The organism is Microcoleus sp. T2B6, assembly GCF_036700475.1.
Lineage (GTDB): Bacteria > Cyanobacteriota > Cyanobacteriia > Cyanobacteriales > Microcoleaceae > Microcoleus.
Map to the genome: position 1 here is coordinate 1 of NZ_JAUBOZ010000056.1, position 50,586 is coordinate 50,586.

At 44.9% G+C, this 50,586-nt stretch carries 44 protein-coding genes and 4 pseudogenes; 19 read left to right on the forward strand and 29 right to left on the reverse strand.

Translation table 11 applies throughout. From position 1 onward, the window contains the following. From QUA00_RS22155 to QUA00_RS22185, 7 genes are all read right to left on the reverse strand, one after another. Positions 1 to 1,117: transposase (locus tag QUA00_RS22155; protein ID WP_333411141.1), on the reverse strand; the 1,117-nt coding region annotated here is incomplete at its 3' end. 378 nt (positions 1,118 to 1,495) lie between these two features. Further along, positions 1,496 to 1,717, reverse strand: a complete 222-nt coding sequence (locus tag QUA00_RS22160; protein ID WP_333411142.1) for a hypothetical protein — start codon at positions 1,715 to 1,717, stop codon at positions 1,496 to 1,498. Positions 1,718 to 1,979: 262 nt separating this feature from the next. Next, the gene (locus QUA00_RS22165; RefSeq protein WP_333411143.1) at positions 1,980 to 3,203 is read right to left on the reverse strand and encodes a hypothetical protein; all 1,224 of its coding nucleotides are present in this window, start codon (positions 3,201 to 3,203) and stop codon (positions 1,980 to 1,982) included. 76 nt (positions 3,204 to 3,279) lie between these two features. Then, complete coding sequence (locus tag QUA00_RS22170) at positions 3,280 to 3,729, reverse strand: IS607 family transposase (protein ID WP_333411144.1); 450 nt, start codon at positions 3,727 to 3,729, stop codon at positions 3,280 to 3,282. Next, on the reverse strand, positions 3,662 to 3,910 hold the full coding sequence (locus QUA00_RS22175; RefSeq protein WP_333411145.1) for a helix-turn-helix domain-containing protein: 249 nt from the start codon (positions 3,908 to 3,910) through the stop codon (positions 3,662 to 3,664). The genes QUA00_RS22170 and QUA00_RS22175 overlap by 68 nt, the downstream gene beginning before the upstream one ends. A gap of 497 nt (positions 3,911 to 4,407) precedes the next feature. Next, positions 4,408 to 4,611: a glutathione S-transferase N-terminal domain-containing protein gene (locus tag QUA00_RS22180; protein WP_333147591.1), complete on the reverse strand. Its 204-nt coding sequence runs from the start codon at positions 4,609 to 4,611 to the stop codon at positions 4,408 to 4,410. Positions 4,612 to 4,730: 119 nt separating this feature from the next. Continuing rightward, positions 4,731 to 4,955: a serine protease gene (locus tag QUA00_RS22185; protein ID WP_333147593.1), complete on the reverse strand. Its 225-nt coding sequence runs from the start codon at positions 4,953 to 4,955 to the stop codon at positions 4,731 to 4,733. A gap of 338 nt (positions 4,956 to 5,293) precedes the next feature. Between QUA00_RS22185 and QUA00_RS22190 the strand changes: the two genes are divergently transcribed. Together QUA00_RS22190 and QUA00_RS22195 are read left to right on the forward strand one after the other, a co-directional pair. After that, a complete protein-coding gene (locus QUA00_RS22190; RefSeq protein ID WP_333411146.1) occupies positions 5,294 to 5,869 on the forward strand; it encodes a hypothetical protein in 576 nt (191 codons plus the stop codon). 295 nt (positions 5,870 to 6,164) lie between these two features. Further along, positions 6,165 to 8,093, forward strand: coding sequence for a penicillin-binding protein 2 (locus tag QUA00_RS22195; RefSeq protein WP_333411147.1), 1,929 nt, complete (start codon positions 6,165 to 6,167; stop codon positions 8,091 to 8,093). Positions 8,094 to 8,583: 490 nt separating this feature from the next. On the opposite strand, the gene QUA00_RS22200 is transcribed toward QUA00_RS22195, so the two are convergent. Continuing rightward, complete coding sequence (locus QUA00_RS22200) at positions 8,584 to 9,204, reverse strand: transcriptional regulator (RefSeq protein ID WP_333411148.1); 621 nt, start codon at positions 9,202 to 9,204, stop codon at positions 8,584 to 8,586. A gap of 552 nt (positions 9,205 to 9,756) precedes the next feature. Continuing rightward, positions 9,757 to 11,252, reverse strand: a pseudogene (locus QUA00_RS22205) (IS5 family transposase). 175 nt (positions 11,253 to 11,427) lie between these two features. Here QUA00_RS22205 and QUA00_RS22210 point away from each other — a divergent pair. Both QUA00_RS22210 and QUA00_RS22215 read left to right on the forward strand, forming a co-directional pair. Beyond that, the gene (locus QUA00_RS22210; RefSeq protein WP_333146072.1) at positions 11,428 to 11,700 is read left to right on the forward strand and encodes a hypothetical protein; all 273 of its coding nucleotides are present in this window, start codon (positions 11,428 to 11,430) and stop codon (positions 11,698 to 11,700) included. Positions 11,701 to 12,313: 613 nt separating this feature from the next. After that, positions 12,314 to 13,849: an NAD(P)/FAD-dependent oxidoreductase gene (locus tag QUA00_RS22215; RefSeq protein WP_333411149.1), complete on the forward strand. Its 1,536-nt coding sequence runs from the start codon at positions 12,314 to 12,316 to the stop codon at positions 13,847 to 13,849. A 117-nt stretch (positions 13,850 to 13,966) separates the two neighbouring features. Here QUA00_RS22215 and QUA00_RS22220 read toward each other — a convergent pair whose 3' ends face one another. After that, complete coding sequence (locus tag QUA00_RS22220) at positions 13,967 to 15,184, reverse strand: CapA family protein (RefSeq protein WP_333411150.1); 1,218 nt, start codon at positions 15,182 to 15,184, stop codon at positions 13,967 to 13,969. A gap of 63 nt (positions 15,185 to 15,247) precedes the next feature. Here QUA00_RS22220 and QUA00_RS22225 point away from each other — a divergent pair, with 63 nt between their 5' ends. Both QUA00_RS22225 and QUA00_RS22230 read left to right on the forward strand, forming a co-directional pair. Beyond that, the gene (locus QUA00_RS22225; RefSeq protein ID WP_333146078.1) at positions 15,248 to 16,225 is read left to right on the forward strand and encodes a hypothetical protein; all 978 of its coding nucleotides are present in this window, start codon (positions 15,248 to 15,250) and stop codon (positions 16,223 to 16,225) included. Between the two features lie 78 nt (positions 16,226 to 16,303). Continuing rightward, positions 16,304 to 16,864, forward strand: coding sequence for a Uma2 family endonuclease (locus QUA00_RS22230; RefSeq protein WP_333146080.1), 561 nt, complete (start codon positions 16,304 to 16,306; stop codon positions 16,862 to 16,864). A 345-nt stretch (positions 16,865 to 17,209) separates the two neighbouring features. Here the strand turns inward: QUA00_RS22230 and QUA00_RS22235 are convergent, their stop codons facing one another. The 5 genes and pseudogenes from QUA00_RS22235 to QUA00_RS22255 form a co-directional block, all read right to left on the reverse strand. Beyond that, positions 17,210 to 17,410 carry a hypothetical protein gene (locus tag QUA00_RS22235; protein ID WP_333146084.1) on the reverse strand — a complete coding sequence of 67 codons (201 nt, stop codon included), beginning with the start codon at positions 17,408 to 17,410 and terminating at the stop codon, positions 17,210 to 17,212. 152 nt (positions 17,411 to 17,562) lie between these two features. Further along, positions 17,563 to 17,958, reverse strand: a complete 396-nt coding sequence (locus tag QUA00_RS22240; RefSeq protein ID WP_333411151.1) for an SH3 domain-containing protein — start codon at positions 17,956 to 17,958, stop codon at positions 17,563 to 17,565. Between the two features lie 81 nt (positions 17,959 to 18,039). Further along, positions 18,040 to 19,833: an N-acetylmuramoyl-L-alanine amidase gene (locus QUA00_RS22245; protein WP_333411152.1), complete on the reverse strand. Its 1,794-nt coding sequence runs from the start codon at positions 19,831 to 19,833 to the stop codon at positions 18,040 to 18,042. Positions 19,834 to 20,002: 169 nt separating this feature from the next. After that, a pseudogene (locus QUA00_RS22250) lies at positions 20,003 to 20,392 on the reverse strand (potassium channel protein); the annotation flags it as partial. Positions 20,393 to 20,593: 201 nt separating this feature from the next. After that, positions 20,594 to 20,761: a hypothetical protein gene (locus QUA00_RS22255; RefSeq protein ID WP_333146090.1), complete on the reverse strand. Its 168-nt coding sequence runs from the start codon at positions 20,759 to 20,761 to the stop codon at positions 20,594 to 20,596. Between the two features lie 18 nt (positions 20,762 to 20,779). Between QUA00_RS22255 and QUA00_RS22260 the strand changes: the two are divergent. After that, positions 20,780 to 21,885: pseudogene (locus tag QUA00_RS22260) on the forward strand (ISAs1 family transposase). 218 nt (positions 21,886 to 22,103) lie between these two features. Here the strand turns inward: QUA00_RS22260 and QUA00_RS22265 are convergent. After that, on the reverse strand, positions 22,104 to 22,415 hold the full coding sequence (locus QUA00_RS22265) for a hypothetical protein (RefSeq protein ID WP_333411153.1): 312 nt from the start codon (positions 22,413 to 22,415) through the stop codon (positions 22,104 to 22,106). A 412-nt stretch (positions 22,416 to 22,827) separates the two neighbouring features. Between QUA00_RS22265 and QUA00_RS22270 the strand changes: the two are divergent. Then, a pseudogene (locus QUA00_RS22270) lies at positions 22,828 to 23,784 on the forward strand (IS630 family transposase). A 72-nt stretch (positions 23,785 to 23,856) separates the two neighbouring features. On the opposite strand, the gene QUA00_RS22275 reads toward QUA00_RS22270, so the two are convergent. From QUA00_RS22275 to QUA00_RS22300, 6 genes are all read right to left on the reverse strand, one after another. Then, entirely contained in the window at positions 23,857 to 24,690 is an 834-nt protein-coding gene (locus QUA00_RS22275) for a HEAT repeat domain-containing protein (protein WP_333411154.1), read from the reverse strand. 242 nt (positions 24,691 to 24,932) lie between these two features. Further along, positions 24,933 to 25,217 (reverse strand): phycobilisome linker polypeptide, encoded by a 285-nt coding sequence (locus QUA00_RS22280; RefSeq protein ID WP_333146098.1) that lies wholly within the window; start codon positions 25,215 to 25,217, stop codon positions 24,933 to 24,935. 268 nt (positions 25,218 to 25,485) lie between these two features. Next, positions 25,486 to 26,355, reverse strand: a complete 870-nt coding sequence (locus QUA00_RS22285; RefSeq protein WP_333146100.1) for a phycobilisome linker polypeptide — start codon at positions 26,353 to 26,355, stop codon at positions 25,486 to 25,488. Positions 26,356 to 26,549: 194 nt separating this feature from the next. Next, positions 26,550 to 27,365, reverse strand: a complete 816-nt coding sequence (locus QUA00_RS22290) for a phycobilisome linker polypeptide (protein WP_333146102.1) — start codon at positions 27,363 to 27,365, stop codon at positions 26,550 to 26,552. A 148-nt stretch (positions 27,366 to 27,513) separates the two neighbouring features. After that, the gene (gene cpcA / locus QUA00_RS22295) at positions 27,514 to 28,002 is read right to left on the reverse strand and encodes a phycocyanin subunit alpha (protein WP_006631256.1); all 489 of its coding nucleotides are present in this window, start codon (positions 28,000 to 28,002) and stop codon (positions 27,514 to 27,516) included. Positions 28,003 to 28,104: 102 nt separating this feature from the next. After that, positions 28,105 to 28,623, reverse strand: coding sequence for a phycocyanin subunit beta (locus QUA00_RS22300; protein WP_333146104.1), 519 nt, complete (start codon positions 28,621 to 28,623; stop codon positions 28,105 to 28,107). Positions 28,624 to 29,908: 1,285 nt separating this feature from the next. On the opposite strand from QUA00_RS22300, the gene QUA00_RS22305 reads away from it, so the two are divergent. The 6 genes from QUA00_RS22305 to QUA00_RS22330 all read left to right on the forward strand — a co-directional run bounded on the left by QUA00_RS22305 (position 29,909) and on the right by QUA00_RS22330 (position 39,627). Further along, positions 29,909 to 32,734 (forward strand): cation-transporting P-type ATPase, encoded by a 2,826-nt coding sequence (locus tag QUA00_RS22305; protein ID WP_333411155.1) that lies wholly within the window; start codon positions 29,909 to 29,911, stop codon positions 32,732 to 32,734. Between the two features lie 250 nt (positions 32,735 to 32,984). Beyond that, on the forward strand, positions 32,985 to 34,238 hold the full coding sequence (locus QUA00_RS22310) for a DNA replication/repair protein RecF (RefSeq protein ID WP_333411156.1): 1,254 nt from the start codon (positions 32,985 to 32,987) through the stop codon (positions 34,236 to 34,238). Positions 34,239 to 34,823: 585 nt separating this feature from the next. Continuing rightward, on the forward strand, positions 34,824 to 35,222 hold the full coding sequence (gene psb27, locus QUA00_RS22315; RefSeq protein WP_333283206.1) for a photosystem II protein Psb27: 399 nt from the start codon (positions 34,824 to 34,826) through the stop codon (positions 35,220 to 35,222). A gap of 359 nt (positions 35,223 to 35,581) precedes the next feature. Next, entirely contained in the window at positions 35,582 to 37,225 is a 1,644-nt protein-coding gene (locus QUA00_RS22320) for a family 10 glycosylhydrolase (protein WP_333309929.1), read from the forward strand. 427 nt (positions 37,226 to 37,652) lie between these two features. After that, a complete protein-coding gene (locus tag QUA00_RS22325; protein WP_333411157.1) occupies positions 37,653 to 38,276 on the forward strand; it encodes a restriction endonuclease subunit R in 624 nt (207 codons plus the stop codon). 73 nt (positions 38,277 to 38,349) lie between these two features. Then, entirely contained in the window at positions 38,350 to 39,627 is a 1,278-nt protein-coding gene (locus tag QUA00_RS22330; RefSeq protein WP_333146116.1) for a bifunctional sterol desaturase/short chain dehydrogenase, read from the forward strand. Between the two features lie 345 nt (positions 39,628 to 39,972). On the opposite strand, the gene QUA00_RS22335 is transcribed toward QUA00_RS22330, so the two are convergent. Beyond that, positions 39,973 to 40,413 (reverse strand): peroxiredoxin, encoded by a 441-nt coding sequence (locus QUA00_RS22335; protein ID WP_333156201.1) that lies wholly within the window; start codon positions 40,411 to 40,413, stop codon positions 39,973 to 39,975. A 223-nt stretch (positions 40,414 to 40,636) separates the two neighbouring features. On the opposite strand from QUA00_RS22335, the gene QUA00_RS22340 reads away from it, so the two are divergent. The 3 genes from QUA00_RS22340 (at position 40,637) to QUA00_RS22350 (ending at position 43,027) form a co-directional block, all read left to right on the forward strand. Beyond that, entirely contained in the window at positions 40,637 to 41,830 is a 1,194-nt protein-coding gene (locus QUA00_RS22340; protein ID WP_333411158.1) for an AAA family ATPase, read from the forward strand. A gap of 3 nt (positions 41,831 to 41,833) precedes the next feature. After that, positions 41,834 to 42,544 carry a DUF4276 family protein gene (locus tag QUA00_RS22345; RefSeq protein ID WP_333411159.1) on the forward strand — a complete coding sequence of 237 codons (711 nt, stop codon included), beginning with the start codon at positions 41,834 to 41,836 and terminating at the stop codon, positions 42,542 to 42,544. A 72-nt stretch (positions 42,545 to 42,616) separates the two neighbouring features. Then, the gene (locus tag QUA00_RS22350; RefSeq protein ID WP_333411160.1) at positions 42,617 to 43,027 is read left to right on the forward strand and encodes an Npun_F0494 family protein; all 411 of its coding nucleotides are present in this window, start codon (positions 42,617 to 42,619) and stop codon (positions 43,025 to 43,027) included. Positions 43,028 to 43,031: 4 nt separating this feature from the next. On the opposite strand, the gene QUA00_RS22355 is transcribed toward QUA00_RS22350, so the two are convergent. After that, positions 43,032 to 43,280, reverse strand: a complete 249-nt coding sequence (locus tag QUA00_RS22355) for a hypothetical protein (protein WP_333411161.1) — start codon at positions 43,278 to 43,280, stop codon at positions 43,032 to 43,034. Positions 43,281 to 43,803: 523 nt separating this feature from the next. Between QUA00_RS22355 and QUA00_RS22360 the strand changes: the two genes are divergently transcribed. Beyond that, positions 43,804 to 44,367, forward strand: coding sequence for a Uma2 family endonuclease (locus QUA00_RS22360; protein WP_333411162.1), 564 nt, complete (start codon positions 43,804 to 43,806; stop codon positions 44,365 to 44,367). 285 nt (positions 44,368 to 44,652) lie between these two features. Continuing rightward, on the forward strand, positions 44,653 to 48,267 hold the full coding sequence (ileS, locus tag QUA00_RS22365) for an isoleucine--tRNA ligase (protein ID WP_333411163.1): 3,615 nt from the start codon (positions 44,653 to 44,655) through the stop codon (positions 48,265 to 48,267). Positions 48,268 to 48,518: 251 nt separating this feature from the next. Here ileS and QUA00_RS22370 read toward each other — a convergent pair whose 3' ends face one another. From QUA00_RS22370 to QUA00_RS22390, 5 genes are all read right to left on the reverse strand, one after another. Next, the gene (locus QUA00_RS22370) at positions 48,519 to 48,788 is read right to left on the reverse strand and encodes a hypothetical protein (protein WP_333411164.1); all 270 of its coding nucleotides are present in this window, start codon (positions 48,786 to 48,788) and stop codon (positions 48,519 to 48,521) included. Between the two features lie 42 nt (positions 48,789 to 48,830). Beyond that, positions 48,831 to 49,166, reverse strand: coding sequence for a XisI protein (locus tag QUA00_RS22375; protein ID WP_333289440.1), 336 nt, complete (start codon positions 49,164 to 49,166; stop codon positions 48,831 to 48,833). A gap of 82 nt (positions 49,167 to 49,248) precedes the next feature. Continuing rightward, a complete protein-coding gene (locus tag QUA00_RS22380; RefSeq protein ID WP_333033025.1) occupies positions 49,249 to 49,584 on the reverse strand; it encodes a XisI protein in 336 nt (111 codons plus the stop codon). A gap of 64 nt (positions 49,585 to 49,648) precedes the next feature. Next, positions 49,649 to 50,161, reverse strand: coding sequence for a dihydrofolate reductase family protein (locus QUA00_RS22385; RefSeq protein WP_333411165.1), 513 nt, complete (start codon positions 50,159 to 50,161; stop codon positions 49,649 to 49,651). A gap of 66 nt (positions 50,162 to 50,227) precedes the next feature. Continuing rightward, a partial coding sequence (locus QUA00_RS22390; RefSeq protein WP_333411166.1) for a hypothetical protein occupies positions 50,228 to 50,586 on the reverse strand: 359 nt, incomplete at its 5' end.

Genomic DNA, 50,586 nt, shown 5'->3' on the forward strand with positions numbered 1-50,586 from the left:
ATTTATTCAAGCCACTTTTAGCTGACTGACCGTTCGGCAAATAAACCAAATTACCATTTTCAACATCAGTCTTGGGCTTGGCACGTCTAGTTAAATTTTTGACACTCAAGTCTTCAACAACTAAAACCTCACATTTACCGAATAGCTCATGTGCAGTTTTAAACTGAAAATCTAATCTAGCTCTAGCTACAAACTGATGGAGTTTGGAAATCTTGTCCTTGATAATCTTCCCAGGCTTAGAACCCTTGACTCTATTAGCTAAGTTCGCTTGAAGTTTTGCCAATTTCTGGGCAGACTTCCTCAAAAAGCTAGGATTCTCAACTCTCTCGCCATTGGAAAGATAGACGTAATTAGTGATTCCCCGATCGATGCCAACAGTATTTTCGACCGTCGGTTGAATTTCTGCAACCGTTACGGGAACTGTTTTATCTTCTAGCGTCAGGGAGATATACCACCCATCAGCTTCTCTGATAACTGTTCCCGTCTTAACTGTGAACCTTGTTGGTATTGGACGGTGGAAAACCATAGGTACTTGACCTATTTTTGCGAGGTCAATACAAATCCTATTTTGCTCGTCCTTGACAATATCAAGATTGTCTAGTTGAGGATAAGTGAAAGATTTGTAGTAATGAAGCCCTTTGAATCTGGGCTTGCCTCTACGATTGCCATTTTTATCGGGCGTGGTGAAATTTGAAAAGGAAGTTTCCACTCTGTTGACGACATCTTGCAAAACCTGAGAGTCCAACACTTTATAATCAGGAAATAGCTTTTTTGTGTTTTTCAGGTCAGCCAGTTGTATGGTTTGCCACTGTACATATCCGCCTTCAATGTTCGATAAAACGTCACCTTTCCTGGTCAAAGGATTGCCTGACTCATCCTTTTTTCTACCATCCCTAGTTTGCACTCTCGTCAAAGGAATATTTTGATAAATTTCCTCAATCGGGACTATCGAAACAATCAAGGGGCAGGCGTTGATAGGTGTTCTCGTGGCTGACCACCACCTAAATCTATCGCCAAGTCGGTAGTTGTACTGCCGACGACAGAGCTCTAGGTGAGCCACCATCGTTGTTAGTTGGGCTTTTGTGGGTTTGAGGCGGTATTTGTAAGTGAGTTGCATTTTTTAACTTTCTTTTTTCGACCTTTGCATAGTATAGTTTGTGTATGTCCAAAATGCCACACCAAAGATTACCCTTTCAACACTTAGGAAGTACATCGAAAATCAAGATACTTCCCAAGATTAATTCATAGTGGCTAAGTCTAATTGTCGGTTTCCGTCCCTCCACCCGACGCTTCTTTCCATCACGCGGGCGTAATTTATTCGGGGTACTTCGCGCAGCGCTCAGATGTGTCCCCTCTAAATATACCGAGGGACTTCCCGGCTGGTAGTTAAAACAAATTGAAAAATTTATATTTTTTCCCAAATATCCTTGACTTATTTTTTTATATGTGATAAGGGATATTTTTAAACTCTTGTCGATTTGCCACTCCCGGAGAGTCAACCCTGTAAGTGTTGGGGAGCAGTTAATAGTTTACCTGGAATTTTCAGGCAGGGACGATCGCCCGATCGGTAGACTTTCACATCTCGGAGGCGGGGTTTGCCCACAAAGTCCGTGAATTTGGGCAATACGCTCAAACAGCGAAGGATGCTTAACTCGGTATTGAGGAATCTAAAGCTAAAGGACTCAGCATGGCGACAGCAGCAAGCAATATCTGCCATGCTCAAGGCATCGCCTACGAAACTAGCACCATCCTACCAGCGAGTAACCCATAAATGGAGTAAGTCGGAGCGAAACACGACATTCCCAATAAAGTTCACTTTTGCAACTCCTCTGTAGTCGCGTCCTTTAGTTTGTGGGAGCTAGTCCCAACCAAGTGGAGCGTAGTAAGGTAGGAATTTTTAGGCAGTTTACCCTGGCCTAATACAATCAAAGTGGCAGTCGCTAACACCGTTCTAGTTTGATTGCACACCTCAAGTATTACTACTTAAGGCTTTTAAGATTGAGCTCCGCCTCTGGGATGTTGCGCTGGATTGCTTTTAACGCTACATTGCGGGCGGCATTTAATCCAGAATGAGTTTTGTAACCATTAACAGTTGCCACTAATGCCGCCCCAGATTGATAGTCCTCAAATTCAAGTGGGCTAGCAGGAAATTTAACTCCTCTCCAAAGTGGATCTCCCCACGGACTAAGACGGCTCGTGTTCATCGGACTAACACGAGTTGTCAATATGGCATAATCTTGATACGCAATCCGCTTGACTTGTTCAAAAACCTTTCCCTTGAGCCAGTAAGCGCGTTTTTGATTTGACCGCCTAGAAAATTTACCTTTTTTGGGGCGAAGATTACCCAGGTGTTCAAAACTAATTACATCCGCTTTCCAGTGCTTCGCGAATTCAACAAGCCTCCTTGAAACAACCCTAGAAAAGTCAATTTCTCTAGCCGTTATTGAGTCCCATTTTGATTTAGCAAAACCGCGACTCACTATTTTGGATTTTCTCATCTTGATTGCAATTCTTCCTAGATCCCGCTTCCTACGAGCTATATGACGCGACTGGTTGATAAAGTGTCTAGCGATCTCAGTCGTTTCGCCTCTGTCGTTGGTTTCTAGAACGGTTGCAATGATGATAAACTTGTCGATATCCATATCAACTCCGCAGGTTCTAAATGCGGATTTAGACATGAGTCCCTTGATACCTCCCGTTGCAGGAACATACTTTTCTAGTGGAAAAACGATCCACAAAGAACCGTTTTGTACCTGAATCCTGGGAGAACCTTTTACCCATTCCGCTGAGATATGAGGGCATTGGTATTGATGTTTAACCCACTTCCACGCATCTCCAGCTCGCATCTTCAAAACAATGGAAAAGCCATCATCCTCTTTCCACATCCCTGAATCGTACTGCGGGTTGAACCGGAACGCTCTAGGATGGATAGGAGGTTTATGATGCCTCATCCGCTTCGGCCGATTTAACCATTTTTGGTAGGTAGAATTCCAACTTTCGTAAGCGCCGATGGCTTGTCGAATTGCAGCTCTTTTCAATGGGGAAGGGAAACCATTGATAAACTGATGACCAGCAGTCAGTAGTTCGTAGTATCGCCAACCACCATTAGATTGAACGGGAATACTAACGCCTTGAGGATTTTCGGCAATTAACAGGAAATAAAAATGCACTATTTCGTTGTAAGCATCCTTGGTTTCCTGCATATCAAACTTTGAGCGAATCAATTTCGCTTTAACTGATTTTGTTGCGATTGAATATCCTTTTTGGCGTTTGAGCATTTTAGACTGATACTCCTATACACTCCGATTCGTCAATGGGTTCCGCAGATTTTTCGTTAGTCGTTATTTCTTCTTTACTGATCGGGTCTTTGTAACGCCTCAGAAAATAAAGGCGGCTACTAAAGCAGTGCATGACGCTCATAAAGTCCTGCATCAATTCAGCGTGAGGGGATAGGTCGGTTTTGCCTAAAACAGTTATTTTGCAGCCATTTTGAGAGCAGTACCATTCCACAAATTCAAATCCAAATCGGCACAGACGATCTTTGTGAGCGACAACAATTTCAGATATTTCTCCGTGTCCAACTCGCTCCATCAATTTAATGAATTTCTTGCGCTTAAAATTCATCCCAGAGCCGATCTCTCGAATTAAGTTGCCTTGCCGATTAGCTTTGAGGGCTGTAGCTTGAGACTCTAAATCGTTTTTCTGCCAATGAGTTGAGACGAGCGGCATAAATGATTACCAATCCGGTAGTTTCCTGCAAGCCTGATTTCCCGACAATACTGGACTCTAGGTAGCGGCGATGACCTCCTTTGGAGCGGATGTATTCGATTTTGCCGTCATCCGCCCAATCTGCTAATGTTTTAGGGTGGTAGCCGTATTTTTCCTGTGCTTGAGCTGGGGACAGATACATTACTAGAACAATCTAATATAGAGAATCACTCCAGTATACTCCAATATTCCGTTTTCTAGTAATTAGACGGTGCAATAGGTTTAAAGCAGCACTCAGGCGCAACTGGAGCGAGTTTTGCCGACGCCTGGTTAATACCGCAGTGGCGCGAGGCCAATTGAATCACTAAACTGGCTCAAAACAGACGGGTCGATTTGCTTGCCCGCAGCGGCGCGAAACTCGCAGTAAACACATCGAGTAGCAATGTCGATGCTTTCATCGAGCCTGTATTCGATCATCGAAGCCTCAGCTTACTTTCCTCTCGTCTGCGGGCAACAGTGGCGGGGAAGGAAAACGAGACTCGATCGTGCAAAATTTTCGTCGCGTCTGCGCTCGCCTCCGGTTGACCAAGAATTTCAAAGGTGGTACCCGCCACGTGATTTATCCGTGGAATCAATCCAAAATCGAAAATCGAAAATCAGAAGAGCCCCCGCATTTATCCGTGGGGTCGCCTCTAAAATCTAAAATCTAAAATCTAAAATCGATTGACCTTCGAGTTGAGGCAGCAGCACGGGCACTGTCTTCAAACCTCTCGTCAGAGACTTGAGTTTCAAAACCGGCAGCCCGGGAGTCAAGTTTTCCACTTCAAAGGGGATGCCCTTGTAACCCAGCGCTAAGCGGACTTTGCTGCAGTAAGGGGATGTACGGAACAGTAGTAAAAGCATCAGACTACAACTAACACCCAACTTGAGACCTAGACCTCTGAGATGAAAAAATGCGAGGAGCGAACGATTTTTCACCTGGAGGCTAGGCTCGTTGGGCCAACACTCTCGGATCGCCCTAGTTAGGGAGACTTTTTAGGAGAAGGGGCAGGGGTAGTAGTTGCACCAGTCCCAGGAGTGGACTTTGGAGATGCAGAAGAAGCAGGGGGAGTAGTAGTAGTGCCAGTGCCACCAGTGCCGCCCGGAGAGGGGCTAGGGGAGCTGGGGGTGGTGGTATCTCCTCCGCAGGCGCCGAGGGCTACTGCCAAGCCCACGACCAAAGTCAAACGAATTAATCCCTTGTTCATAAAAACTCCTTAACATTGAAAACCCATCGCAAGGAAGGGAATAGTGTACTTGAGAAACAATGCTGGCACGAATAGCTCAACGATTCGCTCGTTGATTACAATACTGCATTTATTAATAAATTTCACATAGATTATCGCTAACCAGCAAAGATTTCTTTTTTTTGGCAAATCCTGAAGTCAAAGAGACCAGTGGTAGGATGGGTTGGTTGGCTTGTGAGGTATCCTTGGTAAGGATAACCGATCGAACCCAGATTGCCACAACTGGCGCTCGCCCTTGAAAAAAAACTCTTAAGCTCAATCAAGCTGAAGCTACCCCACTTTACGTATTGGTGAACTCTATGACCGCTGCTATCAGATCCCCCGATTCTCCCCGCTCCCGATCGACCCGCAAGCCCGCTGCTGGCCCAGCCAAAAGCAAAGTTACTTCTATTGCCAGAGCTAGGCGGGCGAAGACAGGGCCGGTATTGCCCAACTACTCGCCAGCCGAAGAACAGGCTATTGCTCGATCGTCCGCATCGGTGCTGAAAGTCCTGCCCAATCGCCAGCAGCAGCCAGTGTGGTTGCGATCGCTCCTGCAGGCACAGCGCGCCTCCTCAGTGGTAGCAGTTATGCTTTTGGGCGGTGCTCTGAGTCTCTACGGCTTGACAGTTTACGGCGAGCAGCGCTGGAGTCAGGAGTATCAAAAATTGGAAACTCTGCGTCTCCGGGAACAGCAATTGAGTGCTTCTAGCGAAGTATTGAAACACCAACTTGCTAAAGAAGCCCAAAATCCCGAAACCGGTTTGGCTCGGCAGAATCCTGGGGACACGATTTTCTTGCAGCCGGCCCCTGAAACCCGATCGCCCGTTGCGGCACCAAATTCTGAGCCCGCTCTCAAGAAGGGAGGCGGTGTGGAAACACCGCTGGGCTATTAAACCTGTGTCAAAGCGGAGAGCGCCCTCCGGGCCTGAGTGTCCGAGGGCCTGAGAATTGGAGGATATAATTTCCTTTTTGGCTTTTTTGCAAGTCGCGATCGATTTTCTGCTTGCAACCGGAAGTTAAAAGTTAAAAATAATTAACACCACTTCAAAAAACAGAAGGCAACTGTAGGTGTGATCCAAACCCTGATACGGATTGCCAATTCCCAAGTCGTGAATTTTCTCTTTTAACATTTAAGTTATAAATTCTAAATTCTAAAACGCTCTAACTTGCTATTGAATTTTTAATGCCATGAGCTACGACCCCCGTTTTGACCGCTACAGATCGCCGAATTTCAAACGCACAAAACAGGCGGGCGATTCCCTACGGGATAGCTTCGCCGCGCGTACTGGGTGGGAAAAACCAGCCAAACCTAGAGCTTCGGGCAGTTTCGGCCGATCGCCACAACAGACGGCTGCATCTTGGGGGCGACCGGTGGAGCGTTTAAAGCGCAGCAAGTTCCGTTTGTGGGCCGTGTGGGCGGTGTTGATGCTGGGGGGGCTGGGGCTGGCTGTGAATTTGTTTTATTTGCAGGTGACGCGAGCTCCGGCGCTGCGTAAACAGGCTCTTCAGCAGCAAACTCTCAAAACGAAGCCGTTTGTGCCCAGACGCCCGATAGTTGACCGCGCAGGGAATGTTTTGGCGATCGACAGACAGGTGTACACGCTCTACGCTCACCCGAAGTTGTTTAACCACTCGAAGGCGGAAATTGCTGCTAAATTGGCTCCGATGTTGGCGATCGAACTGACTCCGGGCACTACGTCGGAAACTGAACTGATACGCAGGTTTAATCTTGCTGAAAGCGGTATTACAATTGCGGACTCTCTGCCTCAAGAGGTTGCCGATCGCGTCGCTGGGATGCAAATTAAAGAGAGTCTGGTCGATGGCTTGGAGTTGCTGCGGCAGCAGCAGCGTTTTTACCCGCAGCAGGAGTTGGCGGCTGATATCCTCGGTTATGTGGACGGGGAACGGAAGGGACAAGCCGGGGTGGAATACAGCCAGCAGAATTTGTTGGAACGATCAATGCCGTCGATTCAGTTTAGCAGGTCGAGCAATGGGAATTGGGTTCCCGATCGGCTGACGGCGGGATTTGTGCAGCTTGATGACTTGAAATTGCAATTGACGATCGACAGTCGCTTGCAGCGGGCTGCGCGAGTTGCTCTCAAGGAAAAAATGAAGCAACACAATGCGAAGCGGGGCACAGTGATTGTGATGGATGCCCGTAACGGGGAATTGCTGTCAGTGGTAGCGGAACCTTCTTATGACCCGAATCAATATTTTAATTTCGATTTGTCGCGCTATAAAAATTGGGCTGTCACTGATGTTTATGAGCCTGGTTCGACTTTTAAAGCGATTAATGTGGCGATCGCTCTGGAAGCGGGTGCGGTGAAACCTAATAGTGTGTTTAACGATGAAGGTCGGATTTACATGAATCCCTGGACTATCCAAAATTCTGATTACCAAAGAGCAGGCGCGCGCGGCCCTTCGACTGTTACTGAGATTTTGAAACATTCTAGTAATGTGGGGATGGTGCACATCATGAGAACCATGAAACCTTCTCTTTACTATCAAGCTTTAGAAAAACTCGGACTCGGACAAACTGCGGGAACAGATTTGCCTTTTGAAGTAAGCAGCCAGCTTAAAAATCGAGAGCAATTTATTAATTCTCCTGTGGAAGTTGCTACTACTGCTTTTGGTCAGGGTTTTTCGATAACTCCGATGCAGTTGGTGCAGCTTAACGGCGCTTTGGCTAATGGTGGCAAGTTGGTGACTCCTCACGTTGTGCGGGGACTTTTTGATAGGGAAGGTGAAGCTTATTGGAAGCTTCCCAGACCGGTTCCGAAGCAGGTTTTTTCGCCGAAAACCACTAAGCAGGTGTTAGAAATGATGGAAACTGTGGTTGATGGTGGTACGGGGAAAGCTGCACAAATTCCTGGGTATCGGATTGCTGGAAAAACGGGCACGGCTCAAAAAGCTAATGCTGGTGGGGGTTATTCTAACAAGGCGATTATTACTAGCTTTGTGGGGATAATGCCTGTGGAGGCTCCTCGGTATGTGGTGCTGGCGGTGATTGATGAGCCGAAGGAGGGTTCTTCGGGGGGTACGGTGGCGGCGCCGATTGTGGAGTCGGTGATGGAGGCGCTGATTTCTATTGAGAAGATTGCGCCGAGTAAGAAGTAGTTGATTATATCTGATATCAAATCCGTTAGCATCGGAATAGTAAATCCGAGTTCACTGTTGACTGTTCACTGTTGACTGTTCACTGTCAACCGTCAACCATTGGTAACAAGTTAAGCTAAGAAAGGATTTGTCAATCAGCAATTATACTCAACATTTACTCGGATTTTGGGCATAAAACTGAGATTTGGGCGGTTTAGGAATCATGCCGAGGGTGATATTTATACCTACTTTCTCTCAAATCGTGAATTTTCCACTCCTAAAAAAGCAGTTTTTTGAGTAATATTACTGATTGACAAATGCAATTAAGTCTTAACTTGTCACCAATGACCGTCAACCGTCACCCGTCAACCGTCAACATCATAAGGAGTGTAACCGGAAATGATATGAGATGTTGCGTCAGGAATTGACGCTCGAATTTGACGCTCGAAAACACGGCTATTGAGGACACGGCAATGCCGTTTCCCTACCCCCAACATAATTCATCGCCCTGTCAGTAACAATATCTTTTGTTTTCGTTGGGTTTTAATTGTCTTTGGGAGGTGCGTTTATGTCCTAAAAGAGTGGAGATGATGATGCAGCGTTGGCTCTTTCTTAAGTTGGGATGATATAGTGTTAGGGTTCCTTTGGCTCTTATACTCGTTAGCGTGCAGTCGTGGTCGCTTCGAGATACGGGGCAACCTCGATGGTTGAACATGACTCGCCGGATTGTGCCGTTTGTTTTTTGCTCGTTGTTTTCATTTACTTGGAGCACTGTTGTTTCATTTGTATCTATTTGAATTTGCGGTTCTAGGTTTTTCCATTGACTGGCTGGTACTTTGCCTGGGGGAATGTCGGCTGGGTGAACGGCTATTTGTACATTTTCTCCTACTTGTTTGAAGCTGGCTTGCCATGAAATTTTGGATCGTTTGGCGTTGCTGTGTGCAAGTTCCATTGCCCAATAAGCTCGATCGAGCGATACCTTTAAACGGTGGTTGTTGATAAACATTAGCCAAGAGGGGGCGACGATCGCACTAAATATTCCTATGATTAAAATAATTATCAATAGCTCAATCATGGTAAAACCTGGGGCAGGTGTAGTGGCTCTGCCTTTTAGCATTTTATTTATTGACACGTAGATGCACTCCCTGATATTTAGCTGGCCCAAAAAACAGCTAGGAGGAGCTATTTTTTATTGGGTATATTTTAACTTTGGGTTTGGCTAGTGTGTAGATCGGTATTTACTGAAAATTTATGCGACTTTAAAAAAAACTGCGGGTAAGAAAACGGCAGTCAAGAAACGGTAGTGCGGTTTCCCTACAGCAATTTTGTCGATCGCCCGATCGCACCAGAGCGCGAAGCTATAGCAGGAGGCAGGAGGTAGAAGGCAGGAGGCAGGAGGCAGACGTAATCAGAGCAAGGGTTTCAGCAATCGATCTCCTCCGGCGCCGCCAAGGCGGTTGCTATATGTAGGGAGCATCTCAATGAAAGCAGCCAAGGTAGAAGTTGGAGTTTTTAGGCAGGAGGTAGAAGGCAGGAGGCAGAAGGAAAGCTCTCCTGAGTTTATGGCGTAAAATATAGCAATCAATACAGTGATAGTGATGAATTTTAATTTAGGGCTTGCTGAATAAGTTAAGAAAAATCGCGTAGGCGTAGCCAGCCGTAGGCATCGCACTTGATTGGCAATTCAAGCTCGGGGAGACATAACTTTTTGTTGACTATAACTTGCCCAGTTATAGCTTTTAATAATCATTAAACCATAAATAGGTGTGATTTTCGGTTTGTGACATAAAAACGCACAAAAAACCCGTCTTAACCAGGTAGAAAGGTTAATTACTAAAAAAGTTTGGGCAATGGCTGTTTCCGAAGTATTATCAAGTTTTGTCATCACCCGATTCAGGCTAAATCTTCTTTTTCGCAAGTCCCAAATTTGCCCTCAATCGCATTTCTAATTCTCTCATCTTCTGAGGCTTGTTTCTTTGTTTCCTTACTGACATTTGCTGGTGGCCTTCCTAAAGGGGGGCCACTAATTCTAATTCCTCTTTCTTTACACCAAGCTCGATTTTCTCGCGCTTCGATAAATGCGATCTGCGTGGACTGATTCTGGATAGTATCCTGTGTAAATTTTAAATGCTTCAAATGAGTGCTTTTAAGTCTCCTGATTCATTAAAGTTATCCCAACTTATCCGGTCTAAAAATACATATCCTTCAAAGCAACTCGCTGACAGTTTGGCTCCAAACTCTACAGGTTTCCCTGCTTTCCCTCTGACAATGGGACGGATGTGGGGTTGGCTTAAACTTACTATTCTGTCCGATATACTCGGTTTTTTATTTTCAAATAACCAAAGTTGTTGCCGATAGACTTCTGTGAGAACTAGCAAGGTTTTATATTGCTTCTTGGTCAGACTTTGTAGGGTGGCATCTGAGTCGATTAGCTGTTCAATATGAGCGAGGTTTCTTTTAATATATTGCAGTTGTTTTTTAAGGGCTTGGATTTTTTTGTTTCGTTTAGGTCGTCGTTGTTTGGCTACTGCTAAGTAGTCTTTCCTGGCTATTTTTCGGTAGGTTATGGGTTTTTTATTAATTTTTACTTTGAGGGACTTATAAAGAATGTCGATGATTTTTTCGGTGTGAATTCTTGCCTTGTTTAATAGTCCTAAGTCTGTGGGATAGCTAATGTCTGCTGGGGCACAGGTGGCATCTATGATTAATTTTCCTTGATTGGTTGATTCATTTTTTGCGTCCGAATCCTTTTTTTTCGGGCGGTTTTGGGGTGGTTTCGCGCATTTTTTCCACCATGCGTTCGTTCACTTTCTTGATTAAGTTTGCACTGATTCGCTGCCGAAAGTGGACTAATAATGATGGATCAAATGGGGGGTCATTACTGTATGTTGATTGACCGATAAAGTATTGCAGGTATGGGTTTTCACGGATCTGTTCTACTGTTTCTATATCGCTAATTAAGAGTTTTTCTTTGATGATTAATGCCCCTAATGCCATCCTAAATGATCTGGCGGGTGCTCCCATTTCGGTGGGGAAATTTTCAGCATAATCTGATTCAAATTCCGACCAAGGAATTAGTTGGGCCATTTTTACCCAACGGTTATCTTCTGACAATCTTCCTTCAAAGGGGAGTTCAAAGTCGGATGGGGGGCTTGGGGCAAGCTCAGCTTTTCTATACACGCTCGCAGGTGGTGATGCACGGGTTTTGACTGATTATACCTGTTTTTCTTGCACCCTTACTACTTTGTTGGTCGGAAAACCCATACACTGTTTACTTTTCTCACTGATTCAGCAAGCCCTAATTTAGACTATCGATTAGACTTGCCTGGAGTCAAGGTAGAAACTTGTACTCAAATTGAGGGAAAAATTTACTTTCGACGCTCCTGTTTTAGCGTCAAAAATAGTTGGTACTCACTGTGAGAATTATACAGAAGAAATTCATCCGAATCTTGCGGAGTTCTGGGCGATCGCGCGATCGGATATAACGATTGCCCGGTTAATTGTAGGGAAACGGCACTGCGGTGTCCTACTTGCGGGTAATATCAAATCTGTTAGCATCGGAATTATTCCTATCTCTCTTCTCGACTTCTGCGTAAATGGGCGTCAATACCTTGTCCGGGGCGGTTAATACATTCTCTTTTTTTAACCGCAGATGATGGCAGATAAACACAGATTAACGCAGATGAATCCAATCGCGTCCGGTTGCACCATCCGTGATTATTGACTTTGACTGGATTTTACTATTCCGATGCTAGACGAGCGGCAATTACTATGAGAATATCATATTATACAATGGTTAGTAAAAACCGCGGGCGAGCTGCTACTTATGCTAAAGTTGTTGCGACTAGAGAACTGGGAATTCTGGTGGTGATGGTGTAGCGCCCGCAGATTCCTGATGTTGAGCAGGTTGCTGATGTGGAAGGGGCGATCGCTTGGTTAATTAAGCAGTTATTAGTTATTAGTTATTAGTTACATCCTTGGGGCGATCGGAATGTGCCAGCTTGCCTCAACTGAGCCTGTAGCAGCCAGACTGCAAGAATTCCTCTCCCCGAAGCGTCTATAACCAACTAAGCTACTATCAGCAGGTGGGGTTAAGGTCGCGGATCTGAGGGGGTGACAACGCTTCTGTCTTTGTGAGAGCGATCGATTTAAACTCTTATCAGTGCAAGGCTGTCCGGTTTTTTGTCACTCCGTCACGAGAATTACTCTAATAACCCTACCCAATCAGGAGACTCAAATATATGCAATACAAAAACGGTATGCCAATTGCCATTATTGGCGCGGGAATATCAGGCATTACGACAGCCAACATTCTAAAGAAAAATGGTTTCCAAGCAGTTGTTTTCGAGAAAGCCGAAAAGATGGGCGGAGTATGGGCAGTTGCATACCCAAACGTACACCTGCAAAATATCAGGGAACAGTATCATTTATCAGATTTTCCCTGGCCATTCAGCCCTGATTTACATCCCACCGGAGAACAAATCCTGAATTATTGGGTGCAAGCGGTCAACCATCTAAAGCTTGATGTGCGGTTAAATCACGAAGTTATCGAACTAAAAGAAACAGAAGATGGCTGGCTATTAAGATATAAAAACCAGGAGGGCGTTCACGAAGAATTATTTGGATACGTCGTTATCTCAGTTGGGCAATATACAGAAGGAAAGTATCAACCTGAATTTCCAGGTATCGAAGATTTCGGCGGGAAAATCATCACTGAACGGGATGTCCACACGCTTGATATATTTGATAATCAACGAGTTGTAATCGTTGGCTTCGGAAAAAGCGCCTTAGACATGGCGACTTTCGCAGCAAAACAAGGCGCACAAGTAAATCATGTATTTCGTACACCGCGCTGGCTTATCCCCGAATGGATTTTGGGCGTACATTTTACCTACGCATTATTCAGCCGCTTTGGAACAGTGATGATGACAAGTTGGGCACATCCAACCGCCATTGAACGTTTCCTGCACAATCGCCTTGGCTTCATTGTTTCAGCTTTTTGGGATTTGATTGCATCCATCTTCCGCTTTCAAGTTCAGCGAAATGTTTCTGGAAAAGGTCAAGAGGCCCAGCGCCGCATCAAAGCTGTACAACCAGACCACAAACTATTGCCTGATTTACGTTCAGCCACAGCGGTTGCGCCTGAAAATTACTATCCGTTTATTGCAGAAGGAAAAATCTCGCCCCACCGTGCAGAATTATCGGGTTTTTCGCCAGAAGCAGTAAAGTTGAAAAATGGTTGCGAGATTCCATGCGATTTAGTCGTTCTATCTTTGGGTTCGCAAACGCCGATTTTTCCATTTTTGCCTGATAAATATCGAAAAATGTTGGAAACCGAACCCGATGGCGTGCAGTTATATCGCCACTTGCTTCATCCTCGCATTCCGGGCATTGCCTTTGCTGGGTTCAATCATGGATATATGCACGTGCCAGCAGTCGAGATCGCCACACAATGGCTGTGTGCTTACTTGCGTGGTGAACTTGAGTTACCTTCCAGCGAAAATATGGAAAAAAGTATTGAATATATCCGCCAGTGGAAACGCGCAAATATTCAATTTGAACCTTCGCGATCCTGTGCGACCAACACTCGCTTCCAACAATATATTGACATCATGCTTAAAGATCTGGGTGTTTCTCCTTATCGAAAATTGCCTAACATTTTCGCTGAGATATTCGGCAGATATCAACCATCAGATTATCTTGGAGTATGGGAAGAATATAATCACAAAAAGAAAAGTCGCTCTACTCCACTACACCCTCTTCCGTTGGATACATGATTGCTTTCCTAGCTTAAGCTGTTACCTTAGCAATGGGCACTGCCTGGGAATACAAATCGCTCGGCTAGGCCTCCAATTCCAATCACCAATGCCCAATTGCCAATTCTCAATCCCAAATTATTTGGATTTTTTCGGACTATTCAAAGAGTTAAGATGATTGTTCATATCCTGCAAATATTTTGATAAAACAGGATACTGTGAAGTTGCTAGTAGTGCATCTTTTTTCTGGGTGACTGTTGTTTCTAATGGCAAAACGCGATAGTTCGTTTTATTGTTCTGAGTATAGCGGTGCACCCAAGTAGGATATGTTTTTACATCTGTAATTTCTGTGGTTTTTTCGGGAAATTTTTTGCGAAGATTTACTTGGAAAATCACGCCTAAGTCTGTATATTTTTTATTCTGACCGGAAATGAAGTTTCCCATTGAATAAATTGCTACAGCTTTGCGGGTTTTCCCATTTTTGCCGGGGAAGTTAAAAATTTTGTAAGGTTGGAGGACGTGGGGATGGCTGCCGAGAATGATGTCTGCACCAGCTTTTAATAGGTTTTCCACTAATTGTTTTTGTTGGGTGTTTGGCTGTCGCTGATATTCGTCGCCAAAATGCAGGGAAATTGCGATAATATCTGCTCCTTGTTTGCGGGCTTTGGCAATGTCTTTGACTATCTTTTTTTCGTCGATTAGGGAAACTAAGTAATCTTTGCCTTTGGGTATGGGAATGCCGTTTGTGCCGTAGGTGTAGGCTAGCTTGGCTAATGAAATGTTGTTTTTGGTGCTGATAAAAGTGCGATCGGCTGCGGCGGCTGATGTGGCTGTTCCTGTTGAGGCAATTTTGCGATCGCTCAGATTGGCGATCGTCCTAATTACCCCTTTTTCTCCACGGTCTAAAGCATGATTGTTCGCAGTTGTCAAGATATTAAATCCAGCTTTTTTAGCCGCATCCGCTAATTGAGCCGGTGCGTTAAATAGCGGATATCCCGTATATCCGCCCGCATCTTCGCCCGCTAAAGGTGTTTCGAGATTTCCGATCACCCAATCGCCTGTTGACAGGATACTTTTAACTGGTGCGAAGAAAGTGTCAAAATTGTATGTTTTATTTTTTGCGTCGTAGCCCGATCGCGTTTGGGTACTGTGCATCATGATGTCGCCGACAGCAATTAGTTTTGCTTCTTTGATTTCAGACTTTGGTTTGGCGGGAACAGGGGCTGCAATTGGCGATGGCGTCCCGCCCCGCAAGCTACGACTTTCTGTAGGCTGTGTGTTGGTTTGTGGCGTTTGGATATTGCAGCCTGCGATCGAAAGCATGGCAATTAGCGAGAGCAACCGACGAAAATCCATGATTTTTGAGAGTTATTTGTCGGCTTATATGGTATCATAACTAATTTAGTTACGAATCAAAAAATGAAAAAAAACTATCTAATTATTGCCTTTATTGTTTTTGTATCAATTACAGCTTTTGGTGTTTTGACTTACGCTCAAACTTCCGGCGATAGACCTTTTGAATTTGCCTTGATTGGCGATTTGCCCTACAGTGCCGAACAGGAAGCACAATTTCCGAGTTTGATTGCAGATATCAATCGATCGCCCGCAGCGTTTGTCGTCCACGACGGCGACATTAAAAACGGTTCTAGTGTCTGCGATGATGCAACTTTTGTCAGCCGCAAGCAGTTATTTGACAATTTTGAGATGCCGTTTATTCTTGCCTATGGTGACAATGAATGGACGGATTGCCACCGTTCAAAAAACGGCAGTTACGATCCAGTAGAAAGACTGGCTAAACTGCGAGAAATATTTAGCAACGGTAATCAAAGTTTGGGAAAGCGCACCTTAACTCTCACCCGTCAAAGCGAAAACCCGCAGTTTGCTAAATTCCGCGAAAATGTTCGCTGGATTTATCATGGAGTTGTGTTTTTCGCGATTAATATGCCGGGAAGCAACAACAATTTTGGCCGCACTCCCGAAGCAGATGCAGAATATGCCGATCGCAATTGGGCTAACTTAGCCTGGATCAAAGAATGTTTTGTTTTAGCCAAACGCAGCAACAGCAAAGGAATTGTGTTAGTTGCACAGGCAAATCCGGGATTTGAACTCGATCCGACCGACAAAAGAAGAAGCGGCTACAACGATTTTATCGCAACTCTGGAAACAGAAACAGGCAATTTCCCAGGGCAGGTTGTATTCGTCCACGGCGATACTCACTATTTCCGCATCGATAAACCTTTACCCTATTTTACCGATGAGACTCAACTACCGAGAATGAAAAATTTTACTAGGGTTGAAACTTTTGGTTCTCCAAACGTGCATTGGTTGCGGGCGTTTTATGACCCTACAAATCCTAATTTGTTTGAATTTAAACAGCAGATTGTTCCGCCAAATTAGGCGAGGTAACACAAAATTTATGCAAAAGAAATATTTTTGGGATTACACTTAAGATAGGTAGAATTGAGGAATTTATTTATGACGATCGCAACTGAGCGCCTTACTCTTGAACAATTTCTGAAACTGCCAGAAACTAAACCGGCTAGCGAATACATTGAGGGCGAGATTATCCAAAAACCTATGCCGAAAACAAAGCACAGTCTATTGCAATTAAGAACCTGCAACGAAATTAATCAGGTGACGCAAACTCCCAAGATAGCTTATGCCTTTCCAGAGTTGCGGTGTACGTTTGGCGGTCGATCGATTGTTCCAGATATTGCGGTACTATTGTGGGAACAAATTGAATTTGATGAGAGCGGTGAACCGTTGGATGATGTGCTAATTGCACCGTATTGGGCGATAGAAATTCTCTCGCCACAACAAAGCTCAAATCGCGTAACTAAAAAAATCATTCACTGTCTGCAACATAATTGTCAGTTGGGGTGGCTAATCGATCCAGACGATCGATCGATTTTAGCGTTTTTACCCAACCAACAACCGCAATTCTGCGAAGGTAGCGATGTCGTTCCTGTTCCCGAAATGATTCCCTTGAATATCACCGCTGAACAGGTGTTTAGCTGGTTGAGAATGCAAGAATGAATCAGGGCGATCGTCTTTTTTTACATCACATCCGGTTTTAAATCTTTTTTTCTTTAAAGTCTCGCGTTGCGCGGAGGCAAGGCAAGTGTAGTTGCGGTTGAAACCGCCGATCGTAGGGGCGGGTTTCACCGACAATAATTGTTAATAATCGACAATATAGTAAACCCGCCCCCACCCAATGGTAAATCCCCATCTATGTTTTTCTCCGGCGATCAAAATCAAGGTTCATGTAGGTTATTGGTGGTGTGGGGGCGGGTTTATATAGATTGTTTGTACTCGTTATATATTGTCTGTAAAACCCGCCCCTACATATATTGTCTGTAAAACCCGCCCCTAGGAAATTCCCTATTTCCGCCACCTGTCAAATTGGTCTTCGGAACAGCCATTAATACATTGATTGCTGACTTTAAAGTCTCGCGTGGCGCGGAGGCAAGGCAAGTGTAGTTGCGGTTGAAACCGCCGATCGTAGGGGCGGGTTTCACCGACAATAATTGTCAATAATCGACAATCTAGTAAACCCGCCCCCACCCAACGGTAAATCCCCATCTATGTTTTTCTACTGCGATCGAAATCAAGGTTCATGTAGGTTATTGGTGGTGTGGGGGCGGGTTTATATACATTGTTTGTACTCGTTATATATTGTCTGTAAAACCCGCCCCTACATATATTGTCTGTAAAACCCGCCCCTAGGAAATTTCCTATTGCCGCCACCTCTCAAATTGGTCTTCGGAACAGCCATTAATAAATTGATTGCTCACCCAACCGTCAAGGATTGTCAAAGTTTCATTAGGAGGATTTCCCGAAAATCTGGCCGCAATTTTTACCCAATTACCTTGTCTGCTGACAGCCCTAACTCCGTCTCCTCTTTTCAATTTAGCTACAACCGGGTACTGATTGCCTGGGCCTTTGCGAAGGTTAACAGCGCCACCTTCACCTGTAATAAACGAGCATTGAGTTTGCTTTTTTAAAGCTTCTGCTTTTTCTGGAGCAAGACTTTGCTGCTTGCCGAAAACAGGGAAGCTGTAAAGTGAGAAGCTAAAACTTGCAACTGCGGCTGCAATGAAAAAGGCTTTTGATTGAGTAAAACTTAGCATTATTTCATCTCCTTGGATTGGCAGGACTGAAGTCCTGACTATGAACTTTTTGAGAAGGACTGAAATCCTTACTACTAACTGTTATTTGACAGAGGCAAACCATTCGGTAACACCTTGGGCGATCGCCTCGGCTAACTTCTTCTGTTCTGTCGGATTCACAATCCATTCAAACTCTTCGGGATTGATCATAAATCCCAATTCCATTAAAACAGATGGAGTAACGGCAGGACGAGTCATGGCTAAGTTGTTCCAGAATACACCATAACTCGGACGGTTCAAATTGGCAACTAAATAATTGTGCAAAAACATTGCCAAACTGTGCGCTTGCGGGTGAAACCAGAAAGCGCCGACGCCTTTAGTATTAATGGCGTCGCCGTTATCCGGCAAAGCATTGTAGTGAATTGAAATTGCGATCGCAGGTTCTTCTTTTTGAATCATTTCCACCCTTGGCGGCAAATCCAAATCGACATCTTCTACCCGCGTCATTAGCACATTCGCGCCCCGATTTACCAATTCCTCTTGCACCAATTTCGACACCGTTAAAGCTACTGTTTTTTCCCTAATTCCCACTGGGCTCACAGCACCTCCATCTTCCGGCCCGCCGTGTCCCGCATCGATGAGAATCTTAATTCCCGACAGCGGCTTTGCTTGCGACACAGGTGTCATGCTTGTATTCGCGGGCGGGTTTTTTAAAGACAGCACTAAAGTTGTGCCCTCGTATCTCAATTTATAGCCCCACTGCTGGGCAGATTTGAGATTAAAAGTGTATTGTACTTGCAGTGGCGCGATTTGTTGCCATTCTAAACGTGAAATTACTGGGTCATCCGAGAGGCGAATAATGTCAGTTTGAGCGGTAGTATTGTACAGGGTTAAAGTGAAAGTGCGTTCTCCTTCCTGCACGGTGACTGGGACGGGTGTTTCTAAGGGAAATAACACCTCTGTCCAGCCGGAAACTTGACGCGAGCTGGCGCTGCGAATAATCGATCGCGGAGGCACTGTATCCTTGACAATTCGCACTTCCGATGCTTTAATCCAAGCACCGTAATCGAGTCTGAGCCATTCTCCTTCGCGCCCGATAATTGTTGCTCGCGTTCCCTTCGGCAGCGGTGTCATCCGAGAAAAATCTGTACTCGCCCCGGTTCGGGCAACACCCGGATCGGCCGTTACTTCTGCTATTTCTAAATCCGCCGGAGACAGAATAGAAATCTTGCCAGTACCTTGTTGGCTGATAGTTTGACCGTTCATTGTTAGCTCAAAGGATGGCACGCCTAAATCAACTGTTTCTCCCTTAGATGAGAGGGCGTTCTCAGGGGTTTTACCGCAGCCTTGATACTGTTGGCTGCCGCCTTTTTTGATCGGGGAATTTGCGTCTAAAAGTACAGATGCGTTGTCGGGTAGTTCCACTTGCGATCGCGCTTTTAAAGGAATAGTAACGCCCGCCAATTTTACTGAAACTTGAGCATTGGCAGGTGCGATCGCCCCAAAGCAAATATATTCTCCCGGCAAACTCGCCACATCGACTTTTGGCGTCAGAGAATCTTTAGCAAAAGCCAATCCTACAGGGGCTACCGGCTGATTCGACTCGCGCGTCACCTTAATTTTGACTTCCTGATTTTCGTAACGCAATGTAAAGAGATTTTCGCCGAGTTGCAGCGGAAAAGTCGGGGCGAAATGGCCGACTGCGGTGCGCGAAATTTGGTTGCCATTTACCAAAACTTGTCCCGGTGCGGGCGCTGTACCGATTAAAAAGATGCGATCGGCTGTAGTTTTGTGGTTAGCGGGAGGATAAGCGACGAACAAAGGTTGAGCGGCGACAGCTACAGAGGCGATCGCCATTATCAGACCAAACACACATAATGCTAAAAATTTTCTCATTCTATATCGCAACTAATTGAGACTCTGTTGGTTATTTATACTAGAAGTTGCCCTAAGAAACCGGATTTCAGAGGATTAGTCGTAAGTCTTATTTACTAGACAGAACCCATTTTATCAGGTTTGTAGTTGCAATTGAGTGATCGGCAATATAAATTCCTGCGTAAAACCATTAAGTTTTAATTAGTTCAGAGGTCGTTCTCCACAGTTGATCCAACCGATTCGCCGGCATCGTCAGATACAAAACATCCCCCGTACTCAGACAACAATTCAGTAAATCCCAGCCGTGAATAGTTTGACCCTTAGTTTCCGCATAAAGAGGCACAAAATCAGCAGACATAGCAGCATCTTGAATACGGTGGCCACAGAAAGGATGGTTGGGCGTAATCAAGGTAGCCAAGCAAACCCATAGACTGTCAGCAGTCATTCCGTTCCCTAAAATTCTGCCTCCAATCGCCGCCGCCGCGAAAGCAGGATCTGCCAATTCCGTCGGGTTCAAAACTCCTTCAAACTCAAAAACTTGCTGCACCATTAAAGCAAAGTGGGGGTATTGATTGCCAGGGTAAACGCATCTTAACTTTAACCCCAAAGATGCTACAGTTATATCCGACTAATTTTCTAGGTAGTTTCTTGTAGTTTAGTGGTGCTATCAATGGCAAGAGGTTTTAGTAAAGCTGTAACTTCGCAACAAAAACCAAAAGATTCATTGCCTTAAAAGAATCTTTTAAATACCAGTTTTTTAGAGCCTTTTGCTGGGAGCATCTCATATTTGTAAAAATACTTCTTCTGGCTCATTCCTCCTTCTGGCTCCTTCCTTCTTCTTCTTTCCTTCTGCCTCTTTCCTTCTGCCTCTTTCCTTCTGCCTCTTTCCTTCTGCCTCCTGCCTCCTGCCTCCTGCCTCAAAACTCCAATTTCTAGCGGAGGGCTGCAAAGGTGAGATGCTCCCCTTTTGCTTTCCGTGAAAGACCCAAGAATAGAAAGAAGTAAAGAACACTTACTTAAAGATATTAGATCAATTGCGATTCTAGCTGTCCTCAGCGGTGCCGACGGATGGGTGGCAATAGAAGACTATGGTAATGCCAAATATGAATGGTTAAAAAGCTTTCTAGAATTACCGAATGGTATACCATCTCCTGACACATTTAGTCGGGTATTTGCCCGAATTGAACCGCAGCAGTTTCAAGAATGTTTTTTGAGTTGGGTAAATGCGATATTCGGGGAATTATAACTAAACGTGATTGCCATTTATGGCAAAACGATGAAACAATCTTATGACCGAAATAACCAGCAAAAAGCGCTACATATAGTCACTGCGTGGTGTTCATTTCATCAATTATTTTTAGCAAAAAAAGTCGATAAAAAATCTAACGAGCTGACAGCAATTCCGGCATTAATAGAAATGTTAGAAATTGCCGGAAGCGTAATAACCATAGATGCTCGCTTGATGTCAAAAAGACATAACATCTCTGATTATCAAGAAAAAAGGAGATTATGTTTTAGCTTTAAAAGGGAATCAAAAACTCCTCTACCAAGCTGTGAAAGAGTGGTTTGAAGTACCTAAGAAATAAGATTATTTAGGCAGAGACTACAATCCGGCATGAGCAAGTAGAACCGGGACATCATGGAGTGGAAAAAAGACAAGTGTGGACTGTTGATGTATCCGAGTTACCACCTCTGCACAATCAAGAATTATGGACGGGATTAAAAACAGTTGTCATGATAGTTAGTGAACGACGGCTGTGGAATAAAACCACGACAGAAGCTCGTTTTTACGCTTAGTAGTTTAAGCAGTCATGCTGAAAAAATTGCTGGGGCGATCCGCAGTCATTTGGGCATTGAAAATAGCTTACATTGGACACTCGATGTTACATTTTGTGAAGATGAAAGCCGGATTCGGAAACAGAACTCTCCCGAAAATCTTGCACTTCAATCGGAGGCTAGCAATAAATTTACTGAAACAAGAGAAAACTTCCGGCACAAAGTCTAAAAATGAAACGGTATCGAGCGGCAATGGACAATAATTATTTAGTTCAAACTTTAAACTCTGCCAGTTAATACTCGCAATCTAACACCTATCTAAGAAGGAAAATTATCCGGCTTTAAGAACTTCAGAAAATCTTAAGGTTCTGATTTAATGTGATCAAGTCGGGTGAAAATTAAGAATTTTAAGAAGGTTTTTTTAGTGATTTAGTAATGCAAAAATTCACTTTTTTGTCAAATTAATTTAGATGCGTTTACCCGGTAGCTAAATAAGTAACCAGCTCATCTAAATTCTAATATTGTTTATTCTTTAACCACTCGATTACTTCAGTATTTTGTCGAGCTGTTAAATACCCTTTTGACCCTTTATGTCCTAGGTTTATTCCGGCGATGCCTTGGGTTTTAAATTGTTTTTTCCAATAACCACTAAAAAATTTACTTACACGCCATATCTTGCTGATTTCATGGTAGATATTACCTGAGAGCGCCATCGGATCAGCTATTGCTCGTTTTAGTTCTCTGGCATCGATATCGCTTTTAATGAAAGATTCTAATTGGGCTATTTCTTTTTCCATATCTTTTTGTGGCAGTTGTAAGTTATTCATTTTTTTATGGTCACAATCAAGTATTGCATATAATTGTCTCATAGTCTTGATAATGATTTAGGATTGCTATAGCGGTTCTCAAGCGTGGTGAGGTATGCCCACGGAGGCCACGGAGGCCACGGAGGCCACGGAGGCCACGGAGGCCACGGAGGCCACGGAGGCCTATGCCCATGAGTACCTCATATGAGAGCTCGAAAGGCTATATAGCATTTCGAGCTCTCATATGAGGTATCATGTTACTGACACTCACTTGTGAGGGTCAAACAGAGAAGATAAGATCAAATGAACTATAATTACATGGTTCAGTACAGCCACGCGAAAGCGATACCACACATAATAGCATTTTGTTGACAGCACGAGCTGCTTGACTCACCACACGTTTACTGATACCAAACTTCATACATTGTTAAAAATGAAACCTTATTCGATTGATTTTAGGCAAAAAATCCTTGATACTTATCATGCTGAACCCATTTCACAAAAAGCAATAGCTAAGCGTTTTTCGCTCTGCCCTGAGTTTTGTACAAAAATTGCTTAAACAATATCGTGAAACAAAAAATATTACCCCGAAAACTGACCGATGTGGAGTCAAAGGAAAACTGAATGCGGATCGCCTACTCATCTTGGCGAAATTGATTGAAGGAAATAATGATGCAACTCTTGAAGAACTCCGTTATTTACTTTATGGGAAAATTGGATTTTCCGTTAGTAGAGCAACAATAGGAAGAATGATAAAACTCTTAAACATTAATGTTAAAAAAAACTCTCTTCTTTTCAGGCAAAGGCACTGAGCGAGTTCAAATCCTGCGAGGTGAGTTCGGGAAAACAATTAAAAATATTAGTTTGAAAGACTTAATATTCAGTGACGAATCGGGAGTTAATTTGGCAATGGTGAGGTTATATGCTAGGTCTTTAAAAGGTGAAAGGGCCAAGGGGCCAAAACCAACTAAACGTGGCAAAAATGTCTCAATAATTGGAGCAATGTCAGTCAATGAAATTTTGACATCGGTTAATCTAATAGGCGGAACTGATGCAATTACATTTGAAGCTTTTATTATCAGAAAACTTGTGCCAAAACTATGGAAAGGTGCTTGTGTAGTGATGGATAACTGTCCCATTCACCTGGGAGAAGAAGTGAAAAAAGCGATCGAAGAAACCGGGGCAAAATTAATATACTTATCACCTTCTTCACCAGATTTTTCACCGATTGAAAATCTGTGGTCAAAACTTAAAATCATTCTCCGTTCTATCAAGACTACTAATTATCAAGAATTAGGAAAAGCACTCTTAGTTTGCGTTCGGACAAGTTACATCGTCAAATATTTTTAACTGGTTTACACACTGCTGTTATTGTACCTCATCTTTTTGAGAAAGGCTATATATACGGCTGACCATTGATGATCGCTACAGCAATCCTATTTCAGTTGTAAACTAATTTTTTTCACAGTAAACTATCCATTAAATCCATAACGCGGATAGCTTCATCTGACAAAGATAGAGATTCTTGTTGATTGAGGTGATGCTCCAAAACTCCTTTGAGCGCAATCAATTTCAGGCTATTTTCTGCTAAAGTCTCAGAAATAGCTTGTGCTCCCGGCAAATAGCCGATCGCCCCCAAGTCCATCAAAGCCGATCGCCTCAACTGCAAATTATCCCCATTCAAAGCACTTACCAACCGCTCTCCATAAACCCGCTCACCAGTTAGCTGATACATCGCCCGCGCCGCAGCGTACTGCACCCGCTCCACAGAATGTTCTAAAAAAGGTGAAATTAGCGGTATTGCTTCTGTCGCTTGCAGGGTTCCCAAAGCTTCAATTACCGAGTCGTAAGGTTGCACGAGGTGCGATTTTCCTGGCACTCGCACAGCCACAGCTACGCCCCCATCCAATAGCTTCATTAGCGGCTCAATAGAATCGCGATAGCCCAGCATTTCTAGAGCTTGAGCGGCCGCTTCCCGCACGTAATAATCAGCGCATTCCAAACAACGAATCAGGGCCGGTAAGGCTTGTTTGTCGCCCAATTTACCCAGAGCCCGCGCCGCATTTCGTAATAGGGAATAGTCGCCAATTTTTGTTTGTTCTGACTCTTCTTCCAATGCGGCAATTAAAGCTGCAATAGCTGCAGGTTCCTTGACTCTAAATCTGCCCACCCACCAAGCAGCATAATACCGGAGACTGTAATCTTGGGAGTGCAAATTTGCGATCGCCTGTTCAACAGTTAAAGACTCGCCCTCTGCTAAACCCGCCGGCGGTGAGTCGGATTCGTAATAATCCATAGTGATTAGTTGTTAGTTATTAGTTATTAGTTATTCGGCTCTTGAAATCGCTGCTACACAGAAAAAACCTGCAAGGGTTAGGGAAACTGGCCGATTAAAATCGCTACTAAACAGACAAAACCCGCCTGGGCGGGTTACATTAACTCTTAGTCCGCTTGGAGTGGACTTTGTTTGTCTAGGAGCGATTTTCATCGCCCCTTCTAGCTTGTGTCGGAGCGATTTTCATCGCCCCTTCAACCAAACTATTGGTGATCGTGCGATGATTCATGAGATGACTCATGGGATGATTCTGCACCCGCGTTTAAAGGATGAATGCTGACAATTTTCCCGCCCATGCGAGTAATCCGCTGCATTTCTTGATTCATCCGATTGTAAGGCACGTTGATAAATGTACTCGCGCTCGATCGAATCGAATAATCCACATTATCTGTTTCATCGCTTTGGCGCAAGCCGACAACTTCATACCGAAAGCAGCGACCAGCCGAAGCTGTATTGCCACTTTTTCCACCTACAATTTGACCCAACATAAGCTTCTTGGTAATTGGTAATTCTGACTGTTGACTGTTGACTGTTGACTGTTGACTGTTGACTGTTGACTGTTGACTGTTGACTAAAAGCTAGTAACTGCCAACTGCCAACTGCCAACTGATACCAATTTTTTATGAGGCCCCGTAGAATCTGATCCCCCCTAACCCCCCTTAATAAGGGGGGGACAAGATTCTTCTCAAAGTCCCCCTTCTTAAGGGGGATTTAGGGGGATCGAGATATGTGCAACTTCACATTAAATTGGTATGACTAAATGGGAGTAATGCTGGCGATTTTCGCGCCCATGCGTTGAAATTTCTGCATTTGCGAGGACAACTCCTCAACAGGTACGATGAAAGCCTTGCTGCTGCGGCGCACGCTGGGATAGCCGCCCGTGCGAATGCCCGAAACTTCCACGCGCACCAGCCGTCCTTCTTTGCCGTAAGCAGCAGCGCCGCCGAAAGTGCTGCTGGGAGTTACGTTTCTAGCAGAAGGCCGATATGCCCAACCTTCGTTACCGCCAGAAGGCCCAACTACAGCCGTAGCGGTGTTAGTGCCGAGTTCGACAGCTAAGCGAGAGTTATTGCCTTCTAGTTGAGATGTATCGCTGTTTGCATAGCCGCGATACAAGCGGAACATCCGGGTAAAACCAACGGTTTTTTGACCGCGCTGGGTGTTAAAGCCGCGGTAGTAAGGGACGATACTTTCGCCAAAGTTTTCTTGATACTCTACTGAATCGATGTAAGAATCAATATCAGCGTCGTAGCCTTGTGTTTGGTACAAATCTAAGTGCTCAACTACTTCAGATTCGTCGTAGGGAGCGCGACCGAGCAAGTGTTTGTAGTTTAGTTCGATCGTCCGAGTTTGGAAGCTGTTGTAGAAAAACTTGGTTTTGTACAGTTCTGACTTAGCTACAGCGCGTACAAATTCTCGTACCGTCAAACTGCCGTCCCGCAGCAAAGACTCGGAACTTATAAGTCGCTCGGATTTCATTAAATAGTCGTTGCCCAGCACCTGACGGTAAACCGCACGAATCACAGTTTCAACGTCGTCTTTGGTGTAGTTTGGGCGCAGTTCTACCTTCGGCGCATCGCTCAATGCGGATGTTCCTAGTCTGGACGCTGCTGTTGTAATCGCCACCAGATTTTCTCCTAAATTATTAATGACAAAAGTTTAATGCTTGGTTGCACTTGAAATTTTTAGGACTAAGGATAATATGCCTCAAAGTAGGGTGTACACTGCACACCTTACATATCCACATAAAATTGAAGAATTTTTTAGCCTTAGTCCTAATTTGCTAAAGACGTTTCAAAAAAAACGTCTATACACAAACTTTAAGCTGTGGTAATACTTACCACTTTGCCGCCACGTTTGTTGATTTGCTGCAAGCGGCTCGAAAGTTGCTCGTAAGGCACGAGATATTCCGTCGTAGTCCGGCGCACTTGAGGGGAAAACTTAGCCGAACCTTGCATTGCGGTGACTCGGTAGAGTTGGTCGCGAGAACCGCCGGAGATGCCGCCAAGGGCTTTTCCGGTGGAGGCCGTGTATATCGGCGAAGCCATATTTCTCGCTACTTCCCAAGTCAGGCGGGCTTGGGTTTGGTTTTGCGAGCGATCGCTAGAAGCAAAACCCCGGTACAGTTGAAACATCCGGTTAAAACCGACGGTTTTTTGACCTCTTTGAGTCGCGAAACCGCGATAGTAAGGCACTATACTTTCGCCAAAATTTTCTTCATACTCAACTGAGTCAATGTAAGAATTGATTTCAGCTTCGTAGCCTTCTGCATTGTACAAATCAACGTGGAAAGCAATTTCCGACTCGTCGTAAGGAGCGCGGCCCAACAAATGCTTGTAATTAAGCTCAATTAACCGCGTTTGCGAGTTCGGATAAAAAAACTTTTTCCGATAAGTTTCGGAATGTGCAATTGACCGCACAAAATCTTTCACTGAAATCTGCCCTTGCATCAGCAGAGATTCAGCACTGGTAAGTCGTTCGCTCGACATTAAATACTCGTTGCCGAAAACTTGGCTGTAAGCAGCGCGAATTACTGATTTCGCATCGTCTTGCGTCCAGTGTGGGCGCAGTTCTACCCGTCCCGCTTCTTCAAATGCTTTTATTCCCAACCGTTCTGCTGCACCTAATCCCGCCATCTTTGCTTCTCCCTTTTTTGCTTTAAAAACTGAAAACTGCTTAAAAAAGTATTTGCAAAACTAGGCTTAGATCGCAGATGCCCGGAATTCTAAACAACCGCTAACACTTAAGCTAACAGCAGCTTACAATTCCGGGCATCACGCAAATCTAGCTCAGAGCGTTGATTGCGTAGTCGATGTAGGAATTCGCTTCAGTTGCAGCGTCGCCACTCAGACCGTGGTTGCCTTTGATGTACTTGAGAGCTTCAACGTACCAGCTAGGAGACAATTCAAATGTCCGGTTGATTTCGTCAACACCTGCAATCAGGTACTCGTCCATCGGACCGGTGCCGCCTGCAACTAAGCAGTAGGTTACCATGCGGAGGTAGTAGCCGATGTCGCGAGAGCACTTGGCTTTACCGGTTGGGGTAGAAGCGTAGTTAGGGCCTTGCATTTGTTGTGTGTACGGGAATTTGTTGTACACAGCTTGAGCTGCACCGTCGATCAAGCGCTGAGAGTTGGCGGTCAAAGCCTTGGCTGCTTCCAAACCGGCTGCTGCTTGGCGGAAACGTCCGAAGGCGACTTGCAGTTCAGTGCTGCTCAGGAAACGGCCTTGAGAATCGGCTGCGGTTACTGCTTCAGTCAAAGGGGTTTTCATTGTTCTGGTTTCTCCCTAATGTTGTGTTGTTTTTGTACAAAAATGATTGTTTGCAAAAATGCGATGCTCGCTTCTTTACAAGAAAGGTTCGCTTGGCTATTTTTAGCCGACTGCACTGGCTGCGCGGTCGAAGTAGCTGCCGATTTCAGACATCAGCGAGCTGCAATCACCACGGGTAACGCCGTTGGGGTCGTTAGCGATCGCGATCGCTGCTTCTTTCATTTTTTGCACGCCGGCTGCAACTGAGCCACCGGGAACTCCCAGAGCTTGGTATGTTTCACGCAGACCGTTCAAGCAGCGGTCGTCCAAAACGCTGGCGTCGCCTGCAAATGTTGCATAGGTGACGTAGCGCAAAATGATTTCCATATCGCGCAAGCAAGCTGCCATGCGGCGGTTGGTGTACGCATTGCCACCAGGAGCGATCAGTTGAGGCTGTTCGGCGAACAGGGTGCGAGCTGCATTGGCTACGATGCTGGATGCGTTGCCGGTGATGCGGTTTACTGCATCAATCCGCTTGTTAGCGTCGGAAACCATGCTGCTGAGAGCATCTAGTTGACCCGGAGCTAGAAATTCGCCGCGAGCGTCTGATTGGGAAACCACTTTTGTAAATGCGTCAAACATGAAAGAACTCTCCTATTTGAGTTAATTGAGTTTGGTTGCGGTATAAAACCGTTAAGTTAAATTTGTTCAGGCTACGAGTGCCTGCAAGGGTTGAAATTTGATGCCAGCTAATCTGCTGGTCCCATCGATCTCTCCCTTTCCGCTACCTGCACTATTGTTACATTGCAACGGAGGTTTAAGAAACCTTAGAAAATTTTACACCTTTTATGAGATGCGACAAACCTTGTCAATCAGGGTTTTTGTTAACTTTGGCCTGTCGTTTCAACCCTCTGATAATCTTTATACAATGCTCGCCTGCGTTTGTTTATTACAAATTATTACAGAAACTTATCTCTCTAAGAAGGTAAATATTTGGGGTGCAATTGCGGGCAAATCTCCTTCCGAGGGTAGATGCGCGAGGGCATCCGTAAACGAAGAGTTTGCTTCGATCGCCCTGCTGTGGGGGTAGAACCCCCCCAAACCGTCCCGTGGGCCGATCGCCTTTGTTGGCTTTCTCTGGAAAATCGGAATTGTTAAGAAGTATTAAGTAAATTAAAGTTTTCGTAAAAGAAGGCTGGGGGAATAGGGAAAAAAGCAAAAATTCTGCCCAATGTCAGGAGGCCTGCAAAATTCGGTGTGGGAAAAATCCCCAAGATTGTGAAGCCCCTCGCCAGAGCCTCAGCTTTTGCCGGAAATATCACCATTTGAAGACTAAACTCAGCCGTTGGGCATTGGGTAAAAGCCGAAGAAATTGCTAATTTTTAGTAGTAAGGTGGATAGGTGCTATCAGATACATTTAACCCGGTAAATCCAGGATTGCGCCTCGATATACTGTGTATGGCAGATCGGGCATCGCTTTTAGCGATCCCTAATAGGGAGGTATCTCTCAAAGCTTTCAACAAAATATTGAAAGCGCTATTCAATGCGTTACGTTTTTGGGGGCTGAGCCGTTACGCTTACTACGAAACTTTTTCGCTTAGTCCGATGCTTCGGCGCTGGTTTTAAACGGTAGCCTATCCTATTACATACTACCAATGTCTACCGCTATCTTCTAAGAGTTTACAAGAATTCGTTTACTATACGAAAACAGCCGTAGGTCTACAAACGGCGCGATCGAGCCACCAGACGCATTGAAGTTAAAAGCTTTTTGCTTCCCCGGCATCGAACCGCCCCAAACCAGTCCCAAGTTAAACAGTTTTTTATTCAGAACTCAAAACTTAAAACTCTCTTACTGTAATCAGCCAGATGGATCGGCTGTAGCTGTCCGGCCACAACCACCTTTATGCCCCACGCTCGATCGTAATTTATGTCTTCAAATTCTCCCTCTTCTTGGCACACCGTAGCAATTGACCAAACTCTCCAGCAGCTCAGCAGCAACAAAGACGCTGGCTTGAGCAGCCAACAGGTGTCAGAACGCTTGCAGCAATACGGCCCCAACGAACTCGAAGAAACAGGAGGCCGCAGTCCGTGGTCGATTTTTGTCGATCAGTTCACCAACATCATGTTGTTGATGCTGATGGGTGTGGCCGTGATTTCGGCTTTCTTGGACATCAGGTCGAATACTTTTCCCAAAGATGCGATCGCCATTTTTGCGATCGTCATACTCAACGGCATTCTCGGCTATTTCCAAGAGCAAAGTGCTGAAAAAGCCCTCGCAGCCCTCAAAAACCTCGCTTCCCCCCTAGTCAGAGTCGTGCGGGACGGCAAAACTTCGGAAATAGCAGCCAAGGAACTCGTACCCGGAGACGTGATGCTGTTGGAGGCTGGGGTAAAAATAGCAGCAGACGCACGCTTGATCGAAACCTCAAATCTGCAAGTCAGAGAATCTGCTTTGACAGGGGAAGCCCTAGCAGTAACCAAGCAAGCCGATCTAGAACTTCCAGAAGATGCTTCCTTGGGCGATCGACTCAACCTGATTTTTCAGGGCACAGAAGTTGTTCAGGGACGAGCAAAGGCGATCGTCACCAACACCGGAATGAAAACTGAACTGGGCAAAATTGCCACCATGCTTCAGTCAGTAGAAACCGAACCGACTCCCCTGCAACAGCGGATGAGCCAGTTGGGAAATGTTCTAGTCTCCGGTGCCCTAGCCTTAGTCGCAATAGTCGTCATCGGCGGCATGATTACCTTCCAAAACGGCGGCATCGGGTTCGATACCAGCAGGTTTGAAGAGTTGTTAGAAGTTTCTCTAAGCATGGCTGTGGCTGTGGTTCCCGAAGGACTCGCAGCAGTCGTGACAGTCACTCTGGCACTCGGAACTAGGCGGATGGTGAAGCGAAACGCCCTGATTCGCAAACTGCCTGCAGTAGAAACTTTGGGATCAGTTACTACCATTTGTTCTGACAAAACAGGTACCCTGACTCAAAATAAAATGGTAGTTCAGCTAGTCTCGACGGGCGACTGCACAGTCGCCGTAGCAGGCGACGGCTATGCCCCGATCGGAGATTTTACCGATCGCCTGACATCGGCCAAAATTAATAATTTAGAGGAATATCCAGAACTCGAATCTTTATTAATTGCCTGTGCAGTTTGCAACGACGCAGTATTGCAACAAGAAAAGCAAGAATGGCAGATTTTAGGCGACCCCACAGAAGGAGCTCTGCTTTGTGTAGCCGGAAAAGCAGGCATTTATAAGGAAAAACAGTCTCAATTGCTGCCACGGACGGCGGAATTTCCTTTTTCTTCCGAACGCAAGCGGATGAGCGTGATTTGCGAAGTGCCCGGCCGATCGGGACATTCGGGATTTCCAGCAGTTGAAGGACAGCAGCCCAATTATTTGATGCTGACCAAAGGTTCTCCAGAGTTGACTTTGGAACGCTGCAAAGGCATTATAGTCGGCGATCGAGTACAACCTTTAACCCAGGAAATGCGCGATCGCATCCTCGTCGAAAACAACAACATGGCAAGTGGCGGTTTGCGAGTCCTCGGCTTTGCGTACAAACTCTGGGAAAACATACCGCCCGAAGGTTCTGAGGAAACCAGCGAACAAGACATGATTTGGCTGGGACTCGTCAGTATGCTGGACGCCCCACGCCCGGAAGTGCGGGAAGCAGTGAGGAAGTGCCGCGATGCAGGCATTCGGGTGGTGATGATTACAGGAGACCACCAGTTGACTGCAAAAGCCATCGCCTACGATTTAGGTATTGCAACAGAGGGCGATCGAGTTCTCACCGGTCAAGAATTAGAAAAGCTCAGCCAAGAAGAACTCAAACAGCAAGTCGAACAGGTTAGCGTTTACGCCCGCGTTTCCCCCGAACACAAATTGCGGATTGTCCAAGCTTTGCAAAGTTGGGGCAAATTTGTCGCCATGACCGGCGACGGCGTTAACGACGCCCCCGCCTTGAAACAAGCCGATATCGGCATCGCAATGGGGATTACCGGCACCGATGTCAGCAAAGAAGCTAGCGATATGGTGCTCCTCGACGACAACTTCGCAACTATTGTCGCCGCCGCTGAAGAAGGGCGAGTGGTTTATAGCAATATTCGCCGCTTTATTAAGTACATTTTGGGCAGCAACATCGGCGAAGTTTTGACAATTGCGGCCGCACCTTTAATGGGTTTGGGAGGAGTGCCGCTGACGCCGCTGCAAATTTTGTGGATGAACTTAGTAACAGACGGCGTTCCCGCTTTGGCCTTGGCCGTGGAACCGGGGGAACCGAACGTGATGAAAAGGCCTCCTTTCAGTCCGCGAGAAAGTATTTTTGCGCGGGGTTTGGGTTCTTACATGATTCGGGTCGGGATTATTTTTGCAATTTTGACGATCGCAATGATGTCCTGGGCTTACGGATATACCACCAACCCTAACCATGTTGGAGATCCCGAAGCTTGGAAAACAATGGTGTTTACAACTCTTTGTTTGGCGCAAATGGGTCACGCGATCGCAATTCGGTCTAACACTCAGCTAACTATCGAGTTAAATCCCTTCACTAATGTTTTTGTGTGGGGGGCTGTAATTGTGACGACTATGCTGCAATTAATGCTGATTTACGTTCCGCCACTGAGAGCCTTTTTCGGCACTCATTATTTAACGGGGTTTGAGTTGCTAGTTTGCTTCGGTTTCAGCGCTCTGATGTTTGTCTGGATTGAAATGGAAAAACTGTTTGTGCGCTTTTACAACAAATCTAGGAAATAGTGTTAACGGCTGACGGATAGTGAGCGATGTTTCATTATTCGTTAGATGGCTATCATTCCGCGCTCTTCTCAACATCCGCAAGATATCCCGCAGGGGTTAAAAACCCCTGCCTCAAAGCAAAAGTCCTCGCTATGAGGACTGAAAAAACTATGTTTTAAAAATACAAAGAAAAATAAAGATTTTTCTGGCAGGGTGATTATCAATAACCCACGTCAACAGTCAACAGTCAACAGTCAACAGTCATTATATTATGTATTTGAAAACGCTGCACCTACGGCAGTTTCGGAACTACTTCGATCAAAAGGTAGCGTTTGACGCTCCCAAAACCATTTTAGTAGGAAATAACGCTCAAGGAAAATCTAACTTGTTAGAAGCGGTAGAGTTGCTTTCCACATTAAAAAGCCACAGGGTAGGGCGCGATCGCGATTTAATACTCGACTCAAAGCCGATCGGGCAAATTGATGCTACACTCGAACGTCAAACCGGAGCGATCGACTTAGCTTTAACTCTTCGCTCTGGGGCGCGTCGGACACTGAAGCTCAACGGTGAACCGCTGCGCCGCCATTTAGACTTTTTGAGCGTCTTAAATGTAGTGCAATTTTCTTGTTTGGATTTGGACTTAGTGCGCGGCGGGCCCGAAGGAAGGCGCAATTGGATCGATCGCCTTGTTATCCAGTTAGAACCGATTTACGCTCACATTTTGCAGCAGTACAACCAAATTTTGCGCCAGAGAAACGCTCTGTTGAAACGTTCTAAAGAAATCAGGAAAGCGGAATTTTCCGACAGTTTTGACAAAATGCGATTTATCGGATCTGAAACTCCCGAAGACCAAAATATCACAGAATTCCCAATGCCCGATGCCCAATGCCCAATGCCCCATTCCCAATTCCCAATTCCCAGTTCAGAATTAGCTTTGTGGGACGCGCAGTTGGCTACAGCGGGCGCTCGCGTCATCCGCAGGCGCGATCGAATTTTGGAGCGTTTGATGCCTTTAGCTCGAAATTGGCACCGTTCAATTAGCGGTTCAGCAGAAGTTTTGGATGTGAAATACGATGCTAATATTGAAGTAAGTTCAGAATTTATCGCTAAAGATAATCTCGAAGGAGTGCGGCAAGCATTTTTAGAGAAAATTCAAAAAAGGGCGATCGCAGAACAGTTTCAAGGAACCACTTTAGTCGGCCCCCACCGCGACGACATTACATTTACCATTAACAATACCCCAGCTCGTCAATACGCATCCCAAGGTCAGCAGCGAACTCTGGTATTAGCATTAAAATTAGCCGAACTGCAGCTTATTGAAGAAGTCGTCGGTGAAGCGCCTTTACTGTTGCTCGACGACGTACTTGCAGAACTCGATCTGAGCCGCCAAAATCAACTTTTAGAAACAATTCAAGAACGATTTCAAACTCTGATTACTACAACTCACCTAGGCGCTTTTGATGCTCAGTGGCTGCGACAAACCCAAATTCTCTCCGTCGTTGCTGGACAAATCAATCGATTTTAGATTTGAGATTTGAGATTTTAGATTGACAAATTTTCTGTTTCATGGTATGAGAACAAAAAAATGTAGAAAGTGGCATTATTACCTCAATTCGAGATAGGATAAAGGTTAATTTTGATTGCAGCTTTCGCTTCCATTTTTCTAACCCTTGTCAACGACCCAGGTCTAAAGACACTGGGCTTCTAGCCTAAGACTTAAACCACAGTTGACCAGACTAAGTACCTCGCGTACTACGTTAACGGTAAGAGTTTAAAGACCTACCAAGGGATGCGAAGCTAGTTCCTTGCTCTAGAAATTTAGGATTAAACAGACTTATTGGGTTAAATCAGTGTCCTAGATATAGTACCGGCCGTTAACTTTGTCGAAGCTAACATTACCCCGAAAGGGAGGCTCATAAAAGAGCGAACATTATGCGTACAGGGTTGCGAAGTTTGAGATGGTAATTGTCCCATCGAAAGTACACTACAAAAGTACACCGAATCTAGCAATCCCAAGGCGGTAATGGAAAGATTCACGCCGGTTTCAACCGCCGAGTCGTTTCCCTCTCAGCACTCTTCGTGACTGAGTTTCCCACTTACCGAATTTTTTATGAAGCATTACATTTCCCGTCTGTTAGCCCTGGTATTAGTTGTTGTCATCGGCGTAGCGGGCTGTACCAATGTTCCCGCCACTCTGAGTGGAGATTATGGTCAAGACACATTAGCATTAGTTAAGAGCTTGAGAACAGCGCTCACTTTGCCAGAGGGCACGCCGGAAAAAGCAGCCGCTCAAGCCAAGGCTCGCACAAGTATCAACGATTTTTTTGCTGAATACCGCCGCGATCCCGCTCTTACCAAGCTGGCCTCTTTCACGACAATGCGGACGGCATTAAACTCTTTGGCCGGACATTACAGTTCCTATCCAAACCGTCCCGTTCCTGAAAAATTGAAAAAGCGTCTTGAGTCAGAATTTCAGCAAGTAGAAGCTGCTCTTAACAGAGGATCTTAATCTCAAAATTTAGGATCAAGGATAAATTTTAATAATTCATCTTTCATCCTTGATATTTGAGTGTTAACAATTTTTAGTAGAAATATCAACTGCTTTTAGCGCCCACTGTATCCAGGCGCTTTTTTATGCAGCATTTAGGGAAAAAATACTGCAAAACCGTTTAATCGCGGAGTCTTGTCTTACCCGATCGCCCTTATTGGATTTAAATAGCCGCCAGATAGAATTTGCCTTGTGCGATCGACTTGTGCCATAACTAAGTCAACCGAAAAAAGTAGAAAATTTGTAGCTGCTTGTTGAGCGCGATCGGCAAAATGCGATCGTCACCCAATTTAAACCAGAAAACCCCATCCAACTCTCCCATGAAAATTGCACCAACTCGCATCGCGAATTTGCAACACCAGCGACGCTTTTTAAGTGCGGTAACTGCTGTTTTAACCAGTAGCTTCATCAGCCAGCTTGTTTGGCCGTTTATCGGAAATCAACCAGCTTTTGCCCAAACATCAGCCTATTGCCAATTATCCCCAGAACAAGTCAATCAAAAAGAAGACTTGCGCCGCGCCGCGCTGTCGGGAAAACGGGAATCTCAGCAAGCATATTTTGCTGTTTTGAACAAACACGCGCGGGAAATAGCAGAATGCCGCCAAAAAACTTGGCCCGAAACCCAAGCAATTTGGCTGCGTTTGTATCCCTGCGATGTCAGACCCGGAGAACTCGATCGAGTATTAGACAAAGTTGTGAATAAAGGCTACAACCAAGTCTATATAGAAACATTTTACGATGGTCAAGTGCTGCTCCCAGTTGCAGACAATCCAACGGCTTGGCCTTCTGTTGTGAGAAATCGCGGTTACGAGAAATACGATTTGTTAGAAAAGGCGATCGCCAAAGGCAAACAGCGAGGTTTAAAAGTATACGCCTGGTTATTTACCATGAACTTTGGCTATAGCTATTCTCAGCGTCCAGACAGACAGCAAACCCTCGCTATCAACGGTAAAAATCAGACAAGTTTAACAGTAAGCGAAGAGGCAGCAATTAACGAGGACTTCGGAGAAGTTCCGGGCAATCAAGCCTTTATCGATCCGTACAACCCACAAGCACGGCAAGACTATACTTTGTTAGTAAATCAAATAGTCAAGCGCAAGCCGCAAGGAATGTTATTCGACTACATTCGCTATCTAAGGGGCATCGGGCCCGCTTCAGTTGCTACCAAAGTTCAAGACTTGTGGATTTACGGCCCAGCATCGCAGCAAGTTCTTTTGCAGCGGGCTAGCAATCAGCAAGGGCGAGATTTAATTCAGCGATATTTGACTAAGGGATTTATCAATCCTAATGACGTTCAAGCAGTAGTCAAACAGTATCCAACTGAGCGAGAACCTCTTTGGCAGGGTCGAGTTCCGCAGGCGATGTCAGTAGCAACTACAGCTTCTAGAAGGCCGAATGCCGCATCAAGATCGGCCTCAACAACTCCCGCCACTAACAAGCCAAACCCTGCAACTCCGACACCAAAACCGACACCGCCGCTTCCCGATACCGGCACTCTGCAAAAAGACCTGTGGAAACTGAGCGTTGCTCACGCAGTACAAGGGATTTTAGATTTTTTGGGGATAGCAATTCAACCCGCTCAAAGGATGGGAATTCCTGTAGGAGCAGTGTTTTTTCCCACTGCAAATCAAGCGATAAATCAAGGGGGATATGATTCGAGGTTGCAGCCTTGGGACACATTTCCGGCTGCAATGGAATTCCACGCCATGTCTTACGGAAATTGCGGGGATGTAAGCTGCATTGTGCCACAGGTGCAGCGGACAGTGAGTTTAGCGCCTCCGGGAGCAAAAATTATTCCTGCCATTGCTGGAGATTGGGGAAAACCTCTTAAAAATCGGCCGTCTTTGGAGATTCAAATGCAGGCAATTCGCGCCGCGACGCCGCAAATTAATGCGGTGAGTCATTTTGCTTTTGGGTGGCAAGAACCGGAGGATGAAAGAGCGCGGCAAACTTGCAGATTGTAGATACATTTCTGGACGCACAGGGTGTCATCATCTAGTTTTATGGTTGCGGAGCCTAAAAGCGTAGATTTTGGATCAATAAACCGGGTTTTTCTATCGGAATCGGCGGCGAACCACGATTGATTTGCCTAAAAAAAACCCGGTTTTTGCCTCAGTATTGATTGAGTGCGATCGACCTTTGGCAAAAAAAATTAATTTACCAAATTTTCGACCTAGCTGAACAATCAGGCATAATGAGATTGTTCAAAAATTGCTGGAAATGCAAGCGGGACAAAAACAGCCAATTGCCGATCGCAAATCCCAATGAACAGACATCTGGGCCAAATTAACTTACTCAGAATTTCATCTGCGTTCATTTGCGTTCATCTGCGGTTAAAAATCCAAATTCTGCTAAAGTTATTAATAACCATAAAACCCTTTATTAATCATAATGCAAAAACTACAAGCAAGAGATGTCAACCTCCGCTATCTAATCGATAACTTCGGTTTACAGCGAGTTCGTAACAGCGAATTTTTCCGAGAATGGCAAGAAAACTTACCCGAAGTAACAGACTCAGAAAAACAATTGCTCGATCGCGTTCAAGACATATACTTCAACTTGGTAGATAACCCGCCTGTATGGGAAAATGCAGTCAAGCTAACAATTATCAGCCCCATTTTGTTTATTGCCGGTCTGTATGAGTCTCCTTTTCAAGTCAAAGCCGAAAAGTCGATCGCAATTCAAGAGGAAGACGAAGGCAGAATCATCGAAGGCAGAATAGATACCCTAATTATGAAAGCAAACTTGTGGGTGACAGTAATTGAATCCAAACAACTTTCGTTTTCAACTGACGAAGCACTCGCACAACTCCTGACATATATGCTGGCAGATCCGAACCCAGAAACTCCTACTTTTGGAATGATTTCCACAGGTGCTAACTTCAATTTTGTCAAGTTAGTTAGAGGCGAAACTCCCCAGTATGCGCGATCGGCTGAATTTGTTATTTCCAATCCCGGCAATGAATTGTACCGCGTTTTGCAGATTTTAAAACGCCTGAGTCAACTTCCAGACTAGCAATAAAAGCCATTTTGAGTTATCTTTCAAAACAGACAATCTCTAATATCTCAAATTTCAAACTAATGTGAGCATGGTAAATTACTGGATAGTCGGCGCTGTGGCAATAGCTTCTGTCTGCTGGGCAGAAATAATACGAGACTTTTATCACGTCGTGTCCCATTATTGGGCCCCCCTACAAAAGCTGCACACTTGGCATCACCGCGTTTTCCGCCCGAATTTGACCCCCGTCAGCGAAACTATTTACAAGCAAGCACACTGGCGTCACGACGTGCCCGAAGGTGCGGCGATGATGGTTTTAGGCTTGTTGCTGTGGGTTGTAGCTTATTTTGGGCTGCCGGAATATCACTGGGGTGCAGCCGCCGGTTGTATTTATACTTTAGGCTTTTTGTTGAGCGCGATCGCCCGCGGGTGCGGCATCAAAGGCGCAGACGAATTAACCGACATCACCCACCAACCGGGAGACTTCCTTACTCCCCCTGGCAAGTGGTTAGTTAATAAACCTTATCACTGGCGGCATCACTTCGACAATCAAAATGCTTACTATTGCGGTACTTTCACCTTAATAGATAAACTTATGGGTACAGCACTTTCTCTCAAAGGCAAAACTGTAGCCGTCACCGGTGCATCGGGAACTTTAGGTCGTTCGCTTCTCAAACACCTGCACAAAGCTGGTGCAAAAGTGATCGCCCTCTCCTCTGGAAATGAGGAAGTTACTTTGAATTTAGACGGCGAAAGTTTACCTATAAAAACCGTAACTTGGCAAGCTGGCCAAGAGGCAGACTTAGCCCTATTTTTAGAAAAAATCGATATTCTCGTCATTAATCACGGGATTAATGTACACGGAGAAAGAACAGGAGAGGCGATCGCAAACTCATACGAAATTAACACTTTTTCCGCGTGGCGGCTGATGGAACTCTTTTTCTTAACAGTCCGCACTAACGAAAACATCGCTTGCAAAGAAGTCTGGATCAACACTTCCGAAGCAGAAGTAATTCCCGCTGTCAGTCCCCTGTACGAACTTAGCAAACGCGCCCTGGGAGATTTAGTCACCCTGCGGCGGCTAGACGCACCCTGCATCGTTCGCAAACTGATTTTAGGGCCGTTTAAAAGCAACTTAAACCCGATCGGCATCATGTCTCCCGACTGGGTAGCGCAGCAAGTTGTCAAACAAGCTAAAGCTGATGCCCGCAATATCATCGTGACAATTAATCCTTTGACTTTTATCATTTTTCCAGTCAAAGAGTTTTTTGTTTCCCTCTACTTCCAAATTTTCAGCCGGAAAGCGATTTCAGAGATTAAAGCAGTGGCGACATCGGAAAAATCTAGCGTTGAATCTAAGATTAATTAATCAACCAAAACCGGGTTTCCGCAGGGGCGGCGGCTGTGACTGTCCGCCCTGCTGCTAAATTCCACAAAACTAAAGCGTTTATCGCATCGTCACGACTAAGGATCGCGAATTAAATAACTTACACTTTTAATTGTTATTGTGGGATGGGCGTCCCGCCCGTCCTTTTTGGACGGGCGGGACCCCCATCCCACTTTCAAGAGTGGAAGTTATTTAATTCTCATTCCTTACTAAAAAAACCCGGTTCCTACGAGAATATTGCCTATAGCAACGAGGCATCTAGTAAGAAACCGGGTTTTTAGCCGTTTGGTGCGTGCAGGAGTGTTAGTGCGATCGGCTAAAATTCGACTAAACTATGGTGACAAGAATATCTTGAGCGTGAGTGTCAACTTTCATGGTTTCGCCCTCATAAACTTGAATGATTTTGCCGGTGCCGTCGATGACGAAAGTAACGCGCTTGGCATAATCGCCTTTCTCGACATCGTAAGCTTTGGTAATCGTGCCATCAACATCTGCTAATAGCTGGAAAGGCAAACCGTATTTTTCTGTGAACTTTTGGTGCGATTCCTCGTTGTCGCGGCTGACACCGAGAACTACTATATCTTTGCCTTTGTATTCTTCATGGGCTGCTTTGAAGCTTTGGGCTTGTCTGGTGCAGCCGGGGGTGTCATCTTTGGGGTAGAAATACAGAATTACGGTTTTACCGGCGAATTCGGAGAGGGAGACGGTGTTGCCGTTGGTGTCTTTGGCGGTAAACTGAGGGGCAGCGCACCCAACTGGTAATGTCATAGTTTTGTTTTTCTTGGGATTTACCAACCTATTTTAGTTGATTTTGTGCTACTACCGTCAATCTTTTGAATGCGAGGTTCGGGATTGAGTTCATCCCAAGGAAAATTTGCGCTTGGAAATAGTTCGATTGGGCGATTTTCTGCGTTGACTTGCGGGCGATCGCGTGTTAGATTATAAGTGTTTCATCTTATTATAAAAATTTTGTAATCAAGGTAAAAAAAATATGAAGCTAGATATTTTTGACTATGTGTACAATAAAGGTCTGCCTGGTGAATGGCGAGTCGAAGAATGTCGATTAAGCCAAACAAATTTAATTGTGGGTAAAAATGCTAGTGGTAAATCAAGAATTTTGAGGGCAATACATACTCTATCCGAGTTACTATCAGAAAGTGGATCTCTTGCTCCCCGACCCAAAAGCTATGAATGGCATTTGCAGTTTGATACTGATCTGCCTGAACAAAAAACAGAATATATATTGAAAATAGAGAAAGGTCTTGTAATTAAAGAAAAATTAATTATAGGCAGTAAAAGCGATAAGCCACTTTTAGATAGGGATGAATCAGGTGAAGGTACTATATTCGCCAAGAAAATTGACCAAAATATTGATTTTCAAACTGACAAAACAGAACTCGCAGTTGTTAAGCGTAGAGATTCTATTCAGCATCCATTTTTAGAGAATTTATATCAATGGTCTAGTTCCCTAAGATTTTATGAGTTTGGAGCACAGCTAGGTAAAAATACGATGGCTCGTATTCCTTCCACAATGGAATTACTGAAAAATAAAACTGATTTCAAAGATTCTGATTTTGTGGTCGGTATATTTGTGATTGGAAAACAGGAAATAGGCGATGAGTTTATAAAAGCAATTCTCTGTGACATGAGAGAAATTGGTTATAAATTATCAGAGATTGGCACAAAAGTGCCATCTTTAATCAATCCCGATATTTCTGCTGTTGATAGCCCAGATAACTTACCACAATTTTTATATATTCAGGAAGAAGATTTAACTTCGGTTACAGAACAATCAGAAATGTCACAAGGAATGTTTCGAGCTTTATCATTGTTTATTCAAATTAACTACTCTTTACTAGCGAGTAAACCTAGTTGTATTGTGATTGATGATATTGGAGAAGGGTTAGATTATCAACGCTCTTCCTCTATAATTAAAATTCTAATAAAAAAAGCTGAAACAGGATTAATTCAACTTATTATGACTACCAATGATGAGTTTATTATGAATGGTGTTCCGATAGAATATTGGTCATTGATTGAACGAGCTCCTGGAAGTGCAAAATTACATAATATTTATAATTCACGCGAGAAGATTGAGGAGTTTAAGTTTATTGGACTTAATAACTTTGATTTGTTCACCAGTGAGTTTTTGTTACAAAAAGAAGGTGATGAAGAGGCAGCATAAATTATGACACCAAAGAAAATTGCTTGTTTTGTTGAAGGACAAACAGAACAGATATTTGTTGAAAGGTTATTTCAGGAAATTGCTGGTTATAAAAAAATATCTATTGAAACTTATAAATTTCAAGGTGGCAAAGCTAATCGTAGAATTCAACCACATAAATTAAGTACCATAAAAAATGCTCCTTTTTTTGTCCTTTTATATGATTGTGGTAATGATGCTCATGTAGTTTCTGATATCAGAAAACAGCATCAGAGCTTAATCAAGAATGGTTATGAAAAAATTTTAGGGCTTAGAGATTTATACCCAATACCTTTAGGGACAAAAGAAGAAATAGAAACAGGAATCAGAGGATTTTTGAAACCTTTGCAAAAAATAGGAGTCCCAATTTCTGTAATTTTAGCTGTAATGGAAATTGAAGCATGGTTTTTAGCAGAATGGAATTATTTGGCTAAAATAGATAATCGTTTAACCTGTGATTTTATCCTACAAAAATGTGGTTTAGACCTAAGAATTATCGATACTGAACAAAGGGCACGTCCTAGTCAAGATTTAGATGAAATTTATCGGTTAGTAAGTAGAAATTATGATAAAAGTGAAAAAGCTTCGCAAGAGATTATAAATAATCTTGATTATGAACTTTTGTATTTGCACTTGGTTAACAGTGTTAAGCAACTCAAAAGGTTTATTGATGAGATAGATAGTTTCTTGGTTTAGTAAATCAACCGCCAAACTTACCATATAATCTGTAACAATTAAAAATATAGTACCTGTTCAGATGTTCTCTCAATGACTTTTATCCCATCCGAAGCGTTTAAATCTATTAGTTATCCCAGCCGCACCGTAAAAAGAGCCGATCGCGCCGTCCGGTGCAGCCATTTTCAATTACACTTCTTTCAGACAATCCGCGATAACAGTGTTTTCCTAACTGCGATCGCCTCAAATTCCGGTGTTGAAAGCGGCTACACCCGATCGCCCGTATCCGAACTCGTAGCCGAAAACTCGCTACTTTGGCTGATCCAAGTCGGCGTGTTGCGGCGGGAAGTAGACGGACAAGGGATTACCGACAGTTTTCGCCTCACGCCCCTGGGCCGCCAACTCGTGGAAAAATGGGAACAGGAAGGACAGGGAGTGCCGGCCGCGTCATTGTGCGATCGTATGGGAAATGCCGTTAGCCGCGGGTTGGGACTGTTTCTTTAAGCGTTTATTGCTTGTCCCAGTCCGACAGTCCGACAGTCGGACATTCCGACAGTCCGACATTCCGACATTCCGACAATCCGACATTCCCACAGTCCGACATTCCGACATTCCGACAATCCGACATTCCCACAGTCCGACATTCCCACAGTCCGACATTCCCACAGTCCGACATTCCCACAGTCCGACATTCCCACAGTCCGACAGGGAATGAATTCCCTGTCTCATAGCGAAAGTCGGTTAAAACCGACTGCAAGTTTAAATTCAATTCGATGTTGAGTTTCGCATAAAACCGACTGCAAGTCTCAATTTAACTTGATGTTGAGTTTCGCATTGCACGTTAATCAACATCCTCAGTCCTCTTGCAGAGGACTTTCGCTATGAGACAGGGATTTCAATCCCTGTCGGACTGCAAGTTTAAATTCAATTCGATGTTGAGTTTTGCATAAAAGCGACTGCAAGTCTAAATTCAACTTGATGTTGAGTTTCGCATTTCACGTTAATCAACATCCTCAGTCCTCTTGCAGAGGACTTGCGCTATGAGACAGGGATTTCAATCCCTGTCGGACTCGCCGTCAAACGAGTTAGACCGCGATCTCACTTGAGTTTCTTAGAAGGACTGGGGTGTGTTTTCTTTCACGGAGAATCCCACAAGCAAATTTATGCTTTTTTGTGGAATAGGCATCTTGCCTGTTCTTAACAAGGGTGCAAAATGTGAGTATAAATTAAACGCCCGATCGCTTAACTAATACAAATTAAACTTAAATCAACTTAAAATAATGGTTCAAACCGCTTCTAAACCTTTGAGTCTCGATGAATTTCTCCAACTGTCGGAAACCAAACCCGCCAGCGAATTCATCGATGGTCAAATTATCCAAAAACCTATGCCCCAAGGAAAACACAGCACAATTCAAAGCGATTTGGGTGCTGACATTAACCGGGTACTCAAAGCCCAACGCATCGCCCGCGCCTATTCAGAATTGCGCTGTACCTTTGGCGGTCGATCGACAGTACCCGATCTTGCAGTCTTTACCTGGGAACGCATTCCCCGCGACGAAAACGGCGAAGTAGCCAACACTTTCGCCATCGCCCCCGACTGGACAATCGAAATTCTTTCCCCCGACCAAAGTCAAACTAAAGTCGTCCGCAACATTCTCCACAGTCTCGGCCACGGAACCCAGATGGGCTGGTTGATTGACCCGGAAGAAGAACTGGTATTTGTCTATTTTGCCGATCGCACCATAGCAGTTTTTGAAGAACCGGGCGATCGCATCCCCGTTCCAACCTTTGCCGAATCCTTCAATCTCACCGTCGGTCAAATGTTCAGTTGGCTAACGGAATAGCCCAAGGTCGATTTGTGATATTGTTTATGGTTCGACCGGAATGATTTAACCGCAGAGGGCGCAGAGGGCGCAGAGGAAGAGAAGAGAGAGAGTTCTACGGATTTGGTTCGATCAAATGTGCGGTCGATCGCTTATACTAAAATATCTGGTTGTCAGCTCTTCAATGACGAGAGATGACTAAAGTTGTCACTACAAACTTAATTATGATTATTTAACCGGACTTGATATCATCTCTCAAATAACCGCTAACTACTAACAACTAACTACATAAAACGTTTCTCAAAAATGGAAGCTAAATCTTACAAAGACACGGTAAACCTGCCCAAAACCAAGTTTGATATGCGCGCCAACGCCGTCAAGCGGGAACCAGAATTGCAACAATTTTGGGCAGATCAAGAAATCTACGATCGGCTTTCGGAAAATAACCCAGGCGACTTGTTCATCCTGCACGACGGGCCACCCTACGCCAACGGACAACTCCACATCGGCCACGCCCTCAACAAAATCCTCAAAGACTTTATCAACCGCTACCAAATGCTGCGCGGCAAAAAAGTCCGCTACGTGCCCGGTTGGGATTGTCATGGATTGCCGATCGAACTTAAAGTATTGCAGAACATGAAATCGGAGGAGCGGCTAAATCTTACGCCGATCGAACTCCGCCGCAAAGCCGCCGCCTTCGCGCAGCAAACAATGGAACAGCAGCGCGAATCCTTCCAGCGCTACGGGGTTTGGGGCGACTGGGAACACCCGTATTTAACCCTCAAACCCGAATACGAAGCCGCTCAAATCGGCGTTTTCGGTCAAATGGTGCTCAAAGGCTACATCTACCGAGGCTTCAAACCTGTTCACTGGAGTCCGAGCTCGAAAACAGCCCTCGCCGAGGCGGAATTGGAATATCCCGAAGGCCACACGTCGCGCAGCATCTACGTCGGCTTTCACGTGAAAAAATTGTCAAAATCTTTGCAGTCGAAGAAGGCGGGCACGGGGGCACCGCCCCTACAGCGCTATATGCCGAGCCTCTGGGCGGCGATTTGGACGACTACTCCCTGGACAATTCCGGCAAACTTGGCGATCGCCGTCAATCCCGAACTGACTTATGCCGTGGTGGAACCGCCGGCAAATTCCCACATCGCACAACAATTTATGTTAGTAGCTGTCGATGCGGTCGATCGGCTGTCGGCAACTTTTAACACTGAATTAAAAATACTGGCCACCTTCAAAGGCAAAGAATTAGAAGGCTGCATCTACAAACACCCGCTGTTCGATCGCGAAAGTCCAATTGTTGCCGGCGGTGACTACATTACCGCCGATTCTGGTACGGGATTGGTGCACACTGCACCCGGCCACGGACAAGAAGACTTTATAGTAGGAAAACGCTGCGGTTTACCAGTTTTAACGCCCGTAGATGAGAACGGAAATTTCACCGCAGAAGCCGGACAGTTTGCAGGTTTAAATGTCCTCGGAAATGGCAATGCCGCAGTGATTGATGCCCTTGCCGAAGCAAATTGTTTGATTAAAGAGGAAAGTTACGCTCACTCTTATCCTTACGATTGGCGCACGAAAAAGCCGACTATTTTTCGGGCGACGGAACAGTGGTTTGCCTCCGTTGAAGGGTTCCGCGATGAAGCCTTAAAAGCGATCGCCGAGGTGAATTGGATTCCCGCCCAAGGGGAAAATAGAATCACTGCAATGGTGGGCGATCGATCCGATTGGTGTATTTCTCGCCAGCGGACTTGGGGCGTTCCCATTCCCGTATTCTACGACGAAGAAAACAACGAACCGCTGTTAAATGAAGAAACGATCGCCCATGTGCAAGCCATCTTTGCCGAGAAAGGTTCCGATGCTTGGTGGGAATTGTCGATCGATGAATTGCTGCCGGAATCTTACCGCAATAACGGCCGCACTTACCGCAAAGGTACAGACACGATGGATGTGTGGTTTGACTCTGGTTCTTCCTGGGCCGCAGTTGCCCAAGGTCGATCGGAATTAAACTATCCTGCTGATATCTATTTGGAAGGTTCAGACCAACACCGCGGCTGGTTTCAATCCAGCTTGCTTACCAGTGTAGCAACTAACGGCGTTGCTCCTTACAAAACAGTTTTGACTCACGGTTTTGTGCTAGATGAAAAAGGCCGGAAGCAGAGCAAATCTGAAGGTAATGTCGTCGATCCGGCAGTCGTAATTAAGGAATATGGAGCAGATGTTTTGCGGTTGTGGGTGTCTTCGGTAGACTACTCTGCCGACGTGCCTTTGGGCAAAAACATTCTCAAACAGCAGTCGGATGTTTACCGCAAAATTCGCAATACAGCTAAGTTTTTGCTGGGCAATTTGCACGACTTTGACCCGGCAAAAGATGCCGTTGCTTACGAGGAATTGCCGGAACTCGACCGCTATATGCTGCACAGAATGGGCGAAGTTTTTGCGGAAGTCCAAGATGCTTTTGAAAGCTTCCAATTTTCGCGATTCTTCCAAACTGTGCAGAATTTCTGTACGGTGGATTTGTCGAATTTTTACTTGGATATTGCCAAAGACAGACTTTACATCAGCGCGACAGATACCCTTCGCCGCCGCAGTTGTCAGACGGTGATTGCAATGGCTGTGGAGAATTTGGCAAGGGCGATCGCACCTGTTTTGTGTCACATGGCTGAGGATATTTGGCAGTACCTTCCCTATCCGACTCCTTACAAGTCCGTGTTTGAAGCCGGCTGGGTGCAAATTGATGCTTCGTGGCACAATCCAGAATTGGCTACTCGCTGGCAGTATTTGCGGCAAGTGCGTGGCGAAGTTAACAAGGTTTTGGAAAAAGCCCGGATTGAAAAGGCGATCGGTTCTTCTTTGGAAGCTAAGGTTTTGGTGTATGTTCCCGATGTGGAAAAAAGACAGCAATTGGAAGCTTTGAATCCCAGCAGCGAAGAATTGGTGGATTATGTGCGATCGCAAAATTCAGTGATAGAGTTAGCGGCACAGGAGAAAGCAAAAGCAGCACAAGATAAACAGGAAGAACAAGCGGCCAAAGTTGCCAAAGTCTTGACAGAAAACAAAATTTATGTTGAGGCGGAAACGATCGCAGAAAAGGGCGATCGACCTTCTCAGATAGTAGAGTATTCTGTCCCTGAACTGTCGGCTTCAGATTCTGGGCAAATCTTAGATCGAGCCGCCGAGTTTGTGGCTAATTTGCCTGAATATGCGGGCAACTTTTTTACAGAATACCAACAAGTTTGGGTAACACTTGGGCTGTTAGCCTCTGTGTTAGTAACGGGCAGAGTAACGCTGGCGATTTTGGATACGATGAATCAGATTCCGATGTTGGGAGGCCTCTTTGAAGTCATCGGCATCTTATTTACAATCTGGTTTGCTTTCCGTCACTTGCTGTTTGCGGCCAACCGTCAAGAAATTGCACTACAAATTGATTTGCTGACAGCAGATGTGCTGGGCCAGACAACCGCGATCGTGCTTGCAGAAACAAAGGCGATCGTCCTCGCACCGCCAGTAGAGACAGCGCTTGTGCTTGTAGAAACACAGGCGATCGTACAAACAGCCCCAGCCGAAAAAGTCTTTGTAGAAACACCCGAAATCCCGGAAGCAGAATTAGTTGCGATCGAACCCAAACCAGAAATTCCTGCTGAAATAGCTGTAACGCACGATTCTACAATGACCGGGAACGGTGTAGACGAACTGCGGTATTTGTTCATTACTTCGCAAGTCGAACTGGTAGAATCGAATGCAATCCTGCAAGAATTGCCGTACAGTTATCAGTCTCCCGAATTGGCGATTGGTGTAGTGAAAGCAGACGGGGAAAAGTGCGATCGCTGCTGGAATTACTCTACTCACGTCGCAGAGTCGATCGAACATCCGCTAATTTGCGAACGCTGCGTTTCAGCAGTAGACCACAAATTCTAACCGTATGATGTACACAGCACACCGCTGTAACTGTCATTGCGACCTATACGCCAAGCAATCGCAGACTCCGTGATGGCTTCACTATCTACTCGTTACCAGGCTCCTGCCTGGTAACGCAGATCCGGAGGCTCTGCCTCCATCTTCCCAGCCGAGGCAGAGCCTCGCTTATATGGGTTCCAAGGCAGAGCCTTGGAACCAGTTAAATCAATCAAACAATGAGTGGGATGGGCTTCTAGCCCGTCACAAATATGCTATTTCTTAAAAAAACGGCAGACGATTTCGCCAGGGTTGTTTTGTCCAAACGCCAAAACAGTTCCATCTTTCTTAACTGTAGTGCGATCGCGGCAATTGTAGATTTCCAGAGGCTGTTTAACTCCATCAACACTCAGAATTACCCTGTATTCCCAATAATTTTTTGCACTGCGTTTGATATCGACAATGCAAATCTCGCGCCCTTGATAATTGCGGCAAACAGAGGCGTCAGCAGGAAGCGCATTCCAGAAAAAAGATATTAATAACAAAAAGTAGCAAACACATTTCATCATCTGCGATCGCCTTTTCCTTTACGCTACTCCGAACCCAGTATGCGGACGCTTGTAAGGTGGATGCAACCCCAACACAATATCCTCCTCAGACACTCCCATCTCCACAAATTCCCGTGCAATATCCACTTCTGTCATATTGCGCTGAATCCAAATTTTGCCATCCTTGATATCCAAATGAATGAAACAGTTGTATATCCGCTTTAGTCCCTCCCAGCCAACATCGAGTAACTGATAGTGGTCGTGTTCCCAATCAAAAACAAGCTGGCATTCAACGTCTGGATTAGGCTTTTCTAGCGTTGCTTGTTGAGTTAGCAATTTTCGGATACACTGGCGGTAATGCTCTACTCTTTCCATTCCACAATTACCTTTTTTTACAGCATCGTAAAATAAATCTCTAGCAGCCATTTATGTACAATACAGCTTTTATATCTCTTATCTATTCTACTGCATAACCCGTATACTTCCGCATAAACGGCGGCTGAAATCCCCAAACAATATCCTCTTTGGGAACTCCGGCTATTACTAAATCTTCAGCAATATCATCTTCAGTGGCATTCCATTGAAGCCAAATTTTCCCGCCCTTGATATCAATGTGAATGCTACAGTGATGCACCCTAGTCTGCTTGTCCCAGCCCACATAAAAGATTTGGTAATGATCTCGTTCTGTATCAAGAATTGTCTCGACTTCAATGTCTCCGTGAGCAGGTTTGCGCTTGCCGTACTCCAGTAACATTTGCTGCACAATTTGCCGATATTTGATTAATTTTTCCATTGCCAACTTATTTTGATAATCAACTGACAGTATTGTGCCAGCGACTTAGCAATTGGGGGCGCCCTCAAGTCGCGACATCATAAGATAGCTGAACCATACCAGAACTGTATGTCTGGCATCCAGTTAACTGCAAATTTGTAGTATTTATGGGATTAACAAATAAAGGAATTCCCTCGCCCAAAATAATCGGGTGCACCGAGAGAATGACCTCGTTGACAAAGTTTTGATTTAGGAAATCGCGAATCAGCAGAGAACCTCCCACCAACCAAATATTCTTGCCCTCAAGCAAGCGCAAATCATTGACAAAAATCTCTAAATCTGTTACCACTTCGACATCAAAAGTGGCTTGAAAATCTAGATTTTTTGTAAAAACATAACTTTTTTTTTCCTGGTACGGATACTCGCCAAAAGTTAGAACTTGTTCGTAAGTTTTCCGACCCATGAGAACCGTATCGATGCTATCTAAGAAGTTACTATAACCGTAATTTTGGTCTGTAAACAGCCAGTCAATATCGCCATTCGATCGCGCAATATAACCGTCCAAGCTAGATGCAATGTATAGTACAATTTTTCGCATGGCAACACCGAGGTTTTTGGGGCTATTGGGGCGATGATAGCCCCAGTCACCTTAATTTTAAATGATTTAGCGTCCTGACGGTAACTTGAGTTCGATACCCAGCTTTTGACCGACATCGATCGCATTATTAGCAATATCAATCGCGCCTCCCACACCAGTACCGAGAATACCAGCCAACGCGACAAGAGCTGTTAAGCTTTTCTTTAACCTGGCTTTATTCCATTCGTTCTCCGGTTTCTCGACTTCCGTTTCGACATCTTCAATATCGATAATTACGCCCTCGCGGATGTCTTCGGGTAACTGGGCGGCGGTTTCGCGCATCAATGCAGTCAGTTTTAGCAGTTCTGCCCAGAAGTGTTGAACGCTTATTGATAGGATTCTGAAAATAGACATACGAATCCTATAAAATGCTGATTTCAGCAATT

Coding starts and splice junctions, on each gene's coding strand:
- QUA00_RS22240 (WP_333411151.1), bottom strand. CDS start 17,958: ATGCTAAGTTTTACTCAATCAAAAGCCTTTTTCATTGCAGCCGCAGTT.
- QUA00_RS22225 (WP_333146078.1), top strand. CDS start 15,248: ATGAAAAAAAACTATCTAATTATTGCCTTTATTGTTTTTGTATCAATT.
- QUA00_RS22170 (WP_333411144.1), bottom strand. CDS start 3,729: ATGCCGCTCGTCTCAACTCATTGGCAGAAAAACGATTTAGAGTCTCAA.
- QUA00_RS22345 (WP_333411159.1), top strand. CDS start 41,834: ATGACACCAAAGAAAATTGCTTGTTTTGTTGAAGGACAAACAGAACAG.
- QUA00_RS22300 (WP_333146104.1), bottom strand. CDS start 28,623: ATGTTTGACGCATTTACAAAAGTGGTTTCCCAATCAGACGCTCGCGGC.
- QUA00_RS22380 (WP_333033025.1), bottom strand. CDS start 49,584: ATGGAAAAATTAATCAAATATCGGCAAATTGTGCAGCAAATGTTACTG.
- QUA00_RS22190 (WP_333411146.1), top strand. CDS start 5,294: ATGACCGCTGCTATCAGATCCCCCGATTCTCCCCGCTCCCGATCGACC.
- QUA00_RS22275 (WP_333411154.1), bottom strand. CDS start 24,690: ATGGATTATTACGAATCCGACTCACCGCCGGCGGGTTTAGCAGAGGGC.
- QUA00_RS22235 (WP_333146084.1), bottom strand. CDS start 17,410: ATGGGGATTTACCGTTGGGTGGGGGCGGGTTTACTAGATTGTCGATTA.
- QUA00_RS22330 (WP_333146116.1), top strand. CDS start 38,350: ATGGTAAATTACTGGATAGTCGGCGCTGTGGCAATAGCTTCTGTCTGC.
- QUA00_RS22350 (WP_333411160.1), top strand. CDS start 42,617: ATGACTTTTATCCCATCCGAAGCGTTTAAATCTATTAGTTATCCCAGC.
- QUA00_RS22220 (WP_333411150.1), bottom strand. CDS start 15,184: ATGGATTTTCGTCGGTTGCTCTCGCTAATTGCCATGCTTTCGATCGCA.
- cpcA (WP_006631256.1), bottom strand. CDS start 28,002: ATGAAAACCCCTTTGACTGAAGCAGTAACCGCAGCCGATTCTCAAGGC.
- QUA00_RS22320 (WP_333309929.1), top strand. CDS start 35,582: ATGAAAATTGCACCAACTCGCATCGCGAATTTGCAACACCAGCGACGC.
- QUA00_RS22310 (WP_333411156.1), top strand. CDS start 32,985: ATGTATTTGAAAACGCTGCACCTACGGCAGTTTCGGAACTACTTCGAT.
- ileS (WP_333411163.1), top strand. CDS start 44,653: ATGGAAGCTAAATCTTACAAAGACACGGTAAACCTGCCCAAAACCAAG.
- QUA00_RS22305 (WP_333411155.1), top strand. CDS start 29,909: ATGTCTTCAAATTCTCCCTCTTCTTGGCACACCGTAGCAATTGACCAA.
- psb27 (WP_333283206.1), top strand. CDS start 34,824: ATGAAGCATTACATTTCCCGTCTGTTAGCCCTGGTATTAGTTGTTGTC.
- QUA00_RS22265 (WP_333411153.1), bottom strand. CDS start 22,415: ATGAATAACTTACAACTGCCACAAAAAGATATGGAAAAAGAAATAGCC.
- QUA00_RS22375 (WP_333289440.1), bottom strand. CDS start 49,166: ATGGAAAGAGTAGAGCATTACCGCCAGTGTATCCGAAAATTGCTAACT.
- QUA00_RS22215 (WP_333411149.1), top strand. CDS start 12,314: ATGCAATACAAAAACGGTATGCCAATTGCCATTATTGGCGCGGGAATA.
- QUA00_RS22245 (WP_333411152.1), bottom strand. CDS start 19,833: ATGAGAAAATTTTTAGCATTATGTGTGTTTGGTCTGATAATGGCGATC.
- QUA00_RS22325 (WP_333411157.1), top strand. CDS start 37,653: ATGCAAAAACTACAAGCAAGAGATGTCAACCTCCGCTATCTAATCGAT.
- QUA00_RS22360 (WP_333411162.1), top strand. CDS start 43,804: ATGGTTCAAACCGCTTCTAAACCTTTGAGTCTCGATGAATTTCTCCAA.
- QUA00_RS22385 (WP_333411165.1), bottom strand. CDS start 50,161: ATGCGAAAAATTGTACTATACATTGCATCTAGCTTGGACGGTTATATT.
- QUA00_RS22280 (WP_333146098.1), bottom strand. CDS start 25,217: ATGTTGGGTCAAATTGTAGGTGGAAAAAGTGGCAATACAGCTTCGGCT.
- QUA00_RS22340 (WP_333411158.1), top strand. CDS start 40,637: ATGAAGCTAGATATTTTTGACTATGTGTACAATAAAGGTCTGCCTGGT.
- QUA00_RS22160 (WP_333411142.1), bottom strand. CDS start 1,717: ATGGCAGATATTGCTTGCTGCTGTCGCCATGCTGAGTCCTTTAGCTTT.
- QUA00_RS22195 (WP_333411147.1), top strand. CDS start 6,165: ATGAGCTACGACCCCCGTTTTGACCGCTACAGATCGCCGAATTTCAAA.
- QUA00_RS22290 (WP_333146102.1), bottom strand. CDS start 27,365: ATGGCGGGATTAGGTGCAGCAGAACGGTTGGGAATAAAAGCATTTGAA.
- QUA00_RS22165 (WP_333411143.1), bottom strand. CDS start 3,203: ATGCAGGAAACCAAGGATGCTTACAACGAAATAGTGCATTTTTATTTC.
- QUA00_RS22180 (WP_333147591.1), bottom strand. CDS start 4,611: ATGCTTTTACTACTGTTCCGTACATCCCCTTACTGCAGCAAAGTCCGC.
- QUA00_RS22335 (WP_333156201.1), bottom strand. CDS start 40,413: ATGACATTACCAGTTGGGTGCGCTGCCCCTCAGTTTACCGCCAAAGAC.
- QUA00_RS22185 (WP_333147593.1), bottom strand. CDS start 4,955: ATGAACAAGGGATTAATTCGTTTGACTTTGGTCGTGGGCTTGGCAGTA.
- QUA00_RS22230 (WP_333146080.1), top strand. CDS start 16,304: ATGACGATCGCAACTGAGCGCCTTACTCTTGAACAATTTCTGAAACTG.
- QUA00_RS22175 (WP_333411145.1), bottom strand. CDS start 3,910: ATGTATCTGTCCCCAGCTCAAGCACAGGAAAAATACGGCTACCACCCT.